Origin of the sequence: Nocardiopsis rhodophaea, assembly GCF_039530945.1 — a bacterium.
Classification (GTDB): domain Bacteria; phylum Actinomycetota; class Actinomycetes; order Streptosporangiales; family Streptosporangiaceae; genus Nocardiopsis_C; species Nocardiopsis_C rhodophaea.
Map to the genome: position 1 here is coordinate 115,344 of NZ_BAAAPC010000007.1, position 55,809 is coordinate 171,152.

At 69.0% G+C, this 55,809-nt stretch carries 56 protein-coding genes, 1 tRNA gene and 1 pseudogene (2 of these 58 running past the window's edge); 22 read left to right on the top strand and 36 right to left on the bottom strand.

From position 1 onward, the window contains the following. The 4 genes from ABD259_RS09775 to ABD259_RS09790 all read right to left on the bottom strand — a co-directional run. On the bottom strand, nucleotides 1–266 hold the 5' portion of the coding sequence (locus tag ABD259_RS09775) for a TIGR02680 family protein (protein WP_344161791.1). 4,564 nt of this gene lie to the left of the window's left edge; only the first 266 of its 4,830 coding nucleotides appear in the window; it begins with the start codon at nucleotides 264–266; its stop codon lies beyond the left edge, outside the window. Nucleotides 267–658: 392 nt separating this feature from the next. Then, nucleotides 659–1,930 (bottom strand): TIGR02678 family protein, encoded by a 1,272-nt coding sequence (locus tag ABD259_RS09780; RefSeq protein WP_344100463.1) that lies wholly within the window; start codon nucleotides 1,928–1,930, stop codon nucleotides 659–661. A 118-nt stretch (nucleotides 1,931–2,048) separates the two neighbouring features. After that, on the bottom strand, nucleotides 2,049–2,837 hold the full coding sequence (locus tag ABD259_RS09785) for a DUF2397 family protein (protein WP_344161583.1): 789 nt from the start codon (nucleotides 2,835–2,837) through the stop codon (nucleotides 2,049–2,051). A 255-nt stretch (nucleotides 2,838–3,092) separates the two neighbouring features. Beyond that, nucleotides 3,093–3,578, bottom strand: coding sequence for a hypothetical protein (locus tag ABD259_RS09790; RefSeq protein WP_344161586.1), 486 nt, complete (start codon nucleotides 3,576–3,578; stop codon nucleotides 3,093–3,095). Nucleotides 3,579–3,759: 181 nt separating this feature from the next. Between ABD259_RS09790 and ABD259_RS09795 the strand changes: the two genes are divergently transcribed. After that, nucleotides 3,760–4,263 carry a Zn-ribbon domain-containing OB-fold protein gene (locus tag ABD259_RS09795; RefSeq protein ID WP_344161589.1) on the top strand — a complete coding sequence of 168 codons (504 nt, stop codon included), beginning with the start codon at nucleotides 3,760–3,762 and terminating at the stop codon, nucleotides 4,261–4,263. After that, nucleotides 4,260–5,450, top strand: a complete 1,191-nt coding sequence (locus ABD259_RS09800; RefSeq protein ID WP_344100471.1) for a lipid-transfer protein — start codon at nucleotides 4,260–4,262, stop codon at nucleotides 5,448–5,450. The genes ABD259_RS09795 and ABD259_RS09800 overlap by 4 nt, the downstream gene beginning before the upstream one ends. 127 nt (nucleotides 5,451–5,577) lie before the next feature. Here the strand turns inward: ABD259_RS09800 and ABD259_RS09805 are convergent, their stop codons facing one another. From ABD259_RS09805 to ABD259_RS09825, 5 genes are all read right to left on the bottom strand, one after another. Further along, a complete protein-coding gene (locus ABD259_RS09805; protein WP_344100473.1) occupies nucleotides 5,578–5,865 on the bottom strand; it encodes a hypothetical protein in 288 nt (95 codons plus the stop codon). 20 nt (nucleotides 5,866–5,885) lie between these two features. After that, nucleotides 5,886–6,170, bottom strand: coding sequence for a hypothetical protein (locus ABD259_RS09810; RefSeq protein ID WP_344100475.1), 285 nt, complete (start codon nucleotides 6,168–6,170; stop codon nucleotides 5,886–5,888). 9 nt (nucleotides 6,171–6,179) lie between these two features. Beyond that, a complete protein-coding gene (locus tag ABD259_RS09815; RefSeq protein ID WP_344100477.1) occupies nucleotides 6,180–6,467 on the bottom strand; it encodes a hypothetical protein in 288 nt (95 codons plus the stop codon). A 16-nt stretch (nucleotides 6,468–6,483) separates the two neighbouring features. Further along, on the bottom strand, nucleotides 6,484–6,756 hold the full coding sequence (locus tag ABD259_RS09820; protein WP_412759348.1) for a hypothetical protein: 273 nt from the start codon (nucleotides 6,754–6,756) through the stop codon (nucleotides 6,484–6,486). Nucleotides 6,757–8,350: 1,594 nt separating this feature from the next. Continuing rightward, nucleotides 8,351–8,435, bottom strand: a tRNA-Tyr gene (locus tag ABD259_RS09825). Between the two features lie 266 nt (nucleotides 8,436–8,701). Here ABD259_RS09825 and ABD259_RS09830 point away from each other — a divergent pair. Beyond that, on the top strand, nucleotides 8,702–9,199 hold the full coding sequence (locus ABD259_RS09830; protein WP_344100505.1) for a YajQ family cyclic di-GMP-binding protein: 498 nt from the start codon (nucleotides 8,702–8,704) through the stop codon (nucleotides 9,197–9,199). A 106-nt stretch (nucleotides 9,200–9,305) separates the two neighbouring features. On the opposite strand, the gene ABD259_RS09835 is transcribed toward ABD259_RS09830, so the two are convergent. Next, nucleotides 9,306–10,175, bottom strand: a complete 870-nt coding sequence (locus ABD259_RS09835; RefSeq protein WP_344100820.1) for a M48 family metalloprotease — start codon at nucleotides 10,173–10,175, stop codon at nucleotides 9,306–9,308. A 734-nt stretch (nucleotides 10,176–10,909) separates the two neighbouring features. Here ABD259_RS09835 and ABD259_RS09840 point away from each other — a divergent pair. From ABD259_RS09840 to ABD259_RS09865, 6 genes are all read left to right on the top strand, one after another. Next, on the top strand, nucleotides 10,910–12,763 hold the full coding sequence (locus tag ABD259_RS09840) for a 2-oxoacid:acceptor oxidoreductase subunit alpha (RefSeq protein WP_344161592.1): 1,854 nt from the start codon (nucleotides 10,910–10,912) through the stop codon (nucleotides 12,761–12,763). An 85-nt stretch (nucleotides 12,764–12,848) separates the two neighbouring features. Further along, nucleotides 12,849–13,835, top strand: coding sequence for a 2-oxoacid:ferredoxin oxidoreductase subunit beta (locus ABD259_RS09845; RefSeq protein WP_344161794.1), 987 nt, complete (start codon nucleotides 12,849–12,851; stop codon nucleotides 13,833–13,835). A 402-nt stretch (nucleotides 13,836–14,237) separates the two neighbouring features. Continuing rightward, the gene (locus ABD259_RS09850; RefSeq protein WP_344100509.1) at nucleotides 14,238–14,885 is read left to right on the top strand and encodes a phosphatase PAP2 family protein; all 648 of its coding nucleotides are present in this window, start codon (nucleotides 14,238–14,240) and stop codon (nucleotides 14,883–14,885) included. Nucleotides 14,886–14,894: 9 nt separating this feature from the next. Continuing rightward, nucleotides 14,895–15,557: an SDR family oxidoreductase gene (locus tag ABD259_RS09855; protein WP_344161596.1), complete on the top strand. Its 663-nt coding sequence runs from the start codon at nucleotides 14,895–14,897 to the stop codon at nucleotides 15,555–15,557. Nucleotides 15,558–15,738: 181 nt separating this feature from the next. Further along, complete coding sequence (locus tag ABD259_RS09860) at nucleotides 15,739–16,284, top strand: hypothetical protein (protein WP_344100513.1); 546 nt, start codon at nucleotides 15,739–15,741, stop codon at nucleotides 16,282–16,284. A gap of 424 nt (nucleotides 16,285–16,708) precedes the next feature. Continuing rightward, complete coding sequence (locus ABD259_RS09865; protein WP_344100514.1) at nucleotides 16,709–17,311, top strand: Uma2 family endonuclease; 603 nt, start codon at nucleotides 16,709–16,711, stop codon at nucleotides 17,309–17,311. Between the two features lie 76 nt (nucleotides 17,312–17,387). Here the strand turns inward: ABD259_RS09865 and msrA are convergent, their stop codons facing one another. Further along, the gene (gene msrA / locus ABD259_RS09870; RefSeq protein WP_344100516.1) at nucleotides 17,388–18,053 is read right to left on the bottom strand and encodes a peptide-methionine (S)-S-oxide reductase MsrA; all 666 of its coding nucleotides are present in this window, start codon (nucleotides 18,051–18,053) and stop codon (nucleotides 17,388–17,390) included. Nucleotides 18,054–18,285: 232 nt separating this feature from the next. On the opposite strand from msrA, the gene rarD reads away from it, so the two are divergent. Continuing rightward, nucleotides 18,286–19,284 (top strand): EamA family transporter RarD, encoded by a 999-nt coding sequence (gene rarD / locus ABD259_RS09875; protein ID WP_412759350.1) that lies wholly within the window; start codon nucleotides 18,286–18,288, stop codon nucleotides 19,282–19,284. A 6-nt stretch (nucleotides 19,285–19,290) separates the two neighbouring features. On the opposite strand, the gene ABD259_RS09880 is transcribed toward rarD, so the two are convergent. The 18 genes from ABD259_RS09880 to ABD259_RS09965 form a co-directional block, all read right to left on the bottom strand. Then, complete coding sequence (locus tag ABD259_RS09880) at nucleotides 19,291–19,965, bottom strand: PRC-barrel domain-containing protein (protein WP_344161599.1); 675 nt, start codon at nucleotides 19,963–19,965, stop codon at nucleotides 19,291–19,293. A 285-nt stretch (nucleotides 19,966–20,250) separates the two neighbouring features. Next, on the bottom strand, nucleotides 20,251–21,255 hold the full coding sequence (locus tag ABD259_RS09885) for a polyprenyl synthetase family protein (protein WP_344161602.1): 1,005 nt from the start codon (nucleotides 21,253–21,255) through the stop codon (nucleotides 20,251–20,253). 135 nt (nucleotides 21,256–21,390) lie between these two features. After that, entirely contained in the window at nucleotides 21,391–23,049 is a 1,659-nt protein-coding gene (gene nuoN, locus ABD259_RS09890; RefSeq protein ID WP_344161797.1) for an NADH-quinone oxidoreductase subunit NuoN, read from the bottom strand. Between the two features lie 8 nt (nucleotides 23,050–23,057). Further along, on the bottom strand, nucleotides 23,058–24,620 hold the full coding sequence (locus ABD259_RS09895; RefSeq protein ID WP_344161605.1) for an NADH-quinone oxidoreductase subunit M: 1,563 nt from the start codon (nucleotides 24,618–24,620) through the stop codon (nucleotides 23,058–23,060). Then, nucleotides 24,621–26,501, bottom strand: a complete 1,881-nt coding sequence (gene nuoL, locus ABD259_RS09900; protein ID WP_344161800.1) for an NADH-quinone oxidoreductase subunit L — start codon at nucleotides 26,499–26,501, stop codon at nucleotides 24,621–24,623. It lies immediately after the preceding gene. Between the two features lie 74 nt (nucleotides 26,502–26,575). Beyond that, nucleotides 26,576–26,875: an NADH-quinone oxidoreductase subunit NuoK gene (gene nuoK / locus ABD259_RS09905; protein WP_344100527.1), complete on the bottom strand. Its 300-nt coding sequence runs from the start codon at nucleotides 26,873–26,875 to the stop codon at nucleotides 26,576–26,578. Next, entirely contained in the window at nucleotides 26,875–27,804 is a 930-nt protein-coding gene (locus tag ABD259_RS09910; protein ID WP_344100529.1) for an NADH-quinone oxidoreductase subunit J, read from the bottom strand. Before ABD259_RS09910 ends, nuoK begins: the two co-directional genes overlap by 1 nt. Nucleotides 27,805–27,809: 5 nt before the next feature. Then, complete coding sequence (nuoI, locus tag ABD259_RS09915; RefSeq protein WP_344100531.1) at nucleotides 27,810–28,352, bottom strand: NADH-quinone oxidoreductase subunit NuoI; 543 nt, start codon at nucleotides 28,350–28,352, stop codon at nucleotides 27,810–27,812. After that, the gene (gene nuoH / locus ABD259_RS09920) at nucleotides 28,345–29,718 is read right to left on the bottom strand and encodes an NADH-quinone oxidoreductase subunit NuoH (protein ID WP_344100533.1); all 1,374 of its coding nucleotides are present in this window, start codon (nucleotides 29,716–29,718) and stop codon (nucleotides 28,345–28,347) included. Before nuoH ends, nuoI begins: the two co-directional genes overlap by 8 nt. Beyond that, nucleotides 29,718–32,207 (bottom strand): NADH-quinone oxidoreductase subunit G, encoded by a 2,490-nt coding sequence (locus ABD259_RS09925; RefSeq protein ID WP_344161607.1) that lies wholly within the window; start codon nucleotides 32,205–32,207, stop codon nucleotides 29,718–29,720. The genes nuoH and ABD259_RS09925 overlap by 1 nt, the downstream gene beginning before the upstream one ends. A gap of 270 nt (nucleotides 32,208–32,477) precedes the next feature. Continuing rightward, nucleotides 32,478–33,776 carry an NADH-quinone oxidoreductase subunit NuoF gene (nuoF, locus tag ABD259_RS09930; RefSeq protein WP_344161609.1) on the bottom strand — a complete coding sequence of 433 codons (1,299 nt, stop codon included), beginning with the start codon at nucleotides 33,774–33,776 and terminating at the stop codon, nucleotides 32,478–32,480. Next, complete coding sequence (nuoE, locus tag ABD259_RS09935) at nucleotides 33,773–34,495, bottom strand: NADH-quinone oxidoreductase subunit NuoE (protein ID WP_344100539.1); 723 nt, start codon at nucleotides 34,493–34,495, stop codon at nucleotides 33,773–33,775. The genes nuoF and nuoE overlap by 4 nt, the downstream gene beginning before the upstream one ends. Next, entirely contained in the window at nucleotides 34,492–35,793 is a 1,302-nt protein-coding gene (locus tag ABD259_RS09940; protein WP_344100541.1) for an NADH-quinone oxidoreductase subunit D, read from the bottom strand. The genes nuoE and ABD259_RS09940 overlap by 4 nt, the downstream gene beginning before the upstream one ends. After that, complete coding sequence (locus ABD259_RS09945) at nucleotides 35,790–36,560, bottom strand: NADH-quinone oxidoreductase subunit C (protein WP_344100543.1); 771 nt, start codon at nucleotides 36,558–36,560, stop codon at nucleotides 35,790–35,792. The genes ABD259_RS09940 and ABD259_RS09945 overlap by 4 nt, the downstream gene beginning before the upstream one ends. Continuing rightward, the gene (locus ABD259_RS09950; RefSeq protein WP_344100544.1) at nucleotides 36,557–37,117 is read right to left on the bottom strand and encodes a NuoB/complex I 20 kDa subunit family protein; all 561 of its coding nucleotides are present in this window, start codon (nucleotides 37,115–37,117) and stop codon (nucleotides 36,557–36,559) included. Before ABD259_RS09950 ends, ABD259_RS09945 begins: the two co-directional genes overlap by 4 nt. Before the next feature lie 114 nt (nucleotides 37,118–37,231). Continuing rightward, complete coding sequence (locus tag ABD259_RS09955; protein WP_344100546.1) at nucleotides 37,232–37,591, bottom strand: NADH-quinone oxidoreductase subunit A; 360 nt, start codon at nucleotides 37,589–37,591, stop codon at nucleotides 37,232–37,234. 160 nt (nucleotides 37,592–37,751) lie between these two features. Continuing rightward, on the bottom strand, nucleotides 37,752–39,056 hold the full coding sequence (locus ABD259_RS09960) for a geranylgeranyl reductase family protein (RefSeq protein WP_344161611.1): 1,305 nt from the start codon (nucleotides 39,054–39,056) through the stop codon (nucleotides 37,752–37,754). 385 nt (nucleotides 39,057–39,441) lie between these two features. Continuing rightward, nucleotides 39,442–40,152 (bottom strand): demethylmenaquinone methyltransferase, encoded by a 711-nt coding sequence (locus ABD259_RS09965; RefSeq protein ID WP_344161614.1) that lies wholly within the window; start codon nucleotides 40,150–40,152, stop codon nucleotides 39,442–39,444. Between the two features lie 305 nt (nucleotides 40,153–40,457). On the opposite strand from ABD259_RS09965, the gene ABD259_RS09970 reads away from it, so the two are divergent. After that, entirely contained in the window at nucleotides 40,458–41,687 is a 1,230-nt protein-coding gene (locus ABD259_RS09970; RefSeq protein WP_344161617.1) for a hypothetical protein, read from the top strand. Nucleotides 41,688–41,901: 214 nt separating this feature from the next. Here the strand turns inward: ABD259_RS09970 and ABD259_RS09975 are convergent, their stop codons facing one another. After that, a complete protein-coding gene (locus ABD259_RS09975) occupies nucleotides 41,902–42,261 on the bottom strand; it encodes a DUF4229 domain-containing protein (protein WP_344161619.1) in 360 nt (119 codons plus the stop codon). 399 nt (nucleotides 42,262–42,660) lie between these two features. On the opposite strand from ABD259_RS09975, the gene ABD259_RS09980 reads away from it, so the two are divergent. Next, nucleotides 42,661–42,861 carry a BldC family transcriptional regulator gene (locus tag ABD259_RS09980; protein WP_026125787.1) on the top strand — a complete coding sequence of 67 codons (201 nt, stop codon included), beginning with the start codon at nucleotides 42,661–42,663 and terminating at the stop codon, nucleotides 42,859–42,861. A gap of 120 nt (nucleotides 42,862–42,981) precedes the next feature. Further along, a complete protein-coding gene (locus tag ABD259_RS09985) occupies nucleotides 42,982–43,329 on the top strand; it encodes a PLD nuclease N-terminal domain-containing protein (RefSeq protein ID WP_344100558.1) in 348 nt (115 codons plus the stop codon). A gap of 171 nt (nucleotides 43,330–43,500) precedes the next feature. On the opposite strand, the gene ccsB is transcribed toward ABD259_RS09985, so the two are convergent. From ccsB to ABD259_RS25820, 6 genes and pseudogenes are all read right to left on the bottom strand, one after another. Next, nucleotides 43,501–44,610, bottom strand: coding sequence for a c-type cytochrome biogenesis protein CcsB (gene ccsB / locus ABD259_RS09990; protein ID WP_344161622.1), 1,110 nt, complete (start codon nucleotides 44,608–44,610; stop codon nucleotides 43,501–43,503). 6 nt (nucleotides 44,611–44,616) lie between these two features. Beyond that, nucleotides 44,617–46,344, bottom strand: a complete 1,728-nt coding sequence (gene resB, locus ABD259_RS09995) for a cytochrome c biogenesis protein ResB (RefSeq protein ID WP_425573505.1) — start codon at nucleotides 46,342–46,344, stop codon at nucleotides 44,617–44,619. A gap of 11 nt (nucleotides 46,345–46,355) precedes the next feature. Then, nucleotides 46,356–47,177, bottom strand: a complete 822-nt coding sequence (locus tag ABD259_RS10000) for a cytochrome c biogenesis CcdA family protein (RefSeq protein WP_344100562.1) — start codon at nucleotides 47,175–47,177, stop codon at nucleotides 46,356–46,358. After that, on the bottom strand, nucleotides 47,174–47,800 hold the full coding sequence (locus tag ABD259_RS10005; RefSeq protein WP_344161625.1) for a TlpA family protein disulfide reductase: 627 nt from the start codon (nucleotides 47,798–47,800) through the stop codon (nucleotides 47,174–47,176). The genes ABD259_RS10000 and ABD259_RS10005 overlap by 4 nt, the downstream gene beginning before the upstream one ends. Nucleotides 47,801–48,124: 324 nt before the next feature. Then, entirely contained in the window at nucleotides 48,125–48,265 is a 141-nt protein-coding gene (locus ABD259_RS10010; protein WP_344161628.1) for a hypothetical protein, read from the bottom strand. 715 nt (nucleotides 48,266–48,980) lie between these two features. Further along, nucleotides 48,981–49,196: pseudogene (locus tag ABD259_RS25820) on the bottom strand (helix-turn-helix domain-containing protein); the annotation flags it as partial. Between the two features lie 154 nt (nucleotides 49,197–49,350). Between ABD259_RS25820 and ABD259_RS10015 the strand changes: the two are divergent. The 9 genes from ABD259_RS10015 to ABD259_RS10055 form a co-directional block, all read left to right on the top strand. Beyond that, nucleotides 49,351–49,620 carry a helix-turn-helix domain-containing protein gene (locus ABD259_RS10015; RefSeq protein ID WP_344161631.1) on the top strand — a complete coding sequence of 90 codons (270 nt, stop codon included), beginning with the start codon at nucleotides 49,351–49,353 and terminating at the stop codon, nucleotides 49,618–49,620. Continuing rightward, the gene (locus ABD259_RS10020; protein WP_344161634.1) at nucleotides 49,620–49,880 is read left to right on the top strand and encodes a hypothetical protein; all 261 of its coding nucleotides are present in this window, start codon (nucleotides 49,620–49,622) and stop codon (nucleotides 49,878–49,880) included. The genes ABD259_RS10015 and ABD259_RS10020 overlap by 1 nt, the downstream gene beginning before the upstream one ends. Then, on the top strand, nucleotides 49,877–50,056 hold the full coding sequence (locus ABD259_RS10025; protein ID WP_344161637.1) for a hypothetical protein: 180 nt from the start codon (nucleotides 49,877–49,879) through the stop codon (nucleotides 50,054–50,056). The genes ABD259_RS10020 and ABD259_RS10025 overlap by 4 nt, the downstream gene beginning before the upstream one ends. Further along, complete coding sequence (locus ABD259_RS10030; RefSeq protein ID WP_344161640.1) at nucleotides 50,053–50,529, top strand: hypothetical protein; 477 nt, start codon at nucleotides 50,053–50,055, stop codon at nucleotides 50,527–50,529. The genes ABD259_RS10025 and ABD259_RS10030 overlap by 4 nt, the downstream gene beginning before the upstream one ends. Then, the gene (locus ABD259_RS10035; protein ID WP_344161643.1) at nucleotides 50,526–51,512 is read left to right on the top strand and encodes a hypothetical protein; all 987 of its coding nucleotides are present in this window, start codon (nucleotides 50,526–50,528) and stop codon (nucleotides 51,510–51,512) included. Before ABD259_RS10030 ends, ABD259_RS10035 begins: the two co-directional genes overlap by 4 nt. Next, on the top strand, nucleotides 51,509–52,114 hold the full coding sequence (locus tag ABD259_RS10040; RefSeq protein ID WP_344161646.1) for a hypothetical protein: 606 nt from the start codon (nucleotides 51,509–51,511) through the stop codon (nucleotides 52,112–52,114). Before ABD259_RS10035 ends, ABD259_RS10040 begins: the two co-directional genes overlap by 4 nt. A 161-nt stretch (nucleotides 52,115–52,275) precedes the next feature. Beyond that, on the top strand, nucleotides 52,276–54,855 hold the full coding sequence (locus tag ABD259_RS10045; protein WP_344161649.1) for a bifunctional DNA primase/polymerase: 2,580 nt from the start codon (nucleotides 52,276–52,278) through the stop codon (nucleotides 54,853–54,855). Continuing rightward, nucleotides 54,856–55,233, top strand: a complete 378-nt coding sequence (locus tag ABD259_RS10050; protein ID WP_344161652.1) for a hypothetical protein — start codon at nucleotides 54,856–54,858, stop codon at nucleotides 55,231–55,233. 15 nt (nucleotides 55,234–55,248) lie between these two features. Further along, a protein-coding gene (locus tag ABD259_RS10055) for a BRO-N domain-containing protein (protein ID WP_344161655.1) crosses the window boundary here: on the top strand, nucleotides 55,249–55,809 show its 5' portion. It continues 117 nt past the right edge of the window; 561 of the gene's 678 nt are visible here — the first part of the coding sequence; the start codon lies at nucleotides 55,249–55,251; the stop codon falls past the right edge of the window.

Sequence of the window (55,809 nt, forward strand, 5' to 3'; positions counted from 1 at the left end):
GTGGCCGAGCCTTCGGACTCGTCCGGATCGGCGTCGGGCGATCCCAGCGGGTCGACTCCGGTGTCCTCGGCCGCATCGGCTTCGTCAGACGAGTGCGGAGCCGAGGGAACGGTGAGGTCGTCGTCGGCCTGGGCCGGCCCCATGCTGCGCACCCGCCGCATCACCGAGGCGATCGGGTCATCCAGGTCGGACATCGACGTCTCCGCTCCCTCGATCATGCTCCCGGCGTTCTCCCCCGAAGCGTCCCGGCCTCCGGCAGGCGGCATCGACGCCTCCGCGCGCTCGATCGCGTTCACAGCGCCCCCCACCCGCTCACGCTCCTCACGCACTCCACCGCCGAAGCGTCCCGGCCTCCGGCAGGCGGCATCGACGCCTCCGCGCGCTCGATCGCGTTCACAGCGCCCCCCACCCGCTCACGCCCCTCACGCACTCCACCGCCGAAGCGTCCCGGCCTCCGGCAGGCGGCATCGACGCCTCCGCGCGCTCGATCGCGTTCACGGGAGGGGCTACCGTCAGCGCTCACGCCCACCGACCGTCCTCCGCTCCGTGCCCTGCATTGGCTGCGCGCCGGGGAACCGGCCCGTCGACGGTCCTGACATTGTCCCGGATCCGCACCGGCGGCCGGACGCCATCGGCGCAGACGGCATCACTCGCCGCTTCACGCTCCCGCCCCCCGTACCGATTCGGTTGCTTCGCCTTCTTCCTTCGCCTCATCCCGCGCTGGTGTCTGGTCCGCGCGCTGCGGCCCCCGCCCCCGTCTTCCTCCATACCGAGCGGCGGCCGCGAGGAGGCTCCAGCCGTCGTAGCCGACCGCGCTCGGGGCGGGGTTGCTCATCAGACCGGCGCCGCGAAGCAGCCGGAGCACCCGCGCGGTGAGATCGTCCTGGTCGGGTATGTGGGGGAGGGCGGTGCGGGCCCAGCATCGGCGGGGTTCGGCGTCGGGAGCGACGACGGCGGCGAGCTCGGCGCGCAGGATGTCGGGGGGGACCGGGACAGCGTGCACGGGTGTGTGTTCCGGGCGCAGTCGCGCGATCAGGCGCTCCAGCAGAATCAGCGCCGCCTGGCCGACCGGGTCACCGCTGGGAAACACGGCGCCACGATCTTCCTCGGTCTCGTCGGGCATGACCAGTGCGATGCCCTCCGCGCGAATCTCGGCGTCGCAGCCGAGCAGCTCACCGAGCTGGGCGACGGCCCGCCACTGGTGGTGTGCGAGGCGCTCGCGCTGCCGCTCGGACAGATCTGCGCGGTAGACGACGGCCGTCTCGGCGAGCATGCGACGCAGCGCGACCTCACCGGCCTCGTCACTCGACGGGTCGGTCGCCTCCATCCCCTCCACATAGGCGGAGGGGTCGGGGGCGGAGTGCGGCGGGTGCGCGACCACGCGGCGGGCCAACTCCAGGTCGACTTCCAGCCACACCTCCCGTGCCCCGTCCCGGGCGTACTCCGCGAGTGCCCCCTCGCGTTCGGCGACCACGCCCCACTCGGCCAGGTGGCGCAGTGCGGCGGCGAAGGTGCGGCGCTCGGCCATCCGGTCGCGAGGGTCCAGGCCGAGCCCGGCCTCCGTGGCCGCGGCGCGCACATCGGCGGCCAGCCGCGACACCGGAAGCTTGGGCGGCGCCTCCACTAGGGCGGCCAGGGCGAGGGCGAGGTAGGTGTAGGCACGGGGGGAGAAGTGGGCGCCGCTGGCCCGTGTCAGCGGACGGACGACGGGTCGGACGAGGCCGGTCTTGGCGAGGCGCGCGTGGTCCGCCGCGACCGTCAGCTGGTAGTCCAGGATTCGGTGGAACCGCTGGATCAGCCAGTCGGAGTGGGCGCGGATTACCGCGAAGTCCTCGGGATGGGTGCGGGCGGTGACGATCGGGGCCGTGAGGAGCCGCCGTGCGGCCGCCTGGCGCTCTCCGATGAGCGCGATGTCCTCGCTGGACTCCACTGGTGTCCGTCACCTCCTGCGCCTGGTTGTGTGCTTACCGGGCCCTGGGAGCACCGGTCGTCTCGTCCTTGTCGGGGGAGGCCAGGGCAGTGCGCCGACTGTGTCGCCCGGCCCCGATTCACGCCTGGCGGACCAGCCGGATTCCGGGATCCAGCCCCGCCAGCCCGCAGTGATCCGTCGTTGTTCCGGACACGGCGGTGTCGTCGGTGCCATCGCTCTCGTCAGTGTCAGCGTCGGCCCCCGCGTCGACCGAGTACGCGGTGATCTGCATCCTCAGGCCGTCGAGTGCGAGGTCGCCGTCGGCCCCGCGCAGGGTGATGCGCGCCGCTGGTGCGCTTTGGACGTGCAGCCGGATTCCGAGTTCGAGATCTCCGGCGGAGACGGGGGAGAAAGTCGCATCACCGGCGCTCAGGGCGGCGGTGAGGAGTTCCATGAGCACCTCCAGCGCGAGGCTGGACAGGTGCGGCCGGGCGTCGTCGCCCGTGGGCTCGGCCAGCACGCGTCGAAGCTCTTGCGCGGCGGTCCGCCGCCAGTGCGCGGAGGACTCGGCGGCGTCGCGCAGGCGCGCCTGCTGGTCGGTGTGGTCAGGAATGGGGGCGGCGGGCAGGGCGCTGGTGAGGCGGAGCGCGGCGGTGCGGGCGATGGGCGCGTCCCACCAGCTCGTGGTGGCGGCGACGGCCTCCTCCCCGGCACCGCCGAGGTGGCGGGCCGAGTGGAGGGCGAACGCGGCGGTGAAGAGCTCGTGCGCGGTGTCGGTCTCGGCGGCTTCGAACCAGGAGGCAAGGCGGAGCAGCGCGGCGCGGCCGTGCCTGGGAACAGGCACACCCGTCTCGCCCGCGCGCTCGCTGCCCCGCGCGGCGCCGCCGTCGGCGGCCGCCGTCGTCGCCTGGTTCGCTGAGTCACCCACAACTCAGCAGACTAAAGACCCTGGGCCACCGTCGCGCCCAAAACTGGGGCTCCGGCATCCGCCACGAGACCCGAAAATAAGCCTTGACCTGCGAAGAAACCATCGTCTGTATTTCTTGAGGAGACCCATCGCCGTGAGGGCGATCGAGGGGTGCTCCGGGCGGGGACGGCCCGTGGGTCCGGCAGCGGACCGGGCGGCCTGTGGGCCGGTAGGCGGTAAGGCGGTTCGGCCGGTACGCGGGAGGATCCGTGGGCCCTAGTCGGTCGGCGGAACCATCAGTCGGCCCTCGTCGGCCCCCTCCATCCGCTCCCGCATGTCCGGGGGAAGGTCGGAGCCGTCCGTCACCGCGTAGGTGGTGTAGTAGTCGTCGCCGCCGAACTCCTTAGGGGTGTCGAGCTCGACGGTCACCGGGAAGGGGTCGTCCAGGCAGCCCGGGAGGCACCAGGTCCCCGAGACCGTGCCTGCACCGACGGCGGGCGTCCCGCCCCAGCTGGACCAGGTGAGGTCGGAAAAGGTGGTGAACTCCGAGGCGACCAGGACCTCCGGGCGCTGGTCGCGGAAGCCTTGCTCGTTGCCGTAAGTGTTGAAGACGTAGATCTCGCCGTGCGGGCTGCTCTCCTCACCGGTCGGAGAGGGGGAACCGCCCGGGCCCCCGCCGGAGCCGCCGTTTCGGTCCCCGCATCCGGCGAGCGCTGTCAGGGTGCACAGCGCTCCTACAGCGGCCAGACGTGTCACGTCCATGTCGTCCCCTCTCACCACGGCGTTAGCTACGCACCGCTGTCATCCCCTTTCTACGAGCGATCTCACTTCCAGGTGGCCCGGCTGGGTCGCGGCTGTCGTCGCCCGTCTCATGCGGGCGCAGCCCCAGCTCCGATCCGCGACCCCCATTACCAAACAAGCGCTTGGCTGCTATAAGGGGGGCATGAGCATGCCACGGGTCTCAGCCGCCGAGGGATGGTTCGCGCTCGACATCGACGGGCCCCGACTCCTGGGGACGCGCTGCGCGGGGTGCGGCACCGTGCACTTTCCGCCGGAACAGGGGTTCTGCCGAAATTCGTCCTGCTCCGGCGAGGATTTCGCGGACATCCCACTCTCCCGGCGCGGCCGGATCTGGTCCTACACCGACAGCCGCTACCCGCCGCCTGCGCCCTACATCGCACAGACCGACCCCTACGAACCCTTCACGCTGGCCGCGGTGGAACTAGCGGCCGAGCGCATCGTCGTCCTGGGGCAGACGGTGGCCGGCGTGACCGTCGACGACCTGGAGATCGGCCAGGAGGCCGAGCTGGACGCGGGCGTCCTGTACGCGGATGCCAACCGCGAGTACCTCATCTGGAAGTGGCGTCCGGTTCGCGGCCCAGGAGAGGGCGGGGACGAGGGAGTCCACCACCGCACGCCCCACTCTGTTTCGGAGCAGGGCCGGTGACCGGCGCCGATGTCGCCGTTGCGGGCACCGGCATCCACCCCTGGGGCAAATGGGGGCGCGGTTTCGTCGAGTACGGTGTCGCCGCCGCGCGAGCAGCGCTCGCCGACGCCGAGGTCAAGCACACCGAGGTCGGATTCATCGCTGGTGCCTGCACGATCCGCAACGGTTACCCCGGGTTCGTCGCCGGGGCCACGTTCGCCCAGGCACTCGGTTGGAGCGGCGCGCAGATCGCCAGCTGCTACGCGGCGTGCGCGAGCGGGGCTCAGGCCATCGCCGTCGCCCGCGCACAGATCTTGGCCGGGCTGTGCGACGCCGCCCTGGTGGTCGGCTCGGACGCGGCACCCAAGGGCTTCTTCGCGCCCGTGTCCGGGGACCGCCCGGACGACCCCGACTGGCTCCGCTTCCGGCTGCTGGGCGCGACCAACCCCGCCTACTTCGCGCTGGCGGCCCGGCGCCGTATGGCGCTGTACGGCTCCACGCCGACCGATTTCGCCCGGGTGAAGGTGAAGAACGCGCACCATGGGTCGGCCAACCCGAACGCGCGCTACCGGGCGAAGGTCACCGAGGAGGAGGTGCTCGCGTCCCCGGTCGTGGCCGACCCGCTGCGGCTCCTGGACATCTGCGCGACCAGCGACGGCGCGGCCGCTCTCGTCCTGACCGGACTGGACGACGCGCGGCGGCGCGAGCGGCGGCCGGTGCGCCTCAGCGCCGTCGCCACGGTCACGCCGCGCTTTCCCAATCCCCTTCTGGAAATACCGAACTTCGCCACCGATTCCTGCCTCGCTCTCGACCCGCCCGAGACGCCATTTCGCGCCTCCATCGCACGGGCCGCCTACGAGCAGGCCGGGGTGGGGCCGGAGGACCTCGATCTGGCCGAGGTCTATGACCTGTCGACCGCCCTGGAACTGGACTGGTACGAGGACATCGGACTGTGCCCGGCCGGAAGGGCCGAGGGTCTGCTCCACGACGGCGCAACGGAGATCGGCGGGCGCGTCCCGGTGAATCCCAGTGGCGGACTCGCGAGCTTCGGTGAGGCGGTCCCCGCACAGGCGATCGCCCAGGTATGCGAAATCACGCGGCAATTGCAGGGGCGGTCCGGGGCGCGCCAGGTGGAATCCGCACGCATCGGACTCGCGGTGAATCAGGGTCTTTTCGGGCACGGCTCAGCGGTCGTCGTACGAAGGTGATCGCAAAAGCGGGGGGATCCCCCGGCCCCCTGGTGTGGGAAGGCGCGGGGAATCCCCCCTATTGTGCCGAACCTCGGCCTTTTCCTACGGCGACTGGGTCACGGCCGCCGTAGCACCCGCCACCCCTTTAGTAGTGGTGGCCGTGGTGGTGATGGTGGTGGCCGTGGTGCTTCTTGTGGTGGTGCATTTCGGCGTTGGTGTTGATCGGGCCGTTGGTGCAGTTCTTCGTCTTCTGCGGCGAGAACAGCGGGATCGCGGCACCGAGCACACCGACGTTCGGGTTGCAGAGCTGGATCGGAACCAGCTGCAGGTTGTTGTTCGCGGTGTAGTCGTCAGCCTGAGCGGGCGTCGCCATCATGAGGGTGCTCATCGTGACACCGGCCATGAGAGCGCCCGCAACGAACTTGCGCAGCATATATGGCGTTCCTTACCTGATCAGTAGTGGTAGCCGTGGTGGTGGTGGCCGTGGTGCTTCTTGTGGTGGTGCACGTCGGCGTTGGTGTTGATCGGGCCGTTGGTGCAGTGCTTGGTCGTCTGCGGCGACGCGATCGGGATGGCGAAGCCGATGACCGCACCGACGTTGGCGTTGCAGAGCTGCACAGGGATCAGCTGCAGGTTGTTGTTGGCCTGCGCGCCGTCCGCGTGCGCGGGAGCGGCGGACAGGACCGCGCTCATGGCGGCGCTGGCGGCCAGTCCGGCGATACCGAGTTTGCGAAGCATCCTGTTCTCCTAGTGGTGGTAGCCGTGGTGGTGACCGTGGTGGTGGCCGTGGTGGCCGTGGACGTGGTGGTCGACGCTCGTGTTGATCGGGCCGTTGGTGCAGTGCTTGGTCGTCTGCGGCGAGAAGATCGGCACCGCGGCACCCAGGACGCCCACGTTGGCGTTGCAGAACTGGAGCGGAATCAATTGGAGGTTGTTGTTGGCCTGCGCGCCGTCCGCGTGCGCGGGAGCGGCGGACAGGACTGCGCCCATCGCAGCGCCGGCGACCATGCCGACGATTCCCAGCTTGCGAAGCATGGGGTTTCCTTTCCGGTTAGTGGTGGTAGCCGTAGTGGTGGTGGCCGTGGTGCTTCTTGTAGTGGTGCACTTCGGCGTTCTTGCTGATCGGACCGTTGGTGCAGTGACCAGTGGTCTGCGGCGAAGCGATCGGCAGGGCCAGGCCGAGGACACCGACGTTGGCGTTGCACACCTGAACCGGCAGTACCTGCAGGTTGTTGTTGGCCGCATCCCCATAGGCGGGCGTCGCCATGAACAGCGCGCCGATTAGCGCGCTAGCGGCGAAGCCCGCAGAGACGAGCTTTTTCATGTTGGATCCCCCGATTTAAATTAAGCGAGGCTACTGAGAATTTGAGCACCCATACAGGCGCTCCTTGATGCGGTGGACGTCGGCAATCATCATCCGAAGCCAAGAGTTTTGTCAACGCCAAAACGGGGAAATCCAAATGTCCATTTCATCCGGTTCGGATGCGATTGGGGAAGAAAGCAATGAATCACACCGTGATCCATTGACTAATCTTTTAGATATTCATTTACCGCACTCGATAAAACAGCTTTAATCAAGGCGGATTCGGACTTGGCGGACGCGCTCTGACGCGGGATTCTCACCTTTCCGGCCTAGCTTCACCAATCAGATCCCCGCAGGGAAACGGCGTGTCGCACAGAGCTGTCTCGACACACGCCCGCGCCCCTCCGGTACGAAACACCGCCTGCGCCACAGCCGAGCCCCGCACCAGATGGCCCGCACCCGCGACGAACACCGGCGTGTCACCGCGCGGGTGCGTCCCCGTCCCCGCAGGGGCCGCACGCGACGGACAGCACCCCGCGACCGCGTGTCGCCATCGGCGGAAACAACAAAGAGGAGGGAGCAGCCAGCTGAGCCCGACTGCCAGCACACCTGCGGACATCCCCGCGGACGGCGCGTCGCGTCCGCCCCGGCGAGATGAAGCTCCTCACTACACGAAAACGCTCCTTGATCAGCTCGCACGCTGATCAAGGAGCGTTCTCCTCGGATGGCAGGTGGAGGGTTCGAACCTACCTAGGCTGAGCCGGCGGTATTACAGACCTCTGCGCAACCTGCGATGGAGTGCGGCGACGCGGCCTGTGTCGCAACTTCGACGCGTGTTCGACGCGAGCGGTGATCTCAGGTCCCCTCTTCGCGGTGGCCATCCGATCTTTGCTCGGGATGGCTCCTCCGCTGGCCGCTGGCCCGTCGAACTCGTCGTCACGGAGACCGTCTGAGCCGTGCGTGGGGGAGCACCATTCTGCGGTTGAGGGCCGAGGCATCGTCAGCGCGACGAGGCTGACCGCTCCGAGCCCCCGAACAGAATGAGTGCGAGCGCAGTGGCGATGGGGCCTCCCCACCACAGCTGGTACCAGAAGACCGTGGACGCATCACTCCAGGGGAAGGTGCCCAGTCCAGTCCCGACCAGTATGCCGAGGTAGAGCACGCGCAAACCCCACGGGAGTGGCGCGCTCAGGCGAGAGGTTCCTCGCGTGAACGCTTCAGCGGCAAGGAGGAGGCCTCCCAGCGCCCAGACGATGAGGAAGACTCGATGGGTTATGGGCTCGGGCAGCGGAGCGTTCCACGCCCAGACGGTCAGTGCCGCCGTGGCCACGGCGGCAAGGAGGGCTCCCCCCCAGCGCTGCCCCCGTGGAAACCCTGGCGGAGGCGGCGGTCGGTGCGTGGTTCAGGCGGCTATCCAGACGTGGCCCCCTTCCCTGATTGCGGACGTCACATTGCAGGCGGGCCGATACGAGCACACCTTGCTCTGACGCCGTCGCGGCGGGCCTGCTCCAGGAAGGCGAGCCCGGCCTCTCGTCGCCGGACACGGCTGAGCACAGCCGGACAACACGAAAACGCCCCCTGACCGCGCACATGCTGGTCAGAGGGCGTTCTCCGTTGGTGGCAGGTGTAGGGTTCGAACCTACGTAGGCTGAGCCGGCGGTTTTACAGACCGCTCCCTTTGGCCACTCGGGCAACCTGCCTGGGATGCGGCGACGTGCTGTCGCGACGCATGAATGAGGATAGCGGACATGTGGCGCGGACACGAAATCGGAAGCCTCGCGGGTGTTTGGGGCAGCGTTCGGCACGCTGTCAGGGCGCTCGGGCCGCCGCGCGGCTAAGCTCTGTCTCTGCCGCAGCCGGACGACATGGCCGTCGCGGACCGGCTGCGTCGACAACACCCGTCGGGTGCCCCGCGGGGTGAGCCCGAAGGCCGTCTGCCAACCGTCTGTCAAAGGTGTGAACACACGTGGCCGCTGAGTCCAGTTTCGACGTCGTATCCAAGCTCGACCGCCAGGAGGTCGACAACGCGCTGAACCAGACCGGCAAGGAACTCTCCCAGCGCTTTGATTTCAAGGGGACCGGTGCCACCATCACCTGGTCGGGAGAGCAGGGTGTGGAGATCCGCGCCAACTCCGAGGAGCGCGTCAAGGCCGCCTTCGAGGTGTTCAAGGAGAAGCTGATCAAGCGGAACGTCTCGCTCAAGGTCCTCGACCCCGCCGACGAGCCGAAGATCTCCGGCAAGGAGTACCGCCTCCCGGTCGCTCTCAAGGAGGGCATCTCCACCGAGGACGGCAAGAGGATCTCCAAGATCATCCGTGATGAGGGCCCCAAGGGCATCAAGGCCCAGATCCAGGGGGACGAGCTGCGGGTCAGTTCCAAGAAGAAGGACGACCTGCAGACGGTCATCAACCTGCTCAAGGAGAAGGACCTCGACCTCGCCCTCCAGTTTGTGAACTACCGGTAGTTGGGTGGCCCGCGGCCTGCTCGCCCCTGTCGGTCGAGCGGGCCGCTCGTGTTTCCCTCCCTCGTCTCCTCTCCGACTCGCCCCCGTGTTCGCGCGGGTTCCGGGATCAGTCGAGCCCCCAGCCGCCGTCCGCGGCCATGGACCGTAGGCGGCGGATGCGCTCGCGCGTGGGGGGGTGCACGGCGAAGATCCGGCTCATCCCCCGCGGCGGGAACGGGTGGGTGATCATCAGGTGGGCGGAGGCGAGCAGCCGCCCTTCCGTGGGGAGCGGGTGGGTCCGGGCGCCCACCTCGATTTTGCGGAGCGCGCTGGCGAGGCCGAGCGGGTCTCCGGTGAGGCGCGCCGCGGCGTCGTCGGCACGGTACTCCCGACCGCGGGTGACGGCGGCCCGGATCACCAGAGCGGCGACCGGGCCGAGGACCAGGAAGAGCAGCCCGCTGAGCAGGCTCGGCACATCCTCGTCCTCGGAGTCGCCCAGGGGCAGCAGCAAGGCCAGGGCGGTCATCGACGTGATGATCGCGGCAAGCGTCGCGGCGACCGAGCAGAGCAGCGTGTCGCGATTGCGCACATGGGCAAGCTCGTGCGCGATGACCCCGCGCAGCTCCCGCTCAGTGAGCAGGCGGAGCAGCCCGGTGGTGCAGCAGATGACCGCCCGCCGGGGGCCGCGCCCCGTAGCGAAGGCGTTCGGCGCCGGTGTCGGTGAGAGATAGAGCCGCGGCATCGGCTGGCGCGCCTCGGTGGCCAGCTCCCGCACGACCCGGTAAAGCTCCGGCCGCTCGATCTCGCTGATGGGGCGCGCCCGCATGGCGCGCAGGGCCATGGAGTCGCCGAAGAACAGCACCAGGCCGTTCATCACGATCACCACGACGATTCCGAGCTGCAGCCCCTGCGCTCCCGCGAACGCCCAGCCGCCGATGACGACCAGGATCGAAAGCCCGACGAGAAGGCACGCCGCGCGAATCGTGTTGCGGTACACGACGACTGCGCCCTCCTTCACTCTCTGACCCCTCTCCAGGCCCGTCCACCCATTCGAACGCGCAAGTCGTGGCCACACGTTCCCGTCGTAGCGGGATGAACGTCACGGCCGGATGGGTGAAAGGAGACCGAAAGACACCGCACGAGGGCGATAGAGGGAAGAACCGGGCCAGTAGGAGAAAGCGGAGCCCGTCGAACACCACCAGAGTCCGCGCGCCCCGCATGACCCCGGCCCTTTCCCCACCCGACCGCCCCGGGCCGCGGACCAGTGGGGGAGGTGCCGCGAACCATCCGAGGCCCGCGCTCCACCCCTACCGCGCACCTGGCGGCCCAGAACATCTCGGGGTGTGATCTACCCCACCACCCCCCACCCGCCCGAGAAGGACGACCTATAGTGCAGGAGTGGCTCTCATCACGTTGATCGCCCAGCCGGGGGCGCCGCTCGTCGGCCGTCCGCTCCTGGACACCGTCCGCATCCCCGGGGTGATGTGTCGCCCCTAACCCTGTGCGGCCAGCCCCGCGCCGAGTCCCGAGAATGGCGCGGAGCCACGGACCGCCGCCGCGCGCGCATCCCGCTCCCACTTCCCAACGGCGCTGGTAACGCGATCGCGGCCGTGAAATCCAACGCGTTCCGCCCACCCAGGCGACCGGTCCCCCGCCCCGGGGCGAGAACTGAGGCAAGCAGTGAGCCGCCACCCCCTGAGCGGCGGCTCCCCAAGGAGGTCGGCGATCTCAGTGACCAAACAGGTCCAACAACTCGACCGTGTCATCATCCGCTTCGCAGGCGACTCCGGCGATGGGATGCAGCTGACCGGTGACCGCTTTACCCAGGAAACCGCGTCGTTCGGCAACGACCTCTCCACCCTGCCGAATTTCCCGGCGGAGATTCGCGCTCCCGCGGGGACCCTTCCCGGCGTGTCCAGCTTCCAGCTGCACTTCGCCGACCACGACATCATGACCCCGGGCGACGCCCCCAACGTCCTGGTGGCGATGAACCCGGCGGCACTCAAGGCCAACATCGGCGACCTGCCCGACAGCGCCATCGTCATCGTCAACACCGACGAATTCACCAAGCGGAACCTGGCCAAGGTCGGCTACGACAGCAATCCGCTGGAGGACGGCACACTCGCGGGATTCAAGGTCAGCCCGGTCCCCTTGACCTCGATGACGGTCAAGGCGCTGGAGAGCTTCGACATCTCCAAGAAGGACGCCCAGCGCGCGAAGAACATGTTCGCGCTGGGTCTCCTGTCGTGGATGTACAACCGGCCGACGGAGGGCACCCTCGGCTTTTTGAAGTCGAAGTTCGCCAAGAAGCCGGAGATCCTGGCGGCCAACCTGGCCGCGTTCCAGGCGGGCTGGAACTTCGGGGAGACCACCGAGGACTTCGCTGTCTCCTACGAGATCAAGCCGGCCCGGCTCGCCCCGGGGACCTACCGGAACATCACCGGCAACGTGGCCGTCTCCTACGGCCTGATCGCCGGCTCGCAGCTGTCCGGACTGCCGCTGTTCCTGGGCTCCTACCCGATCACGCCCGCCTCCGACATCCTCCACGAGCTGTCGAAGCACAAGCGGTTCGGCATCCGCACCTTCCAGGCGGAGGACGAGATCGCGGGTGTGGGCGCGGCGCTGGGGGCGTCGTTCGGCGGCTCCCTCGGCGTGACGACGACGTCCGGGCCGGGCATGGTGCTGAAGGCCGAGACCCTGGGCCTCGCCGTGATGACCGAGCTTCCGCTGATCGTTATCGACGTGCAGCGCGCCGGCCCCAGCACCGGCATGCCCACCAAGACCGAGCAGGCCGACCTGCTGATGGCGATGTTCGGGCGTAACGGCGAGTCGCCGGTGCCTGTGCTGGCGCCGCGCTCCCCCTCGGACTGCTTCGACATCGCGATCGAGGCCACGCGGATCGCCACCGCGTACCGGACCCCGGTCATCGTGCTCTCCGACGGCTACCTCGCCAACGGTTCGGAGCCCTGGCGCATCCCCGATGTCGGCAGCCTGCCCGACCTGTCGGTGGACTTCACCACAGAGCCCAACGGCCCCGACGGGGAGTTCCTGGCCTACCAGCGCGACCCGGAAACGCTGGCGCGGCCGTGGGCGGTGCCCGGCACCGCGGGGCTGGAGCACCGTATCGGCGGCATCGAGAAGAGCTCCGGCAGCGGCGACATCTCCTACAGCCCGAGCAACCACGACCTGATGGTGCGCTCGCGCCAGGCCAAGGTCGACGGGATCGCGCGGGACATCGACCCCTTGGAGGTCGACGACCCCACGGGCGACGCGCGCGTGCTCGTGCTCGGGTGGGGCGGTACCTACGGCTCGATCGGGGCCGCCGTTCGGCGGGTGCGGCGTGCGGGGGGCAAGGTCGCCCAGGCGCACCTGCGGTATCTCAACCCCTTCCCGGCGAACCTCGGTGAGGTGCTGCACGGCTACGACCGTGTTCTCGTCCCCGAGATCAACCTCGGCCAGCTCGCGCTTCTGCTGCGCGGGAAGTTCCTGGTCGACGTCATTGGCTACACGAAGGTCCGCGGTCTTCCCTTCAAGGCCGAAGAGTTGGCGGGCGTGGTTCAGGAGGTCATTGACCGTGCCGAGTGACAAGGCTTCCAACGCGGCGTCGGAGCAGGGCGGATGGACCCCCAAGGGCCTGAAGCTCGTCCCGCGCGGCGACGCGTCGTACAAGATGAAGGACTTCAAGTCCGACCAGGAGGTCCGCTGGTGCCCGGGCTGCGGTGACTACGCGATCCTGGCGGCGTTCCAGGGGTTCCTGCCCGAGCTCGGCGTGCCCCGGGAGAACATCGTCATCATCTCCGGGATCGGCTGTTCGTCGCGGTTCCCCTACTACCTGAGCACCTACGGCATGCACTCGATCCACGGACGGGCGCCCGCCATCGCCACAGGCCTGGCGTCGAGCCGACCGGACCTGTCGGTGTGGGTGATCACGGGTGACGGCGACGGGCTGTCCATCGGCGGCAACCACCTCATGCACGCGCTGCGCCGCAACGTCAACATCAACGTGCTGCTGTTCAACAACCGCATCTACGGGCTGACGAAGGGGCAGTACTCGCCGACCTCCGAGGCGGGGAAGGTCACCAAGTCCTCGCCGATGGGGTCGCTGGATTCCCCGTTCAACCCGGTGTCGCTGGCGCTGGGCGCGGAAGCGGGCTTCGTTGCGCGCACCGTCGACTCCGACCGCAAGCACCTCACCAGCGTGCTGCGCGCCGCGGCCGACCACGAGGGCGCGTCGTTCGTGGAGATCTACCAGAACTGCCCGATCTTCAATGACGACGCGTTCGAGCCGCTGAAGGACCCGGCCGAACGCGACACCCGGTTGCTGCGCCTGGAACACGGCGAACCGCTGCGCGTCGGGTCGGACCGGGGCGTGGTGCTCGGCGAGTACGGCGACCTGGGCGTGGCCGACATCGCTGAGGTGGGTGAGGAGCGGATCCTCCGCCACGACGCGCACCGTGCCGACCCGGGCTACGCGTTCGCGCTGTCTCGGCTGGACTACCCGGCCTTCGACCACGTCCCGGTGGGGATTTTCCGCGACGTCGCGCGTCCCACCTACGACGAACTCATGGCCGAGCAGCTGAGTGAGGCCGAGTCAGCGCAGGGTCGGGGCGAACTCGCCAGCCTGCTCGCCAGCGGGGACACCTGGACGGTCGAGTAGCGCGAGGATGCGCCGGGGAGCGCCCCGGTGCACAGCGATCACATCCCGACAGCGAGGACAGCAGCGGCAGGGGCCGTGCACCGGACGTCCGGTGCACGGCCCCTCGCATGTCACCGTGTTCACGCGTGTCATCCCCGGCGGCGGGCTGCCCCTCCCCCACCCTCGGCCCAGCCGGGCCGACGGCCCTGGGACGAACACGAGAAATTCACCCGAATTTTAGCTAATACGTCGCTTTTAGGCCATGTTGATGCAACTCGTTGTTAGTCTTTCGCCCCTATGAGCGCACATTCGGTTCGTCCTACCCCTCGCCAACACCGACACACCCCGCCCCCGCGGAGAGGTGATACGACTCCCGTCGCCCCTGGGCCGCTTCCCGCCCGACGCAGCGTCCTCGCGACGACCATGATCGTCGGGGCGGTCCCCCTCCTGTTGCTTCTGCCCCTGGTCGCTGGCCAGTGGGGACCGCTGATCGCCTTCGACCGGTCGCTGGCGCAGTCGCTGCACGACGCCATCACCCCGTCGCCCGGACTCGCGCACGGCCTGGAAGTGTGGACGGACGCGTTCGGGACCTGGGCGATGCGGATCGTGTCCCTGCTGGCCGCCGCGTGGCTGTTGATCCGCCGCCAGGTCAGCACGGCCGTCTGGGCCGGGGCGACCGTCTTCCTCGCCAACCTGTTCGGGCTCATCCTCAAGGTGACCGTGGACCGCCCGCGGCCGGAGTTCGCCGATCCCGTGGCGGTCGGCGTCGGACCGTCCTTCCCCTCCGGGCACGCGCTCATGGCCGTCACCGGTATGGGCATCCTGCTCTTCGCCGTGCTTCCGCTGCTGCGCGGCGGATGGCGGATGTTCGCCTGGGTGGTGGCCGTCGGCATCGCCCTGAGCACCGCGCTGACCCGGCCCCTGCTGGGCGTGCACTGGGGCACCGACATCCTCGCCGGGATGAGTCTCGGCCTGTTCACGATCGCCCTGACGCTGCTGCTGTGGACGTTCCTGCCGCCGATCGCGCGACGCTGGGACCGTCCTTCGCCCACATCGGCGCCGAAGGCATAGCCTGCGACCATGCGTATTGTTATCGCCGGAGGACACGGAAAGATCGCACTGCGACTCGAACGGCTGCTGGCCGCGCGCGGCGACACCCCCGTCGGCCTCATCCGCAACCCCGACCACGCCGACGACGTGGCGGCCGCGGGCGCCGAGCCCGTGGTGATCGACCTGGAGTCGGCGACCGTCACCGAACTGACCGAGAAGGTCATGGGCGCCGACGCGGTGGTCTTCGCCGCCGGGGCCGGGCCGGGCAGTGGGGCGGCCCGCAAGGACACGGTCGACCGCTCGGCGGCCCGACTGCTGGCCGACGCCGCGTCACTGGCCGGTGTGCGCCGCTACATCATGATCTCGGCGATGGGCGTCGACGACGGCCCCGCCCCCGGCGCCGAGCCGGTGTGGGCGGCCTACGTCGAAGCCAAGCGGGCGGCCGACGACGACCTGCGGTCGCGCAGCCTGGAGACCGACTGGACCATCCTGCGCCCGGGACGCCTGACCGACGAGCCGGGGAGCGGGAAGGTCCGCCTGGCGGAGAAGACGGGCCGCGCCGAGGTCAGCCGGGAGAACGTCGCCGCTGTCATCGTCGAGCTGCTCGACGAACCGGGCACCATCGGCCAGGTGCTCGAACTGGTGGACGGGGAGACTCCGATCAGTGAGGCTGTGACCGCTGTGGCGGAGTAAGTCGGGTCGACGCATCCTTGTGGCCAGATATGCCCATAGGGGGCATCATGGGTGCGGTACGGCCCGGCGATGGTCCCCCGTAGCGGCGGTTCTCCGCGGCGGACCCGGACGTTCGGCGGCGCTCCCCGCGCTCGCGGGGAGGGCCCGCGCCCCAGCGAGCAGATAGGTACGGTTTTCACACATGAGCGTCACGCAGGTCGTGAGGGACAGCACCGTCGTCGAGCATGCCAAGGTCGCGGCACAGCAGAAGCGCCGGATGTTCATCATCCAGCTGGACGTGAACGGCTACGACGACGGCTCCAGCAAGGTGCGGCCGGGACTCACCCGCATCCTTGAGGGAATCGAGGAGGCCGGGTGGCGGCTGGACATGGTCACGCCCACCGAGGACACCGAGGGCAAGTCCATGCGGCTGTTCATCTTCCGTCTCGACCCGCAGCAGGGCGCTGAACAGACCGCGAACGGCACCGCGTCCCAGCAGGGCACGGGCGCTCAGCAGGCCTACCGCCAGCACCCGACCGGCGCCCAGCAGCAGGATGCCTACACCGGTTACCAGCAGCACACGGGCGCCCACCCGCACCAGGGCTACGCGCATCCGGGCTACCAGCACTACCCGGGCTACGAGCACCAGCAGGGCTACGGCTACGACCAACAGCAGTACCCGGGGTACGGCCAGCAGCCCGGCTATGGCCAGCAGTACCCGGGCTACGGGCAGCAGCAGGGCTGGTAGTCAGCACCTGCTCAGCGGAACTGCCCAGGCCCCGCCCGGTGTCCCTATCCGCGGCCCTTCCCCGTGTCCCTCGTGTCCCGGTCCGCGTGCCACGAAGCATGAGGACCGCGGCCGCGGAAGAGGGAAGGCGGGAAATCAGTTGTTCGACGGGCCAAGGCTAGCCGTGGGCCACGCGAGAGCGTGGCGCACGGCTTTTCACATTCCTATATTCGATGTCGCGCACGAATGCGCCGACGTCATCCGGTTGGTACTCCGGCCAGGCCAAGGACCGTATTTCGGAGGTACGGCAATTCGGCGGCCGGTTACCGTTCTCCGCGCTGCTATGCCGTGGCGGCTCGGTGACGGGACGACGTGAATCTCGACGTACTCGCCCGTAACCGAACACGGATCCGAATACTGGTCCTCATGCATCCAAGGAGGCATCATGGCTGTCATGAGCATCGGGAAGACGGAACCGCCCACGCGACCGCTCACCATCGACGACCTCGCGCGCATGCCCGACGACGGACGCCGCCACGAGCTGGTCGACGGGAGGCTTGACGTGTCCCCCGTGCCGATCTTCGATCACACTCTCGTTGACACACGGTTGTCCGCGCACTTAACTTTCGCTGCACCAAAGGGATTCATCGTGATGAGCGGCCCGGGAATCAACTTCAACGCCGACCGGACCCACCATCGCATCCCTGATATCGCGGTCATCCGGTCCGAGGAGTTCGAGAACCCCTATCTCACCCGTCCGCCGCTGCTAGCAGTCGAGATCGTCTCACCGGAGAGCGTGCTGCGCGACAATCACACCAAGCGGCGGGAGTATGCCGAGTTCGGCATCGAGTCGTACTGGATTATCAATCCTGCCCCGGAGAAGACCGGCCTGGTGGAACTCCGTCTGGAGAACGGCGCGTACACGGAGATCGCTCAGATTTACGGGGAAGAGGTCTTCGAGACCGATACCCCGTTCCCGATCAAGCTGGTCCCCCATTGGCTCACCGCCGAGGGAGATGAATGGCGGGAGCGCCTCGGCGGCGAATGATCCCGGGCGCATAACAACGAGCGGGGGCGGCTCGCGCCGCGAGCCGCCCCGATGAGGCCTTCTCCGCTGGAGAGACTCACTCCCCGCTTCTGGCCACACCCACAGGGCACGACGCTCCTGTGCCGCCCACGCCGCAATATCCGTGGGGGTTCTTGGTGTCGCTCAGGTACTGCTGGTGGTATGCCTCAGCGAAATAGAACTCACCCGCCGGAAGGATGTCGGTGGTGATCTCGCCGTAACCCGCCTGGGTGAGGATCGGCTGGAAGGCGTCGCGGGTGGATTCGGCGGCTGCTTTCTGCGAGTCGTCGTGGTAGAGGATCGCCGAGCGGTACTGGGTGCCCACGTCGTTGCCCTGGCGCATGCCCTGGGTGGGGTCGTGGTTCTCCCAGAACACCTTGAGGAGGTCCGTGTAGGAGATCTTCTCCGGGTCGAAGACCACACGGACGGCTTCGGTGTGGCCGGTGCGGCCGCTGCAGACCTCGTCGTAGGTGGGGTGGGGTGTATAGCCCCCCGCGTAGCCGACGGCCGTGGTGATGATGCCGTTCTCGGCGCCGAGTTGCCAGAAGGTGCGCTCGGCACCCCAGAAGCAGCCCATACCGAAGTCGGCGATCGCGCTGCCCTCCGGGTAGGGCGGGGTCAGCGGCGTGCCGAGGACCTCGTGGGGTGGCAGCGTGGGGGTCGGTGCGTCGCGGCCGGGCAGTGCCCGGGCCCGGTCGACCATGGTGGTTTTCTGCCCGAACATGGGTCCAGCCTAGCTGTTGTGTCCGGTTCGCCGGTGAGGCGCTGGGCGGGCCGGGGCGCATGTGCTCCCAGGGTGGATCTCGGGCACGGGGCCGATGGCGCGGATTTCTGGTCGCTTCAAGGATCGTGTAAGAAGAATTAACTATTCATCCGATGACCATTCCAATAATCTGAAACGCGTGTCAGACTCAAATTCCCATCACGGCGTGCTCCTCGGAGCCAGCGCCTATCTCATGTGGGGCGTTTCCACTCTCTACTGGCCGCTGCTTGACGCCGCCGGTCCTGTGGAGATCCTCGCCCACCGGATGGTCTGGGCGCTGCTCACCGTAGCCGTCATCCTCGCCTTCCGCGGCCGCTGGGACGGGCTGCTCGGCGCGCTCCGTGACCCCCGCAAGCTCCTCGTTCTTACCGGGGCCGCGGTCGTCATCTCGGTCAACTGGGGCGTCTTCATCTACACCGTGAATTCGGGCCAGACCTCGCAGGCCGCCCTCGGCTACTTCATCAACCCGCTGGTCAGCATCGTGTTCGGGGTGATCATTTTCTCCGAGCGGTTGCGCCGCGCCCAGTGGGCCGCCGTGGCGCTGGGCGTGCTCGCGGTGGCCGTCCTGACCTACGCCTACGGTGGGGTCCCGTGGATGTCGCTCTCCGTCGCGTTCTCCTTCGCCACCTACGGCGTGCTGAAGAAGCTCGTGCGTCTCGACGGCCTCGACAGCCTGGCCGTCGAGACACTGCTGATGTTCCTGCCCGCCCTCGCCTACCTGCTCTTCCTGGGGCAGGCGGGGACGGGGACGTTCACGGGGGTGTCCGCCGCGCACACCCTTCTGCTTATCGGCGCCGGCACCGTCACCGCCCTGCCCCTGCTCTGTTTCGGCGCGGCCGCGCGGCGGATCCCGCTCAGCACCATCGGCCTTCTCCAGTTCATGGTGCCGGTCATGCAGTTCCTCTTCGCCTGGCTCGTCTTCGACGAGGAGCTCCCGCTCAGCCGCTGGATCGGGTTCGGCGTCGTGTGGGCCGCGCTGGTGGTGTTCACCGTCGACATGCTGCGCGCCAACGCTTCCCGGCCGACGGGCGCGGCTGTCGCGGGATCGACCCCCAGCGGCTCACCGGCTGCCGACCCGTACCCGCTGGACGACCGCGCCGGCAGCGGCGCCGGTCACGGTGGAAGCGGCGTCGAACACGCGCGGATCAGCTCCGCCGCCCCGGAGACTGCGGGCGGCCCCGCGTCGTCGTAAGCCGCGTTACGCGACATCCCCGCCGTGCGGCCCGGGGTTGTAGCCGGGGTAGGACACCTTCCTGACGTTGGGTGTCTGTTGGTAGCCGCGGCGCTGGGGCTGCACAGTCCGGGACGGCTCGGCGTAGCCGCGGCATGCCGCCTCCCCGCCGCTCCACGGGGGCTCCGCGCCGCGCGGCCTCTCCTGGTAGCCGCCGTGCGCCGCTTCCCGCCCGTCCCCGGCGGACTCCGCGCCACGCGCCCTCTCCTGGTAGCCGCCGTGTGCCGCCTCCCCGCCGCCGTAACCGGGGTTCGGCTCCGCGTCGGTGCGGCGGGCGTGTTTGCCCTTCGGTCTCCAGACCGGTTCGGGCTCCCGCGGGTCGGGCACTTCGGGGTCGAGGCCGTAGTGGCGGTAGACGATGTCTTCCTGCTGCATGGAGATGTGCTGGTCGACCCGGAAGCTGGGGGCCTCCTTGATCATGGCCTTCATGTAGGGCACCTGAAGGTCATCGTCGACCACCTGCGCCCCCCGCAGCGGGACGAAGTTCTCCCGTGTACCGAACAGCCCGGAACGGACCGTCACCCACTTCGGCAGATCGGTCTGGTCGTCGAAGAACACCTGGCCGATCTTGCCAACGCTGTTACCGTCTCGGTCCAGCAACCGGTGCCCGATGAGGTTCCGAATTCCCAGCTGTGCTGCCACGGCGGTTCGCCCCCTCCGTATCGCGTGCTCCGAACACCCCCACGCGGCGTCCGCGTCCGCGCAGCTCACAGCGCCATCGCGGGATCACCAGTGTGCAGTCTTCGCATGCCCCACCCCGTGCCCCGCCATGCGGCCCTTACCTCGCCGATACCAATTTCAGGACATCGCGTTAACCGCCCTGATCTGCGGGAAGACGGCGAACGGGCAGCGATCACACAGCAGAAACGGCCCGTCCCCCTCACGGGAGCACGGGCCGTTCTCGCTCAGGGGCACCGGGGCCGCTGGTCAGCCGGTGCGCTCCACCACGTAGTCGCACAGCGCCTCGAACGCCTCGCGCGGCGGCCCCGTGGGCAGCGTGGCGAGCTCGGCACGCGCCTTGTCCGCCCACGACACGAGGTCAGAGCGGGCGGCGTCCATGGCCGGGTGGGCACGCAGCAGGCTCAGCGCCTCCTCCGTCTCGGCGTCGTCCAGCGGGCGCCCGAGCAGATCGCGCAGGCGCGCGTCGGCCGGGTCGGCGCTGCGCCGGACGTGGAACATCGGCAGGGTCAGCACGCCTTCGCGCAGGTCGGTTCCGGGAACCTTGCCGGACTCCGAGGTCTCGCTGGCGACGTCGAGGATGTCGTCGGAGAGCTGGAACGCCACCCCCAGCGCCTCGCACGCGCGGGCGATCGTCTCCTGGACCTTGGGGTCGGCCTTGCCGAACATCGCGCCCATCTCCGCTGAGGAAGCGATCAGCGAGGCTGTTTTGTCGGCGATGACCTGCAGGTAGTGATCCATGGGGTCGGTGCCTTCGCGTGGCCCCGACGTCTCCAGGACCTGTCCCTGCACGAGTCGAGCAAAGGTCTGCGCCTGCATCCGCACGGCGTCCGTGCCCAGATCGGCGAGCATCAGCGAAGCTTGCGCGAACACGTAGTCGCCCGTCAGGATGGCGATCGTGTTGCCCCAGCGCTGATTGGCGCTGGGTTCGCCGCGGCGCAGCTCGGCTTCGTCCATCACGTCGTCGTGGTACAACGTGGCGACATGGGTGAGCTCGATCACGGCGGCGGCCTTGACCAGGTCGGACGAGGTCGGATCGCCGAAGCGGGCCGCGAGCAGGACCAGGGTCGCGCGGAACCGCTTGCCGCCCGCCGCCAGGAGGTGCGCCGCGGCCTCGTACAGCATCGGGTCGCTGGCCACGACCGCCTCCCGCAGGACCTCCTCGACCTGTTCCAGACCTTCCTGGACCTCCCGGGCGAGGGTCGCGTCGATTGACGGCAGAGCGAGGAAACCGCTCGGGACAGCACCGCTCACCAGAAAGCTCCACATGTCAACGGGCGCGCGATACCCAAACGGACGTATCGCGCGCTCTCGGGATGAACATAAACCGGATAGCCAAGTTATCCGACGGGGGTTGCACAGCCAAAGCCACCCACCGAGTGCCCATGGCTACCGAGTGAACCCACTGGCCTGCGCCATGGTCTGCACCGCTGTGCCGGTGTCAGCGCCCTCCTTCGGGTAGAGGTGGTTGAGCAGCGGCGTCGGAAAGACGCCGAGCAGGAAGGTGGCCGCGACGCCGATGGTGATGGCCGCACCGGTGAACGCCCCGGCCCGGATCACCGTCGGACCCTCGGTGGCCGGTTCGGCGAAGAACATCAGCACGATGATGCGGACGTAGAAGAACGCGGTCACGGCGCTGCTGAGCACACCGATGACCACCAGGGGGGTGGCTCCGCCCGCCATCGCCGCCTGGAAGACCGCGAACTTCCCGATGAACCCGCTGGTCAGCGGGATACCAGCGAAGGCGAGCAGGAACAGCGCGAGCGACCCCGCCAGCAGCGGCGCGGTGCGGCCGAGTCCGGCCCACTGCGTCAGCTCTCCGGCTTCGGGGCCGTTCTCGTGCGTGCGCACCAGGGTCACGACGGCGAAGGCGCCGATGGTGGTGAACCCGTAGGCGGCGAGGTAGAACATCGCTCCGGCCGTCCCCTCGTCGCTGGCCGCCACGACGGCCGTCAGCACGAACCCCGCGTGCACCACCGAGGAGTAGGCCAGCAGCCGCTTGATGTCCCGCTGCGTGACCGCGATGACGGCGGCGAGCACCATCGTGAGGATCGCCACGACCCACAGCATCGGACGCCACTGCTCCACCGAGGCGCCGAAGGCCACGAGGAACACGCGCAGCAGCGCGCCGAACGCCGCGACCAGGGTGCACGAGGCCATCAGCGCGGTGATGGGGGTCGGGGCGCCCTGGTAGACGTCGGGCTTCCAGTTGTGGAACGGGACCGCGCCGACCTTGAAGAACAGCCCCACCCCGATCAGCGCGATGCCCAGCAGCAGCAACGGCTGCGCGGCCTTCGGGTCGGCGAACACGTCGGCGCCGCCGGCTTCGATCGCCGCGTGCACCTCGGCGAAGTTCACCGCCCCGGCGTACCCGTACACCAGCGCGATGCCGAACAGGAAGAACGCCGAGGAATACGCGCCGAGCAGGAAGTACTTGACCGCCGCCTCTTGGGAGAACAACCGGCGCGTACGCGCCAGCCCGCACATCAGGTACAGCGGGAGGCTCATCACCTCCAGTGCCACGAACAGGGTGAGGAAGTCGTTGGCGGCGGTGAACAGCAACATGCCCAGCAGGGCGAACAGCACCAGGGGGTAGACCTCGGTGTGCCGCGACCCGGCGAGGATGTGCCCGCGCTCCTCCTCGCTGCCGGGGACCGCCGCCGCCTGCGCGGCGAACGCCGCCTCCGAGTGCCGGTTCTCGGCGATGAGCAGCAGGCTGATGAAGGCGAGCACCAGAATGGTGCCCTGCAGGAACAGCGAGACGCGGTCGACGGCCACGCTGCCCAGCGCCACCGTCGTCCCGGCCTCACCCGCGGGGATCTGACCGATCAGCAGCACGGCCAGGACGAACGCGCCCAGGACCGAGGCCATGGTCAGGCTGAGCTGGATCGGTCGGCGCCGCTCCTTGGGGGCGAGCGCCTCCACCAGCACGCCGATCACCCCCGCCGCGAAGATCACCAGCATCGGGGAGAGCTGCCAGTAGTCGATTTTCGGCGCCTCATCGGTGATGACCGGTGCGGCGAGGACCGCAGCGGGCACCGAGACCATCGGGGCGATCACTCGTCGGCTCCTTCCTGGACACCGGCCGCCTCGCCGACGGCGTCGATCGCCGGCGCGGGGTCAGTGGCGTCGATCTGTTGCATGGTCTGCTCCACGGCGGGGTTGATGGCGTCCAGCAGCGGCCGCGGGTAGAGGCCGAAGAGCACGATGAGCGCGATGAGCGGCCCGACCGCCCACATCTCGCGGTGGGACAGGTCGGGAAGGCGCCCGAGCGACGCGGGTAGCGGGCCGGTCATGGTCCGCTGGTACATCCACAGGATGTAGAGGGCGGCCAGTACCGTCCCGGCGGTGGCGATAATTGCCGGAACGGGGTGGAACATGAACGCGCCGATGAACACGAGGAACTCGCTGACGAATGGGGCCAGCCCCGGAAGCGAAAGCCCGGCCAGGCCCGCGACCAAAAACGTTCCGGCCAGCAGCGGGGCGGTGGTGCGGACCCCCTGGTAGTCGGCGATGGCCGAGGAGCCCCGCCGCGCGATGAGGAACCCGACGACGAGGAACAGCGCGCCGGTCGCGAAGCCGTGGTTGATCATGTACAGCGCCGCGCCGGACTGCCCCTGCGTGGTCATCGCGAAGATGCCCAGCGTGATGAACCCGAAGTGGGAGATCGAGGTGTAGGCGATCAGCCGCATCATGTCGCTCTGCGCCACCGCGAGGATCGCGCCGTAGACGATGCTGACCAGGCTGAGCGCCACGACCGGCCAGACGAACCACGCCGCCGCGCCGGGGAACAGCTCCAGGCAGTAGCGCAGCATGCCGTAGGTGCCGACCTTGTCGAGCACGCCGACCAGCAGCACCGCGGTGCCCGGCCGGGAGGCCCCCGCCGCGGACGGCAGCCAGGTGTGCAATGGCCACATCGGTGCCTTGATCGCGAAGGCGACGAAGAAGCCGAGGAACAGCCAGCGGGCCACGGTGGTGTCGACAGCGGCCAGCCCGCCGTCCGGCCCGACGAGGTCGCTCCACAGGAAGGTGCCGCCGTAGACGGCGACGCCGATCACCGCCACGAGCATCAGCAGCCCGCCCAGGAGGCTGTAGAGCAGGAACTTGATCGCCGCGCGGCGTCGGTCCTCGCCGCGGCCGTAGCGCCCGATCATGAAGTAGACCGGGATGAGCATGGCCTCGAAGAAGACGTAGAAGAGGAAGACGTCGGTGGCGGCGAAGACCCCGATCATCATCGCTTCCAGGAGCAGGATCAGCGCGAAGTAGCCCTTGCCCCCGTCGGCGGCGGTGTCGGCGGTTTCCGTCCAGGCCGCCAGCACCACCAGGGGCACCAGCAGGACCGACATCAGGATGAGCACCAGCGCGATACCGTCGACGCCCACCGCGTAGTTGACCCCGAACTGCGGGATCCACGCGTGGACCTCGGTGAACTGCAGGCGCTGCGTGCTCGCCACGTCGAACCGGAAGGCCATCGCGACGACAAGCAGCAGCGTGGCGAGCGTGACGCCCAGCGCCACCCGCTTGGCGGTCTCGACGCACTCGCGCGGTAGCAGCGCGATGGCCAGGCCGCCCAGGGCGGGCAGCGCGATGGCCAGGGTCAGCCAGGGGATATCGGTCATTTAGATCCTCACAGCCAGCGTTGCGACGACGATCGCGGCTCCGAAGAGCATCGTCAGCGCGTAGGTGCGGGCGAACCCGGTCTGTGTGGTGCGCAACTCCCGCGAGGTGTCGCGCACGCTCGTTCCGACGCCGTTGACCAGGCCGTCGACCACCGCCCTGTCGAAGATGTCCATACCTGCGGCCAGCATCCGCCCGGGCCGCATGAACAGCCCCTCGTTGATGGCGTTGCCGTAGAGCTCGTTGCGCGCGGCGACGACCACGACGTTGCCGCGCGGGGCGGCGACCGGGACCGGAGCCTTGACGTAGCGCCACCAGGCCACCGCGACACCGGCGACCAGTACGGCCAGTGCGATCAGCGAGTAGGGGTTGACGAGCATGTGGGCGAAGTCGAAGTGGTGGACCTCGGCGCCCACGGTCGGGGCGAGGAATTCGGCGAAGGTGTTGCCGAAGACCAGCAGCGCGCCCAGGCCCACCGACCCGGCGGCCAGCACGATCATCGGCCCGGTCATGGTGGTGGGCGACTCGTGCGGATGCGCGTCGTCGGCCCAGCGCTTCTCCCCGAGGAAGGTCATGAACATGATCCGCGACATGTAGAAGGCGGTCAGCCCCGCGCCGAGCAGGGTCGCCGTGCCCAGCAGCTGCCCGGCGACGCCGGGGAAGGAGAAGGCGGCCTGGATGATGCCCTCCTTGGTCCACCACCCCGACAGCAGCGGGACCCCGATGATGGCGAGGTAGCCGAGGCCGAACGTGGCGAAGGTGACCGGCATGGCGGTGCGCAGCCCGCCGTAGCGCCGCATGTCGACCTCGTCGTTCATGCCGTGCATGACCGACCCGGCCCCGAGGAACAGCCCGGCCTTGAAGAAGCCGTGCGTCATAAGGTGGGCGATCGCCGCGGCGTAGCCGATCGGGCCCAGCCCCGCGGCCAGCGTCATGTAGCCGATCTGGCTCATCGTGGACCCGGCCAGCGCCTTCTTGATGTCGTCCTTGGCGGACCCGATGACGGCACCGGCGAGCAGCGTGGCGGCGCCGACGATGGTGACGGCCAGCTGCGCGGTCGGCGCGGCCTCGAAGATCGGGCCGGACCGCACGATGAGGTAGACCCCGGCGGTCACCATGGTCGCGGCGTGGATGAGCGCGGAGACGGGGGTCGGGCCCTCCATGGCGTCCAGGAGCCACGACTGCAGCGGCAGCTGGGCCGACTTGCCGCACGCGGCCAGAAGCAGGAGCAGTCCGGTGGCGGTCAGCACGCCCTGCCCGGCGCCGTCCACGGTGCCGAGCACGTCGCCGAACGCGACCGTCCCGAAGGTGCTGAACATCAGCATGACCGCGATGAGCAGCCCCAGGTCGCCGACACGGTTGACCAGGAAAGCCTTCTTGGCGGCCACGGCCGCCGCCGGCTTGTGCTGCCAGAATCCGATGAGCAGGTAGGAGGCGAGGCCCACGCCCTCCCAGCCGAGGAACAGCAGCGCGTAGTTGTCGGCGAGGACCAGCACCAGCATGGCCGCGACGAACAGGTTGAGGTAGGCGAAGAAGAGCCGCCGGTTGTCGTCGTGGGCCATGTAGCCCACGGAGTAGATGTGGATGAGGGAGCCGACGCCGGTGACGAGGAGGGCGAAGCTGATCGACAGCGGGTCGACCAGCAGGGTCGCGTCCGCGCTGAACCGCCCCGCTTCGAACCATGTGTACACCGGGACGGAGACGCTGCGTTCATAGGGCGCCATCCCCAGGATCTCGACGAGTGCGAGCACGGCCCACACGAAGGCCGCGAGGGGCAGCGCGACGGCGAGCCAGTGGCCCCAGCCGTTAGTGCGCCGGCCGCCCAGGAGCAGGATGGCCGCTCCCAGCAGGGGCAGGGCGATGAGCAGCCAGGCGTTGGACATGATCGTCCCGCTGGCGTCCGTTGTGACCACCGGTTCGGCGGCGAGGAAGAGGTCGGACACAGCCACGTCGCCTTCTAGTTCTTGAGCAGGTTGGCGTCATCGACCGATGCCGACCTGCGGGTCCTGAAGATCTGCATGATGATGGCCAGCCCAACGACGACCTCGGCCGCGGCCACGACCATCACGAAGAACGCGATGACCTGGCCCCCGATGTCGCCGTGCAGCCGCGCGAACGCGACCAGCGCCAGGTTGCAGGCGTTGAGCATGAGCTCGACGCACATGAAGACGATGATCGCGTTGCGCCGCACCAGCACCCCGACAGCGCCGATAGTGAAGACGACCGCCGCGAGCGCGATGTAGTTCATCGGGTCCATCAGTGGTTCACCCCCTGCCCGTCGTTGTCGCGCGCGTCGTCACGGCCGCTCTCGGTGGGGGCCCCGGTCTCGTTGGCCGACTCGTCGGCCTCGTGGGCCTCCTTGGACCACGTCGAGGCCGATGCCCCACCCGGTTCGGGCTCGATCCCCAGCCGCACCTCGCGGGGGACCCCCGACTGCAGATCGGGGTCGCGCGCGAGGAGTACGGGGTTGAGCGAGAGCTGGGAGACCGACCCGTCGGGGAGCAGCGCCGGCATGTCGATCGCGTTGTGCCGGGCGTACGTGCCGGGGCCGGGCAGCGGCGTGGGGTGGTCGCCCCGGATCCGTTCCCGGGACATCTCCCGCTGCGTGCGGCGCTTCTTCAGCCGGGTGACGTGCGCCAGCACCAGGGCGCCGAGCACCGAGGTGATGAGCAGCGCGCCGGTGGCCTCGAACGCGATGACGTAGCGGTAGACGACCTCTCCGGCGATCCACGGGACACTGCCGCCCGCCGCGGCCACCCCTTCGTCCATGCCCACGGGGTCGCCGACGACGATGCGGGTGAGCCCCAGGGACAGCGCGCCCAGGAAGCCGAGGGCGACCAGCGCGGCCAGGAGCCGCTGCCCGCGGATCGTCTCGACGAGGGAGTCGGCCGAACTGACGCCCACGAGCATCAGCACGAACAGGAACAGCATCAGCACGGCGCCGGTGTAGACGACGATCTGCACCACCATCAGGAACGGCGCCTGGTTGATGCCGTAGAAGACGGCCAGCCCCAGCATGACGACGGCCATCATCACCGCGGAGTGCACGGCCTTGCGGCTGAACACCACGCCGAGCGCGCCGAGCACCACGACGGCACCCAGCGTCCAGAAGACCATGCCCTCACCGGCCGAGATGGGGGCGGCCAGCGCGTACGCGTCGACGGGGGTCGCGGGGGTCGCGGACATCGGTGTCACCGGACCGCCTCGCCGTCGTTCTCGATGTCCTGGGAGGCGCCGTTGACGGACCGGTAGTAGTCCTCCTGGGTCTCACCGATCCGCATCGGGTGCGGCGGCGCCTCCATTCCCTCACGCAGCGGCGCGAGCAGCTGCTCCTTGGTCCAGATGAGGCTCTCGCGGTTGTCGTCGGCGAGCTCGTATTCGTTGGTCATGGTCAGCGCCCGGGTGGGGCACGCCTCGACGCACAGCCCGCACAGGATGCACCGCAGGTAGTTGATCTGGTAGACGCGGCCGTACCGCTCGCCGGGCGAGAACCGGGCGTCCTCGGTGTTGTCGCCGCCCTCCACGTAGATGGCGTCCGCTGGACAGGCCCAGGCGCACAGCTCGCACCCGATGCACTTCTCTAGCCCGTCGGGCCAGCGGTTCAACTGGTGCCGCCCGTGGAAGCGGGGCGCTGTCGGGCGCTTCACCTCCGGATACTCAATGGTCGGCACCTTCGTGAACATGGTGTGGAAGGTGACGCCGAACCCCTTCATTGGGTTGAGGAAATCAAGCACCGGTAACCTCCTCACGCTTCTCGGATCGGTTCGGTGCGGTCGGGGTGGGGCGCGGCTCCTCCGCGCGCACGCTGCTGCCGTAGTGCGGCAGGTTCGGCGGGGGGACGGGGAATCCGCCGTAGGCGGCGTCCGCGCGCATCCGCCGGAGCTCCTCGTAGTGTTCGGCCGCCTCCGCGGCGCGCCGCTGCTTCGCCGAGCGGAACATGGCGTAGACACCGGCGACGAACAACGCGGCGAAGACGACGCCAACGCCGCCGGTGGCCCAGACCGGGGCGCCCTCGTTGGCCATGACGCGGACGACTGCGAGCGCCGTGATCCAGACCAGCTGCACCGGGATGAGGACCTTCCAGCCGAGCTGCATGAGCTGGTCGTAGCGGATCCGGGGCAGGGTGCCGCGGATCCAGATGAAGAAGAACATGACGGCCATGAACTTGAGCAGCCACCACAGCGCGGGCCACCAGGCCTCGTTGGCCCCGGCCCAGAACGCGGTGATGGGCCAGGGGGCGAGGTAGCCGCCGAGGAAGAAGGTCACCGAGATGGCGCCGACGGTCACCATGTTCACGTACTCGGCCAGGAAGAACATGGTGAACTTCATCGAGGAGTACTCGGTCATGAATCCGCCGACCAGCTCACCCTCGCCCTCGGCGAGGTCGAAGGGCAGCCGGTTGGTCTCGCCGACCATGGTGACCAGGTAGACGAGGAACGACGGGAGCAGGATGACCGCGAACCACACCGGGCGCTGGGCGTCGACGATGCCGGAGGTGGTGAGGGTCCCCGCGTACATGAACACCGCCACGAACGACAGGGACATCGCGATCTCGTAGCTGATGACCTGGGCTGACGCACGCAACCCGCCGAGTAGGGCGTAGGGCGACTGGGAGGCCCAGCCGCCCAGCACGATGCCGTAGACCCCGACCGCCGCGGTCGCCAGCACCACCAGCGCCGCGATCGGCAGGTCGGTGAGCTGCAACTGCGTTTGGACGCCGAACATGGTGACCTCGGGGCCGACCGGGACCACCGAGAAGGCGATGAACGCGGGGACGGCGGCGATCATCGGCGCGGCGATGTAGACCGCCCGGTCCACGCCGCGCGGGATCAGGTCCTCCTTCAGCGACAGCTTGACGCCGTCGGCCAGGGACTGCAGCAGCCCCCAGGGGCCGAACCGGTTGGGGCCGTGGCGCTGCTGCATCCGACCCATGACCTTGCGGTCGGCCATGATCATCATCAGCACGCACAGCATGAGGAAGACGAAGATCGCGAGCGCCTTGATCAGGATGATCCACCAGGGGTCACCGCCGAACGCGTCGAGCCCGGGCTCGGCGGCCAGGACCAGTCCGGCGCCCGCGTCTCCCGGGGAGATGGGCATCACTTCTCGCTCCCAGCATTCGTCGGGTCGGCCTCATGGGCCCTCTTGTCGGCCTCCAGCTCCACCAGCGCGCCCGCGCCGACACCGAGGGCGCGCCGGAGGTCGGTGCCCTCGCCGTTGGCGGGCAGCCACACCACCCGGTCGGGCATCTCGGTGATGACCGCCGGGAGGCTGACCGAGCCGCCCTCGCCGGTGACCCGCAGCAGGCCGCCGTCGGGCAGCCCGATCTCGGCGGCCGTGGCGGCCGAGAGCCGGGCCAGGGCGGGCCGGGCGGTTCCGGCGAGGTAGGGCTCGCCGTCCTCCATGCGGCCGCCGCCGAGCAGCTGCCGCCAGGTGGACAGCAGCGCCTGCCCGGGTCCGGGGGCGGGGCGGGCCGCGGCGGGGGTGAGCGGGTCGGGGACCCGTTCTCCACTCCAGGCACCCAGCCGGGCCAGCTCGTTGTAGGCGGCCTCGGCGGAGGGCAGCCCGAGGTGGACGTCCATCTCGTCGGCGATCGCGGCGAGCACCCGCAGGTCGGACAGGCCGCCGGGGATCTTCAGCGCGTCACCGAAGGGGCGCTCGCGGCCCTCCCAGTCGACGAAAGTTCCGGCCTTCTCCGCCACGGCCGCCACCGGCAGCACCACGTCGGAGCGGTCGGTGACCGAGCTCGCCCGCAGCTCCAGGCTGACCAGGAAGGGCACCTTGGCCAGGGCCGCGCGGGCGAGGGCCGGGTCGGGCAGGTCGTCCAGGTCGACACCGGCGATGACCAGCGCGTCGATTTCACCGGCCGCGGCCGCGCGCAGGATGGCGGTGGTGTCGCGCCCCTCGCGCTCGGGCAGCGCTCCGGTCGCCCAGGCACGAGCGGTTTCGGAGCGGGCTCCGGCGTCGGCGACGGGGCGGCCGCCGGGCAGCAGATTGGGCAGCGCGCCCGCCTCGATGGCGCCGCGCTCCCCGGCCCGCCGCGGGACCCAGGCGAGCCGCGCGCCGGTGCGGTCGGCCAGCCGCGTCGCGGCCGACAGGGCGCCGGGCGTCTCGGCGAGGCGTTCGCCGACGAGGATGACCGCGCCCTCGGCGCACAGCGCCTCGATGACCTCGGGCTGGTCACTGGCGAGTCCGTCGAGGACCCCCGCCTCCTCTCCGGGCACCGCCGGGAGGAGGGTGCCGTTCATTTTCTCCAGGCCCCGGTGGGCGTGCGAGGCGATCGCGTAGACGCGCGTGCCCTTCTTCCGGGCGGCCTTGCGCAGCCGCAGGAAGACGATGGGCGACTCGTCCTCGGGCTCGAACCCGGCGAGGAGGACGGCGGGGGCGGCTTCCAGGTCCGTGTAGCTCACTTGGATGCCGGTGCCGGCGACGCGGGCGGCGAGGAAATCGGCCTCCTCCTCTGATTCGACGCGCGCCCGCATGTCGATGTCGTTGGTGTGCAGCGCGACCCGGGCGAACTTGGCGTACGCGTAGGCGTCCTCCAGGGTGAGACGTCCCCCGGTGAGGACGGCCGCCCGCCCGGTGGCGCGCGCCCGCTCCAGGCCGCGCGCCGCCATGGACACCGCCTCGGGCCAGGAGGCGACCTCCAGAGCGCGGGTCTCCTCGTCGCGGACGAGGGGACGCTTGAGCCGGTCGGGCTGGGTGGCGTACGTGAACGCCCACCGGCCCTTGTCGCAGTTCCACTCCTCGTTGACCTGCGGGTCGTCCCCGGCCAGGCGGCGGGTGACTTTGCCGCGGCGGTGGTCGGTGCGCTGGGCGCACCCCGAGGCGCAGTGCTCGCACACACTGGGGGTACTGACCAGGTCGAAGGGGCGGGAGCGGAAGCGATAGGAGGCGCCGGTGAGCGCGCCCACCGGACAGATCTGCACGGTGTTGCCGGAGAAGTAGGACTCGAAGGGCTCACCCTCGGCGATACCGACCTGTTCCTGGGCGCCGCGCTCCAGCAGCTCGATGAAGGGGTCTCCGGCGATCTCGGCAGAGAAGCGGGTGCACCGGGCGCACTGGATGCAGCGCTCGCGGTCAAGCAGGATCTGGCTGGACAGCGGGATGGGCTTGGGGAAGGTCCGCTTGGTGTCGAGGAACCGCGTCTCTCCCTGCCCGGAGCTCATCGCCTGGTTCTGCAGCGGGCACTCGCCGCCCTTGTCGCAGACGGGGCAGTCCAGCGGGTGGTTGATCAGGAGGAACTCCATGATCCCGCGCTGGGCCTTCTCCGCCACCGCGGAGGTGAGGTGGGTCTGGACGACCATCCCGTCCATGACGGTGATGGTGCAGGAGGCCTGCGGTTTGGGCATGCCGCGCCCGTTGCCCGCGTCGGGGATCTCGACGAGGCACTGGCGGCAGGCCCCGGCGGGTTCGAGCAGCGGGTGGTCGCAGAAGCGGGGGATCTGGATTCCCAGCAGTTCGGCGGCGCGGATGACCAGCGTGCCCTTGGGCACCTTGATCTGGAACCCGTCGATGGTGACGGTGACGAGGTCCTCGGGCGGCACCGCGGGTGTGCCACCCGATGTCGTGTTGGTCGTGACGGTCATCGGGCTCCTCCCCACACCGTCGAACGGGCGTGGTCGAACGGACACCCACCCTGCTCAACGTGGTCGATGCAGTGCTTCCCCGGGCAGGGGAGCGACCCCCCGGACCCCCCGGCGCGGCCGGCGTGGTCAGTCCTCATCACGCACCTCCCCACACCGTCGAACGCGCGTGGTCGAACGGACACCCACCCTGCTCAACATGGTCGATGCAGTGCTTTCCCGGACGGGGGACCGACCCCCCGGACCCCCCGCCGCGGCAGGCGTAGCCGGCCCTCATCGCACACCTCCCCACACCGTCGAACGCGCGTGGTCGAACGGACACCCACCCTGCTCGACATGGTCGATATATTCCTGGCGGAAGTACTTGATCGACGACATCACCGGGCTGGCGGCGCCGTCGCCCAGGGCGCAGAAGGAGCGGCCGAGCAGGTTGTCGCAGATGTCCAGGAGATTGTCCAGGTCCTCTTCGGTCCCGTCTCCGCGCTCCAGGCGGTCGAGCACCTGCTCCATCCAGAAGTTGCCTTCGCGGCAGGGGGTGCACTTGCCGCACGACTCGTGGGCGTAGAAAGCAATCCAGCGTCCGGCGGCGCGGACCACGCACGTCGTCTCGTCGAAGATCTGCAGGGCGCGGGTGCCCAGCATCGACCCGGCTGCGCCGACCGACTCGAAGTCGAGCGGGGTGTCGAGGTGCTCGGCGGTGAAGATGGGCGTCGAGGAGCCGCCGGGTGTCCAGAACTTCAGCTCGTGCCCGGCGCGCACCCCGCCCGCCATGTCCAGCAGTTCGCGCAGGGTGATACCGAGCGGGGCCTCGTACTGGCCGGGCCGGGTGACGTGGCCGGACAGGGAGAACAGGCCGAACCCGGCGGACTTCTCGGTGCCCATGGCGGTGAACCACTCGACGCCGTTGGCCACGATGCTGGGCACGCTGGCGATGGACTCGACGTTGTTCACCACGGTGGGCGAGGCGTAGAGTCCGGCGACCGCGGGGAACGGGGGCTTGAGGCGGGGTTGGCCGCGGTACCCCTCCAGCGAGTCGAGCAGCGCCGTCTCCTCGCCGCAGATGTAGGCGCCGGCACCGGCGTGCACGACCACGTCGAGGTCGAAGCCGCTGCCGAGGATGTTCTTCCCGAGCAGCCCGGCCGCGTAGGCGTCGGCCACGGCCTGGCGCAGCCGCCGGATGACGTGCAGGACCTCGCCGCGGACGTAGATGAAGGCCAGGTTGCTCCTGATCGCGTAGGAGGAGATCGCGACGCCTTCCAGCAGCACGTGCGGGTTGGCGAGCATGAGGGGGACGTCCTTGCAGGTGCCCGGCTCGGACTCGTCGGCGTTGACCACGAGGTAGCGCGGCTTGGGGTTGTCCTTGGGGAGGAACCCCCACTTCATCCCGGTGGGGAACCCCGCGCCGCCGCGCCCGCGCAGGCCCGACGCCTTCACCATCTCCACGAGGGTGTCGGGCTCCCTGCTCAGCGCGGTGCGCAGCGCCTCGTAGCCTCCGGTGGCACGGTAGCCGTCGAGGGTGTAGAGGTCGGTCCGGTCCCAGTCGCGGGAGAGGACGGGTGTCAGCGGCGTCACTTGGCTTCCCCCTTGCCTGCGTCGTCGGCCGGTCGTGGCGGAAGGGCGCCGGGGTCGGGCGCGGTCCAGCCGCGTTCACGGGCCAGGCGCAGGCCCCGCAGCGAGGGCTCACCGGCCTGGGTGCCTTCGTCCGCGTGCCCGTCGGGGAACCCGGCCAGCACGCGCGACGCCTGCTTCCAGGTGCACAGCCGGTCGGGGCCGCGCGTGGGGGCCACGTCGTTGCCCAGCCGCAGATCGTCGACGAGCCGCTGGGCCGATTCGGGGGTCTGGTTGTCGAAGAACTCCCAGTTGACCATCACGACCGGGGCGAAGTCGCAGGCGGCGTTGCACTCGACATGCTCCAGCGTGACCTTGCCGTCTTCGGTGGTCTCGCCGTGGCCGACCCCCAGGTGCTCCTTGAGCGCGTCGTAGATCTCGTCACCGCCCATGACCGCGCACAGCGTGTTGGTGCAGACCCCGACGTTGTAGTCGCCGCCGGGCCGTCGCCGGTACATCGTGTAGAAGGTGACCACCGCGGTGACCTCGGCCTTGGTCAGGCTGAGCTGGTCGGCGCAGAAGGCGATGCCCGCGGAACTCACGTAGCCCTCCTCCGCCTGCACGAGGTGCAGCAGCGGCAGCAGCGCGGAGCGCTCCCGGGGGTACTTCGCGATGATCTCCTTGGCCTCGACCTCCAGCCGGGCCCGTACCTCGTCGGTGAATCCCCTACTCGTCGTGGTCACCTGTCCACCCCTCCCATCACTGGGTCAATGCTGGCCACCGACGCGATGACGTCGGCCACCGTTCCGCCCTCGCACATGGCCGCGACCGCCTGCAGGTGGGTGAAGGAGGGGTCGCGGAGGTGCACGCGGTAGGGGCGGGTGCCGCCGTCGCTGACCGCGTGGCAGCCGAGTTCGCCCCTGGCGCTCTCCACGGCCGCGTAGACCTGCCCGGCCGGGACGCGGAAGCCCTCGGTGACGAGCTTGAAGTGGTGGATCAGAGCCTCCATGGAGTTGCCCATCATGTGGGCGATGTGGTCGGGCGAGTTGCCCAGGCCGTCGGCCCCGAGGGTGAGCTGCGCGGGCCAGCCGATCTTGGCGTCGTCGATCATCACCGGCCCGGGTTCGAGCCGGTCGAGGCACTGCTCGATGATCCGCAGACTCTGCTCCAGCTCGGCGACGCGGACCCGGTAGCGGGCGTAGACGTCGCACCCGTCGGAGACGGGGACGTCGAACTCGTAGTTCTCGTATCCGCAGTAGGGCTTGGCCTTGCGCAGGTCCCAGGCCAGACCGGAGGCGCGCAGCAGCGGGCCCGTGGCGCCCAACGCCAGGCAGCCGGCCATGTCCAGGTAGGCGACGTCCCGGGTCCGCGCCAGGTAGAGGGGGTTGGCGTCGAGCAGCTTGCGCAGGATCTTGACGCGCTTGGGCATCTCGGCGAGCAGTTCTCTGATCTTGTCGATCGCGCCGGGCGGCAGATCCTGGGCCACCCCGCCGGGGCGGATGTAGGCGTGGTTCATCCGAAGCCCCGTGATGAGCTCGAAGATGTCGAGCACCATCTCCCGCTCGCGGAAGCCGTTGGTCATGATCGTGGTGGCGCCGATCTCCATCCCGAACGTCGCCATCGCCACGAAGTGCGACGACATCCGGTTGAGCTCCATCATCAGCACCCGGATGACGTTGGCGCGCTCGGGGATGCGGTCGGTGATGCCCAGCAGCTTCTCCACGGCCAGGCAGTACGCCGCCTCGTTGAACAGCGGCATGAGGTAGTCCATCCGGGTCACGAACGTGGTGCCCTGCGTCCACGTCCGGTACTCGGTGTTCTTCTCGATGCCGGTGTGCAGGTAGCCGATGCCGACGCGGGCCTCGGTCACCGTCTCACCGTCCAGGGTGAGGATGAGGCGCAGCACGCCGTGGGTGGACGGGTGCTGCGGGCCCATGTTGACGACGAGCCGCTCGGCGCCGCTGGACTGGGCGCGCTCGACGACCTCGTCCCAGTCGCCGCCGGTGGCATCGATGTAGTCCTCGGTGATGTTGGTGCTCATGAGTAGGACCTCCGCTGCTCGGGCGGGGGGATCGTGGCGCCGCGGTACTCGACCGGAATCCCGCCGAGCGGGTAATCCTTGCGCTGCGGGTGGCCGTGCCAGTCGTCGGGCATCTGGATGCGGGTCAGGGCGGGATGGCCGTCGAAGACGATGCCGAAGAAGTCCCAGGCCTCGCGCTCGTGCCAGTCGTTGGTCGGGTAGATGGACACGATCGAGGGGATGTGCGGATCGGCGTCGGGACAGGTGGTCTCGACCCTGATCTCGGTGTTGTGCGTGATCGAGCGCAGATGGTAGACGGCGTGCAGCTCGCGACCGGTGTCCTCGGGGAAGTGCACGCCGGTGACACCCAGGCACAGCTCGAAGCGGAGCTGGGGATCGTCGCGCAGCCGCCGCATGACCTCGGGGAGCGCGTCGCGGCGCACCTGGAAGGTGATCTCGCCGCGGTCGACGGCGACCCGCTCTACGGCCTCGGCATAGGAGACCGGGGCGTCGTCTAGCGTGCGCTCCAGCGCGTCGGCGACCGTGTCGAAGGCGGCGGTCCGCGGGTCCTCCGGGTCGGTGTAAGGGCGTTCGGCGTCGGGGATGGCCGGGCGCCGGACCAGCAGGCCGCCGTACCCGGACGTGTCGCCGGTGGTGTGGGTGCCGAACATGCCCCTGCGGGCGATGGGCGATGCAAGGCGCTCCTCCCCCGCCTTGGCGGGCAGGTTCTCCTGCTCGCTCCCCGGCTCGGGCGCGCCGTTGTGTCCGTCGGCTCCGTTGGCTGTCATCGCGCCACCTGCTCGGGTCGGTCGATCAGCGGGAGGGAGCGGCGCATGCGGCGCTCCTCCTCTTCGTCGATCTCCTTGCGCCGCTGTGCGCCGAGCTTGGTGTTCTGCACCTTGTCGTGCAGCTTGAGCACGGCGTCGAGCAGCATCTCCGGGCGCGGCGGGCAGCCGGGCAGGTAGATGTCGACCGGGACGACGTGGTCGACACCCTGCACCACCGCGTAGTTGTTGAACATGCCGCCGCTGGATGCGCAGACGCCCATGGCGATGACCCACTTGGGTTCGGGCATCTGGTCGTAGATCTGCCGCAGGACCGGGGCCATCTTCTGGCTCACCCGCCCCGCCACGATCATCAGGTCGGCCTGGCGCGGGGTCGCCCCGAACTTCTCCATGCCGAACCTGGCGAGGTCGTAGTGCGGTCCGCCCACGGACATCATCTCGATAGCGCAGCAGGCCAGACCGAACGTCGCGGGCCACATCGAGGTCTTGCGGACCAGCCCGGCGATCTGCTCGACCGTTGTCAGCATGACGCCGCTCGGCAGCTTCTCTTCAATCCCCATCCGGCGAACCCCCTTTCCCGTTGCTGGAGTTGGTGGAGTCGGTTGAGCGGCGAGAGCGCCGGTCGCTCACCGCCGGTGCGGATGTGCGCGATTCGGGGGTCGTCGCGGCGCGGGTCATTCCCATTCGAGACCTCCGCGCCTCCACTCGTAGGCGTACGCGATCGACACGTTGACCAGGAACAACAGGATCGCGACGACGCCGAAGACCCCGAGCGCGTCGAAGTGGACCGCCCAGGGGACGAGGAAGATGATCTCGATGTCGAAGACGATGAAGAGCATCGCCGTCATGTAGTACTTGATGGTGAAGCGGCCGCCGCCGGCCGGCTGCGGGGTGGGCTCGATGCCGCACTCGTAGGCCTGCAGCTTGGCGCGGTTGTAGCGCTTCGGCCCGGCGATGGACCCGACGATCATCGAGACCACGACGAACGCGGCGCCGATCGCGCCGAGAACGATGACGGGTGTGTACAGCTCCATTACCAGCCGTTCCCCTTCATGCCCGTGGAGTGCGCGGGTGTCAGAGCAGGGTGCGCGGAGGGCAGGGCGGCGCACCCGCTTGTGATTGCTTTCACGTAGCAGGTCATGCGGTGGTCCGAGGTCGCCATCGGGTTCGCGTCCTGTGAGCCGGTGTCCGGCACTACGCCGCGGGGGCCATCTTGGACATCCCGTTGATCACGCGATCCATCGCGTCTCCGCGACTGGGCTCGGTCAGGTTGGCCAGCATCTTCAGCATGAATTTCATGAGCGTGCGCTGAGAGAGGCCGTATTTGGTCGCCAGCTTCATGAAGTCCGGATTGCCGATCATCTTCACGAAGCAGCGGCCGAGCGTGTAGTAGCCGCCATAGGCGTCGGAGAGGATCTGCGGGTAGCGGTGCAGCGTGCGCTCGCGCGTTTGGACGGTCGGGCGGCTGAGCGCCTGGACGGCGACGTCGGCGGCGATGTGCCCGGCCTCCATCGCGTAGGCGATGCCCTCGCCGTTGAAGGGGTTGACCATCCCCCCGGCGTCGCCGACGAGCATGAGCCCGCGCGTGTAGTGGGGGGTGCGGTTGAAGCCCATGGGCAGGGCCGCGCCGCGGACGGGACCGCGTCGGCGCTCCTCGGTGAAGCCCCACTCCTCGGGCATGCTCGCGGTCCACAGGCGCAGCAGCTTGCGGTAGTCGATATCGCGGAACCCCGCCGAGGAGTCGAGGATGCCCAAGCCGACGTTGCAGGTGCCGTCGCCGACGCCGAAGACCCAGCCGTAGCCGGGAAGGAGGACGTTCTTGCCGCCGCTTGAGTCCCACAGTTCCAGCCAGGACTCCAGGAAGTCGTCGTCGTGGCGGGGGCTGGTGAAGTAGGTGCGCACGGCCACACCCATGGGGCGGTCGTCGCGCCTGCGGATGCCCAGGGCGACGGCGAGCCGGGAGGAGTTGCCGTCCGCGGCGATGACCAGCGGCGCGCGGTAGGTGACCGGTTCTCCGTCGGGGTCCTTGGCGTGCACGCCGGCGACGCGGTCGGTGCGGGCGTCGAGGAGCGGGGCGGTGACGTTGGTGTTCTCGCACAGCCGCGCTCCGGCACCGACCGCCTGGTCGGCGAGGATGCGGTCGAAGTCGTAGCGCGTGCGGACCAGGCCGAACCCGGGGTACTCGGCAAGCTCCGGCCAGGGAAGTTCGAGCCGCACGCCGCCGCCGATGATGCGGAGGCCGCGGTTGCGGATCCACCCCTTGTCCTCGAAGGAGAGGCCCATCGCCGCCAGCTGCTTGACGGCGCGCGGAGTCAGGCCGTCGCCGCAGACCTTCTCGCGCGGAAAGGAGGTCTTCTCCAACAGGAGGACGTCGAGCCCGGCCTTGGCCAGGTGGTAGGCCGTCGTGGAACCTGCGGGCCCAGCGCCGACGATGATCGCGTCGGCCTCAAGTTCGGGGGTGTCCCGGACGGACAGTGAGGTGGCTGCTGTCTCGCTCACGAGTTCGGTCCTTGACGTGCGTGGTGAGCGGTGTACCGCTCTGCGGGGGTGCGTCTGCGGGGTGACGCCTCGTGGTGTTCCTGTGTTCTACGTCTACGTGCAGTGTTACCAACGACTCGTTAGCTTGTGAAGGACTTCACAAGGCTTCGTTCCGAAGTCTAGACCCTTGGACACCTCCGAGGCGAGCCCCAAAAGACCTTGTTCTTGATGGCCGACGATTCAGGGCAAAGCAGACATTTCATGCACAACCAGCGTGCTTGAAGTGAAAACACGCCTGCTTTATGGCAATTCATCCCAAATACAACAAAGGCCCCGAAACATCCGTTTCGGGGCCTTTGTCGGAAGGTTTCGTCCCGCCGCGCGCAGGGGCGCCGCGGGCATCGGCTCAGGAGCCGCGTACTCCGCGGTGAAGTGCGACGACACCCATGGTGAGGTTGCGCCACGCCACCCGGGACCATCCGGCGCGCTGCAGTCGCACGGCAAGCTCGGCTTGGTCGGGCCAGTCCATGATCGATTCGGAGAGGTACTCGTAGGCCGCGGCGTTCGACGTGAAGCACTTCGCGATCTTGGGAAGGGCGCCCATGAGGTAGGTGGAGTAGAACTTGTCCACCAGATCGACGGGGATATGGCTGAATTCGCAAATGACCAGGCGGCCGCCGACCTTGGTCACCCGCCGCAGCTCGCTGAGCGCCTGCTCCACGTCGTTGACGTTGCGCAGGCCGAAGGAGATCGTCACGGCGTCGAAGGTCTCGTCGGCGAACGGCAGCCGGAGGGCGTCTCCGGCCACGAAGGTCACCCCGCCGCTTGAGGCACCGCCCCGGCGCTCGGCGCCGACCCGCAGCATGCCCTGGGAGAAGTCGCAGGCGATGACGCGCGCGCCCTTGGACACGAAGGACTCGGAAGAGGTCCCCGTGCCGGCGGCCAGGTCAAGGACGAGCTCCCCGCTATAGGCCTCGACCGCCTTCACCACGGCACGACGCCAGACGCGGTCCTGCCCGAGGGAGAGGACATCGTTCACCAGGTCGTAGCGGCTGGCGATGCCGTCGAACATCGTGGCGACGTCGTACGGCTGCTTGTCGAGATCAGCGCGGGTCATGCCCCAAGCCTACGGCGGTGCCCACCCCCTTGGGCCCGGTTTCGCCAGCGCGCCGCGCCCGTCCCCCTGATCACAGAGGAGAACAGTTACGGTGAGCAATGGAAAGTAACTAATAGCTACAAGGCGCACGAGCACCTTCGCATCCGCACCGTGGTCCCGTCAGCCGACCAGGGGCCTGCTGGACTTATGCCCGAGGAAGCTGGAGAACGACACTCGTGGGATGTCAGGCACACCAGGGACGCCCAGGCCGCACCCGATCGCTGCTTACCGTCGCACTGAGCACGCTGACCCTTGTCGCGTCGGCCTTGTTCGCGGGTTCGGCCGACGCCGCCCCGAGCGGGTTTCCCCACTCCAAGGTCGTCAGCGAGCGTCCCGTCCCCTGGACACCGCACATTCTGGACGGAACCGTCAAATCCATCGTCCAGGTCGGACACGTCGTGATCGCGGGCGGTAAGTTCTCCCGGGTGGCCGACCCGCGTCGGCAGACCGTCCTCGCGCGCAAGAACATCGTCGCCTTCGAGTACGGCACCGGCCGGATCCTCACCGAGTTCAACCCCAGGATCAGGGGCATGGTGCGCACCCTGGCGGCCGGGCCCGACAACACCGTCTACGTCGGCGGCACGTTCACCGGCGTCAACGGCAACGGCAACCGCGGCATCGCCCGCCTGTCCGTCACCACGGGACAGCCGGCCCCCGGATTCGACGCGAGTCTGGACAGCGGCTCGGTCTACCGCCTGACCCGGCACCGCGACCGCCTCTACGTCGGCGGCTCCTTCGGGTCCGTCAACCGCGTCTCCCGCGCCGGGCTGGCCCAGCTCAACGCGTACACGGGCGAGGTGGAGCGCAGCTTCGACATGCACCTGAGCCGCTCCCGCCGCGGCACGCTGCGCGTCCAGGAACTGGCGATCAGCCCCGGCGGCACCCGCCTCGTCATCGGCGGTACCTTCACCCGCGCCCGCGGACAGCGCCGCTACCAGATCGCCATGGTCGACACCGGCGTGACCCCCGCCCGCCTCAGCCCGTGGTCAACCGAGGGATACGCCGCCCCCTGCGACTACTCCCGGATGCACACCTACATCCGCCAGATCGACTTCTCCCCGGACGGCTCCTACTTCGTGGTCGTCACCGCCGGCGGCCCCCTCCGCAAACCGGGCCTATGCAAGACCGCCGCCCGCTGGGAGACAGGGGACACCCCCAACGCACGGCTGACGTGGGCCAACCACACGGGCGGCGACTCCCTCTACTCCGTCGAGATCACCGGATCGGCCGTCTACGTCGGCGGCCACCAGCGATGGATGAACAACGCGATGGGCAACCTCAAGCCCGGCCCAGGATCGGTGAAGCGCGAAGGGATCGCCGCCCTGGACCCCCGCAGCGGCAAGGCCCTCCCCTGGAACCCCGGCCGCGCACGCGGCCACGGCGCCGAAGCCCTGACCGCCACCCCGCACGGCCTGTTCGTCGGCAGCGACACCACCCGCCTCGCGGGCCTCAAACGGAGCCGGATCGGCATGTTCCCACTGAACGACGAGAACTGACCACCGATGGCCCCTCCCCTGGCGTGATCAGGGGATGACGTCACGATCCTGGACGACGCCCTCGACCAGATCTCGTGGCATCGGAAAACCGTCGGGTCATGCGCGCGGCGCACCGGTGGTTCGCACCGCAAGCCGCCGTGGACCGCCCCTGGCATGGTTTTGGCCAGCCGTCGAGGCGGCGGTCCGACCCGGGGCCGTGGCGGAGCCGCACGTCCTAGGATCGCTCGCCGGTCGCGGCGGACTGAGCGTCCTGCCCCGCGTCCTCGGCAGTCGCGTCCGCGGCGGGCGTGGACCCATCGGCCGCGTCGCTCGGCTCGGCCCGCTGGGGGGTGTCCTCCTTGGAGGCACCGGCTTCGATGCGCTCGCCCATGCCGCGCATCTTGGCCAGTCCGTCGGCGACGACGGCGGACATGGCGTCGCGCTGCTTGGACAGCAGGACGTAACTCACCAGTCCGCTGATCAGGAAAGCCAGGGCCAAGGCAAGGAAATCGCGGGCGCCCAAAAGGTAGAGCACACCGAGCGCGACAGCGAAGAGCAGGAGCCGGGACGCGGTGTAGGCGAGGACGCTACGCATGAAAACTGCCTCACAAGGGGTGAAGATCGGAATAGATTGGTCTTGTGGGAGAAATCACCGGCGAGGTGACGTCGGCGGCTTCGGCGTCGGTCCCATGCCTCGTCGGCGTGCCCACCGGACCGCCCCCTACCTCACCAGGGTAAGGGCAGGTCCGCGGGGTGTGGCATCGGCCCCGGCGCGAGTGTCGACACTGGGCCGACTCACACAGAATTCCGATCATCGGATGTATCGAAACCGACAGGCTGGAACAAAAGTTACGTTCCGATCACATATCGCGCACTCGCCACCTGTTCCACTCAATTTTTACGAAAACTAGGGAGGAAACGGACTAACTCGTGCAGACTAGGGGACCAAACGCCCGCCTCCCCCAGACATCAACGGCGGGCCCGAAGGGGGATTGTGAAGGTGGAAAGAGGAAGCGAACGCTTGTTGACCCCCGGTGAGGTGGCGTCGCTCTTCCGGGTCGACCCCAAGACGGTGACCCGCTGGGCCGCCTCCGGCCGGATCAGCAGTATCCGAACACCCGGCGGACATCGCCGGTTCCGTGAGTCCGAAGTCCGCGCACTGCTGCACGGGGAGCCCACTGAGACGACCACCTGACGAGCACCACGACCTCATCCCCAGCCCGTCACGCGGAGAACGGCAAGTTGGATCTCCCCCTCGGCCGCCGAGTCACTGTCTCCCCATGCAGGTGGAGTGGAACAAAGATAGGCTTTCTCCATGGTGTGGCTCGCTGGTCTGATCACGCTGGTCTCGATCGTGCTCTGGGTGTACGCGTTCTTCGACGCGCTCACCTGCCCCGCGGACGAGGCGCGCAACCTGCCCAAACTCCTGTGGCTGGTCGTCATCGTGCTCTTCGTGCCAGTCGGTGCCCTGCTCTGGCTCTTTCTCGGACGCCCGCAGGCGGCGACCACGAGCACCACGTCGGCCCGGCCCGAGTCCGCGTCGACCGAGTTCTTGGACCCGTCCGACCCGCAGCCACCGTCCGGGCGATCTCACCCGCTCGGCCCGGACGATGACCCAGAGTTCCTACGCCGCCTGAACAAGCGCATCAACCCCGAAGACTAGAACGTCGCACGTGAGTGTGGGGGGCTCGACCCAGTTCCGGGTCGAGCCCCCCACACTTTCCGCTGCCGGGGCCGGGGTCAGGCGAAGCTGTACAGGTTACTGAGCCCGTGGTTCACACCGAAGAAGTTCAGCACCACCCAGGGGGACACCCCCTTCGACCCCCGCACCCCCTCACGCATAGCTGTGCAGACCACTGAACATGTAGTTCACGCCGAAGAAGTTGAACAGCAGGCACGCGAAGCCGATCAGGCCGATCCACGTCGCCTTGGAGCCGCGCCACCCGGCCGTGGCGCGGGCGTGCAGGTAGGCGGCGTAGACGGTCCAGGTGATGAAGGACCACACCTCCTTGGGGTCCCAGCCCCAGAAGCGGCCCCAGGCCTCGTCGGCCCAGATCGCGCCCGCGATGACGCCGAACGTCCACAAGGGGAACGCGAACAGGATGAACCGGTGCGACACGCGGTCGAGAAGTTCGGGGCTGGGAAGCCGGGCGGCGATGCCGGTGACCCTCTCGCCCGCCGCACGCTTCAGCTCCGTACGGTTCGACACCAGGTAGGTGATTGCCGCCGCCCCCGAAACCATGAAGCCGCCGCTGGCCAGGATCAGCGCCGAGACATGGATGGGAATCCAGTAGGAGTCCAGCGCCGGGATGAGCGGACCGGCCTCGGTGTAGAGCCACTTGACGGCGATGCCGAGCAGCAGGATCACCGGGATCAGCACGAACATGCCCAGGTAGCGCGCCTGGTAGCGGACCGCGGCGAAGAGGAACGCCGTGACCGCGCACAGGCACAGCGCGACGACGAACTCGAACATGTTGCCCCACGGCCAGCGGTCGACCGCCAGGCCGCGGGTCACGATCTGGACGAGGTTGACGGCGAACGCGGCGAAGGTCAGGGCCAGCGCGATCTTGCCCACGACGTGCCGGGAGGCCTTGGCCTCGGGCTCCTGGTCGCGCACGTTGACCGTCATGTCGTCATCGAGATCGAACGGGGCGGAGTAGCCGCCCACCGAGGTCGTTCCCTCACCCGGGACGTGCCCCCCCGACACCGCCCCACTCGCCGCGGGCACGGCCGACGCGGCTGCCTCCGTGGACGCTTCGGCAGCCACGCCCGCGCGCACGGGGACCAGGCGGTTGCCGCGCAGGGTCTCCCTGCGCCCGTAGGCCGCTTCGATCACGAACAGGAACAAAGCGATCGCGTACATCACGATCATGGCAAGGACCAGGTTGTCGCTGATCGATGCCAGATTCTTGTTCACCGCCGGTTCGGCGGCGAGCATCTGCATCACCGGTTACTCCTTCATCCCTGCGTCATCGGTGGTGGCGGGTGCGTTGCGAAGTCGGTCCCTGAGGGTGCGGGCGATCCGGTGGAACTCCGTCGTCGCCCACGCGGCATCGGTCTTGCTCAGCCCGGCGACCTCGACCACGGTACGCCCGTCGTCCCCGCGCCTCGCACGCACCCACGCGCGGCGCGGGCGGACGAACAGTGTGGCCAGCAGCCCGAGCACGGCCGCCGCCGCGGCCAGGAGCGCAGGAAGGCGCGCCGGGTCGCTGTTCACCTGCATGCTCAGGTAGTCGCGGTAGCCCTTGAAGGTGATCGAGCCGGCTCCGTCCGGCAGGTTCCAGGTGTCACCCGGCCGCATCTCCGGGGAGGCGCCGATCTCGTCCATCTTCTCGGTGTAGAGCTGGTAGACCGACTGCGGGCTGCGCATACCCAGGTCGCCCTTGTACCCCTGGAGGGTGACCACGGGGTCGCGCGTGTCCGGGAAGTCGGAGACCAGGTCGCCGTCGGCGCTCTTGGCCGCCGAGGGGTAGAAGACCGCGCTGAAGCCCAGCTGGTCGTCGTCGCCGGTGTCCGGCACCTTGATGACGCCGTCGGAGGTGAAGGTGAAGGTGTCCCGGTAGAGGAACGGCACCGCCTGGTCGAACACGACGTCGCCGTCGGCGTTGGTCACCTCGAACTCCGGCGCGTAGCCGTGGCCGAGCAGGTAGACCTGTGCTCCGTCCACGGACAGCGGCTCGTTGACCTCCAGCTTGTGGTGCTTCTCCGGCGCGTCAGGGGCCTCCTTGTAGGTGAGGTCGGCGGAGTAGGAGTCGGCCTGGCCGGCGAGTTTGCCGCCCTCGATGAAGGTCGCCGTGAAGTCGTCCACGGTGAACGAGAACGGCTGCAGGTCACCCGCGTCAACGGCGGTGCCGGGGTAGTAGGCGTCGTAGGAGGGTACGCCGTTGGCGAACCCGGTGCCCTCGACAACGAGCATGTTGCCCCGGTAGCCGTAGAAAGAGCCCGCGGCCACCGCGAGGAGGATGGCCAGCAGCGCGAGGTGGAAGACCACGTTGCCGGTTTCGCGCAGATAGCCCTTTTCGGCGGCGACCGAGGCCGTGGCGGTTCCGCCTCCTGTGCTGGTGTCCGTCTCCGTCCGGTAGCCCTTGAGAACGCTCCGCGCGTGCTCGACCACCGTGCCGGGGGCCGCGTCCGTGGTGAAGCGCGCGCAGTAGGGCATCCGGTCGAGGTTGCGCGGCGCCTTGGGCGGGCGGGCACGCGTCGCGCGGTAGTGGGCCATGGCCCGCGGGAGCACGCAGCCGGTGAGGGACACGAACAGCAGCAGGTAGATGGCCGCGTACCAGGGCGAGGTGTACACGTCGAACAGATAGAACCGGTCCAGCCACGGCGCGATGTCGGGGTGGTCCAGGAAATAGTTGGTGACCTGGTCGACGCTGACGCCACGCTGCGGCAGTACGGAGCCGGGGATGGCGCCGATCGCGAGCAGGAAGAGCAGGATGAGCGCGGTGCGCATCGACGTGAGGATGCGCCACGCCCAGCGCGCCCATCCCAGCGCGGACAGGCGCGGCAGGGTGACGTCGTCGCGGGCGCCGCCGCTGTCCCCGGCCGACGCCGAGCGCGCGGTCTCCTGACTCTCCGCGGCCGGTTCCGCGTACTGTGCCCCCTCCGGGCCGTCGGCCTGGCTGATGGTTTCGCCCCCGCCCGAGCCTTCGGTCTCCCCGGGATCGCCGGTCGTCACTGAGGTCACTGCTAGATCACCGTCGCAAAGCCTTGGGTCCAGCCCTGCATGATGGCTGTGATGTCGGTCCAGACGCCGGAGACCAGGAGCAGGCCGACGATCACCAGCATCAGCCCGCCCGCGGCCGTCACCGCGCGGTAGTGCCGCTTGACCCAGTCGAACGTGCCCAGGGCGCGGCGGTACAGCAGGGACGCGCCGATGAAGGGCAGCCCCAGGCCCACGCAGTAGGCGAGCGACAGCAGCGCTCCCCTGACCGCGCTGCCCTCGGTGAAGGCGAGCGTCTGCACGGCGGCCAGCGTAGGGCCGATACACGGGGTCCAGCCGAGGCCGAAGAGCACGCCGAGCATCGGGGCGCCGGCCAGGCCCGCCTTGGGCAGTCGGCTGAAGCGGATGTCCCGGTTGAGGCCGGGAATGACGCCCATGAACCCCAGGCCGAGCAGGATCGTCAGCACGCCCAGGACGCGGGTGATGGGATCGGCGTAGTCGAGCAGCAGGCCGCCGATGCTGCCGACGAACGCGCCCACGCTGACGAACACCAGGGTGAACCCGGCGATGAAGAGCAGGCTGCCGAGGAGCATGGTCCATCGGCGCGACTCCAGCTCCTCGTCGACCGTCATCACTGTCCCGGTCGCGGTGCCGCCTTCGGTCGAGGCGGCGGCCCGGCGCGCGCGGCGGGCCGCCGCCATGTCGGCACCGCTCATACCGGTCACATAGGAGAGATAGCCGGGAACCAGGGGCAGGACGCACGGCGACAGGAAGGAGACCAGCCCGGCGGCGATGGCGAGGGGGACCGCGAACAGGAGCGAGCCCTGGGTGATGGTTTCGGCGATCATTCGGTACCAGCGTCCCCGCTGTCCTCGGCGACAACGGTTTCGACGAGACCCTTCAGCTGCTTGTAATCGGTCTCACCGATGACGCGCGCGGCGATGCGTCCCTTGCGGTCGAGGACCAGGGTGCTGGGGATCGCCTGGGGCGGCACGGTCTCGCGGAACTCCTGGACGACCTCGCCGGGCTGGTCGTAGATGCTCGGGTAGCTGACCCCCTGGCTCTCCTCGAAGGCCTGGGCCGCGGTCTTGTCGTCCTTGATGTTGACGCCGAGGAACTCCACGCCGTCGTCGGCGAACTCTCCGTGGACCTCCTCCAGGACGGGGGTCTCGGATCGGCACGGCCCGCACCAGCTGGCCCAGAAGTTCACCACCAGGACGTCGCCGCGGTAGTCGGCGAGGGAGATCGCCTCGCCGCCGAGGCCGTCGCCGCTCGCCTCGGGCGCCGCCTTGCGGTCGCCGGGGTCATAGGAGGTACTGGAGCCGTCCCCGGCGATGTAGCGGTTGTCGGAACTCCCGACTTCGGCGGCCCCGCCCCCGGCGCATCCGCTCAGCGCCGCGAGCGCCGCGATCGCGGCGGCGGCACGCAGGAGCACCGGGCGCACACGGGCGCCAGATCTGTCACAGGGCATCGGTGGAACCTCGAAAGCGGGAGGTAGAGCGGGCACGGCGTCAACAACGACAGATTGTAGTACTACGCTCGACCGTCGTGCTATCCCCCGGATGCGAGGTCAGCCGGACGCTATCACCGACCGTCGTGCCACGAGTAGTGTTTGCGGATTCTTCTGTCTCCAGCAGGCACTATCAGCACCTGCCCCTCACAGGCGACAGAGGTCACGGATCCAGCTACGCGAACCGGCGCCAGCGCTTCCGTATCCGGTCGGGCGATAGTCGCTACCCCCGCACACGAAAGCGCCCCGGCCGGAAGGGCCGGCCGGAGCGCTTTTGATACCAGTTCATTCCAGCCAGTCGTGCTGGTATGGCGCGATCAAACGCAGCTTCTCCATGCGCATCACGAGTGACGGAGCCATGAGCCAGTCGTCGGCCCACCACTGACCGCGGCGGTAGCCGACCGGGTCGAGTCGTGGATCAGGCACCAGACACGCCGTGTACAGGAGCGGGCGGACGGGGCCGTAAAGCCCGTCCCAGTAGTCGTGACCGACTCGGCCATACTCTGACCCGTCACGGATAATGATTAGCCACTTGCCATCAGGCAGTTTTCGGACACGATACGACTCTCGGGCGGGCAGCGTGTCCATGGTGAGAGACAGGAGACGCGGCGCGGCAGCCGTCGGTGGAAGCGCGGATAGGGGATGTAACACGACCCCTCCCATGGAGGACCAGGCGAGGGTGGGGACCTCTCTTACAGTGGGCGAGCGGGGGGATCATGGTAGGCCGCCCCCTGCCCCGAAATCCACACCATGGGATGACCATTTCTCTACGCGCACGTAGGGCTCCACAGGGCTAGGTGTTGTGGCGCTGAGTACGTTGGGTCGCTTCGGCGACTTTGGACATCACGAAGATGGTCGCTTGACTCCTGAGGTATTCGCCCAGTTGGCGCTCGACGTCTTCCCTGTCCGCGTCCGACCCGGGCAAGCCGGTGAGGTGCCCGCGTGCCTCCTCAGCCACCTCGGCCAGGACGCTCTCTAGGGGAGAGACCGGGCCGCTCGGGGCTAGTCCGGAATCGCTAGGGGCCGGGTCGAGGGGGCCGCCAGGGTAGCCCGACGCCTCCCCTAGCTCACGAATTAGGTCGGTGAGAGTGTCGGCTACCTCGGACGAGCTGGCCAGCGCCTGACGCGCCAGCGCACGCTGGATCCGACGAATGGGCTCATATCCCGGACGTGAGGTACCCGCCACCCACCGAGATACCTGGGGTTGGCCGACTTCAGCCCATGCGGCGATTTGCGCTTGCCGGATACCGAGAGTGTCGCGAATGCTCCGAATTGTCCGTTTGAGCCATGGCGGGTCCCATGGTCCCTCTGAATTTTTTCCTTGCATGCATGCAATATTAGCATCCCCTAAGTGCATACTCGCAAGCAACAAAACCCTTACATGGGCGACGTTTTGCCTCACGAGCAAGTACTAGCATTCATGCAAATCCATGCACAATCCTGCGAGATACCAGCATGTGCGGGGTTTTTCGTACTTGCGAACCCATGGGGCAATCCGTAACTTGTCGTGTATGCAAGGCAAAACTTTGGGGAGTCCTCGACTCGTCGTCCGCCCCCACCAGTTCCACCGCCGCATGCACGCCCTCGGCCACCGCACCGCCACCGCACAGGCCGAATACCTCGACGTCTCCATCTCCACCATCACCCGGGTCCTAGCCGGCGAAGTGCAGCCCTCAGGAGCTTTCATCGCCCGCGCCTGTGCCGCGCTCGACTGCGAGATCACCGAACTTTTCGAGGTCGCCCCCGCTCGTGACCGTGACACGACAAAGGCGGTGGCGTGATGGCGCACTCGGATCCGACCCGCCGCCGCCAAATCGCCTCACTGGCCGCGAATACCTCGTGGGCGCGCACCCCCGTCCGCGCCGAGCGGATCGCCCCCGCCAACCGCGCGCGTGAACGGCGGTGGGAGGAGAAGGCGGACCCCGACGGCGTCATGAGCTCGGCCGACCGCGCCAAAGCGGCTGAGTCCCTGCGCCGCGCGCACTATCAGCGCATTTCGCGTCTCGGTGTCGAGGCGCGGCGCAGGAAGAAGGCGGCATGACCAGGTCGACAAACGACCAATGCACATGTCCCCCCTGCTGCTGCGACACCGGCGGCCCGGTGTGCCGCGCGTCGGGCTGCCCGCTGTGCGCGCTCCTCGACGACCCGGTCCCCTACCGGCTCACCGAACGAGGTGAACAAGCGGTCACCGACGACCCCGGAAGGGAGACGGCATGAGCAGATCACGCGACATCGGCACAGTCGGGGAGTCGGCGGTCGTTCGTTTCCTGCGCTCCCATGGGTGGCCGCATGCCGAGCGGCGTGCTCTGGCTGGTGCGGTCGACCTCGGCGACATCACCGGCACACCGGGTGTGGTGTGGGAGGTCAAATCCGGGCGCACCGCCGAGCAGGCGGGCGACGGGCTCGTCGCCGATTGGCTCGCCGAAACCGACACCGAGCGGCAGCATGCCGGGGCTGACGTCGGCATCCTCATCACCAAACGCGCCGGCTACGGGCCGGCGCGTGCCGCGTCCTGGTGGGCGCACGTCGACGGAGGAACCGCCGCCGCTCTACTCGGCGCCCACCGCCCGCTCCCCGCTGATGTGGCCGCCGTGCCGCTCCGGCTCCACCTGTCCACCGCCGTGTCCCTACTGCGGGGCGCCGGGTACGGCGACCCGCTGCCCGACGTCGACGAGGAGGCGGTCGCATGACACAGGTCGACCTGTCGGCACTGCCGCCGCTCCCCGAGGGCGAGGTGACGCGCCACCTCGACGAAAAGCAGGTTGCGGCGGAGTTGACGTATTTCGTCGAGGACGCGATTCACTCCGCGCCCCGGTCGTTGCAGCGCGCCCTGGGGCCGTCGGAACTGGGGATCGAGTGCGCCCGCCGGATCGGGTACCGGCTCGCCGACGTCGAGCCGATCAACCACAGCGATGGCTGGTTGGCGTTCATCGGCACCGCCGTGCACGCCAGCTTGGAACGCGTCTTCACACGGGCGAACCAAAGGTTGCAGCACCCACGGTTCGTGTGTGAGCAGCGGGTCACCGTCGGCACCCTGGCCGGTGAGCCGGTCGTCGGCGCGACCGACCTTTACGACCGGGCATGCGCGTGGACCGTGGATTTCAAGGTCATGGGCAAGACCAGCTTGCAGCGGCTCGCCCGACATGGCCCCGGATCCCAGTACCGCGCCCAGGCACACCTCTACGCGCGCGGGTGGATTGCCGCGGGGCACCCGGTCGACCGGGTCGCCGTGTGGGGGCTCCCCAGAAACGAACCCCTGTCGCGCGCGGTCTTTTGGTCTGAGCCGTACGACGAGCAGGTGGCCGTCGAGTCGCTCACCCGCGCCGAGGGCATCGCCTCACTGGTGTCGTCCATGGGCGTCGGTGCGCTCTCGATCCTCCCCACCGCCGATTCCTATTGCGGCTACTGCCCGTTCTTCCGGCGCGGCTCCACCGACCTCGCCACCGGGTGCCCCGGGCACCCGACGTCGAGGGCGGCCGGGCCGACCGACGTCGAGTCCCTCATCGCCCCACCTACGCCCGCCTCGCCGGCGCCGCCGGCAGGTGACCCGTGCCGCTACTGGACTGGCGACCGTACGTGCGGGGCACGCCCGGCGCGCCTCTACCCGGCCGGGCGCCGGTGCGACCACCACGCCCCAACACCACTACACGACGCAAAAGGAGACGAAGAATGACCAGCGCGAACGACTTCCTCATGAGCGGCGGAGTTCCGGCCGCGAAATTCGAAACCCTCGGCGCCACCATCACCGGCACCATCACCATGCCGCCCGAGAAGCAGCAGCAAACCGATTTCACCACCGGCGACCCGCTCACCTGGCCGGACGGCAAGCCAAAGGAACAGATCAAGGTCGTCCTGTCCACCGACCAGCGGGACCCGTCCGACCCGTACGACGACGGCAAGCGTGCGGTCTACATCAAGTCCGGCATGTTCAAGGCCGTCCGGGTCGCCGTGCGCGCATCCGGCGCCCCCGGCCTAGAGGTCGGCGGGACCCTCACCATCACCTACACCGGCAACGGAACGCCGTCTCGGCCGGGGCTCAACCCGCCGAAACAGTACGAGGCCACCTACGCCCCGCCGTCGCCGGGTACGGCGGCTAACGACGTCCTGATGGGCGGCGACCAGTCGCCCGCCCCGGCCCCGGCCACACAGCAGGCGCCCGCCCCGGCACCCTCGGCCACACCGGCGCCTGCCGCCCCGGCCGCCGGAGTGCCGTCCGACGCTGCCGCAGCACTCGCACAGCTGACGCCCGAGCAGCGGGCCGCCCTCGGCCTCTAGCCCGCCCTGTGACCGCCCGCCGCGGCTGCCGGGACCAACCCCGGCCGCGGCGGGCACCAACGTTCCGCCCGACCAGTACCCACGCTGGCGCCCCAGGTGCAACGCCCCGGGACGGGCACCACCCACCGCCCCACACGACGCAGGTAGAGCAGGGGGAGCACGTGAGCCTGACCGTCCCCGACATCAACCCCGACGCCGGGACCATCGCCGCCGCACTCGCCTACGCCGAGTGCGGTTGGTACGTGCTCCCCGTCGACCCCGGCACCAAGCATCCGGGCAGCGTGGTCGGCAAGGGGTGGCCAGCAAAAAGCAGCCGCGACCCTGAGGTGATCGCGGATTGGTTCCTCCTTGACGGTCACGCCCTGGCGCTGCACGTCGGCCGCTCCGGCGGAATCGTCTTCGACGTCGACCGGCCCGACGCCGCGCCGCAGGCGCTCACTGACGCTGCCAAACAGCACGTGGCGCCCTTTCAATCCACGCGGGAAGACGCCCCTGGCCGCGGGCACTACGTGTTCGCCGCACCCCCCGGGCGCACCCTCGGCAATGGCGCCGGGCGACTCGGCCGCGACTGGGGCGAGGTACGCGGGCGTAACGGCATCATCATCGTCGAACCGTCGGTGCACGCGAAGGCGTCTGAGGGCGGCCGGTACGCCTGGACACGGACCGGCCCGGTCCCCACACTGCCCGACCAGGTCGCCGAGCTACTGCCCGACGCCACCGAGTCGGCCGACGCCGCCACCGACACCGAAGTCGCCCGATTCCTCGACGCCCACACCAGCGCCGAACGCCCCGGCCTCTTGCGGGCCCTGGTCAGCCGGTTCACAGCCGATATCGCTGCCGGACGCTCGCGCCACGAGTCCATGCTGCTGCCATGCGTCAACGCCATGCGGGAAGCACGCGCGGGCATGTACCCCGCCATGGACGCGGCCGAGGCATTGCGCGCCGTGTTCGTCCACACCATGACCCGCCCCCACGACGGTTCCAGCCGCACCCTCACCCCCGCGGCCGCCGAGACCGAGTACGCCGGAATCCTCGCATGGGCTATCGGGCAAGCCACCGACGCCACCCCCGACGAGCTCGACGCCGTCGCGCAGGGCGCCGACGAGCGCGCCCCCGACCCCGCCACCGCGATCAGCGACCTCATCCCCCCGCCCACCAGCAACGGCACCGGGGCCGAGGGCACGCTCGCCACCGTCCACCCCCTCACCCCCGACCAGCACGCCGACGCCGAGGAGGCCCGGCGCCTCGCCCACGAGCGGCGTGTGGCCGAGGAGGTCGAGCGGCTAGAGGTGCGCGAGGAGGCGCGGCGCCGTGTGCGCGCCCGCCAACGCCCCACCGACGCGCCCCACCTCGTCGCCCTCGACGAGTTCCTATCCGTCGACGACCCGCCCCAGCGCTACCGCCTCCACGACCTATGGCCGCTCGGCGGACGGGTCATGCTCGCCGCCCAGTTCAAAGCGGGTAAGACCACGCTCGTCGGCAACCTCCTGCGCAGCCTCACCGACGGAGACGCGTTCCTCGGCCGGTTCGGCGTCGAGCCGCTCGCCGACGGCCGCCGCGTCGTGGTCATCGACGACGAGCTCGACGAGCGCATGATCCGCGCATGGCTACGCGACCAGAACATCACCCGTACCGGCCGGGCCGCCGTCCTGTCCCTGCGCGGCAAACTCGCAAGCTTCGACATCCTCGACCCGCACACGCGCTCTCGGTGGGCTGACGCTCTGCGCGACGCTGGGGCCGAGGTCGTCGTCCTCGACTGCCTCGCCCCCCTCCTCGACGCCCTCGGCCTGTCCGAAGACAAAGAAGCCGGACAGCTCCTCGTCGCATTCGACGAACTCCTCGACGAAGCAGGCGTATCCGAGGCTGTCGTCGTTCACCACATGGGCCATTCGGGAGAACGCACCCGCGGAGCAAGCCGACTCCGCGACTGGCCTGATGTCGAATGGCGCCTTGTGCGCGAGAAAGGCGACGACGGGGAAACCGACCCAGCCGCACCCCGGTATTTCTCCGCCTACGGGCGCGACGTCGAAATACCGGAATCCGCGCTCACCTTCGATCCGGAAAATAGGCGTCTCACCCTGTCCGGCGGATCACGCGCCGGGGTGCGCCTACGCGGCGCCCGGGAGGCCATTGTGGAGCTTCTGACCGCCCGGCCGGGGCTGTCCGGACGCGCCATCGAGGTCGAGCTAGCCGACGAGTTCAAGCAGAAGGACATCCGTTCCGCGCTCAAGGGCGCCGTGTCCGAGGGGCAGATCCACACCGCCCCAGGGCCGCGGCGCTCCACTCTCCACAGCGTCAACCAACATTGGCCTAACGAGACACATGGTGTTCTACCTGCGAAAACTCAGTGCGTCAGTGCGTCAGGCGAAATTGGTCTAGAACAGAGTTCGGCAAATCCAGTGCGTCACACACCTAACGCACTGAAACCCCAGGTCACACAACCAGTGCGTCAGTGCGTCACTAGTGCGTCAACACAGTCGGAGGCGAGTGCGTCAGTGCGTCCCCCTAAAGGGGGGACGCACACTGACGCACTGACCCGCCCCGACCCTCGACCAGCCGACGCACCGAACCCGGAACCGGCGCCCCTCGGCCACGCCAACCGTGCCGACCGGATCGTCGTCATCGACGGCCGGATCCTCACGCTGGACGGCGCGATCCTCACCCGCCACGGCGACGAACTCGTCGACACCACCACCGGCGAGGTACGCGGCCATGTGTCGGATCTACCGGAGGGCGCCTAAATGCAGCAGTGGCTAAAAGAGCGCCGTGAAGCAGCCGCCCGCGCCGCACAACTCCGCATCTGCCGCAAATGCAAGGAGCCCGTGCTGGTCGGAGTCGACGCCGATATGTGCGCGCTCACCGTGCAAATCGACCCCACCCCAATCACTGAAGTCGGTGAAGCTGTGGCGCTTATGGAGGGGCGCGGCACCTATGACCTACTCGCCGGAAAAGGACGCCGAGAAATCCACCACCGCGCCGAATGGAATATTCGAGCCGCTCGTCGCGGACCGGTGTTCGCCGCCCACCGGTGCCACCGCCCGATGACCGACCACCTCGACACCACCCACACCCACCGGCCCGCCAACCCCGGGACGGACACCGACACCCCGCCGTACTGAGACAAGGAGACTCCGATGACCGCAGAAATCACCGCCCTTGAACACCCCGAGTTCGGGACCGTCCGCCACGTGCTCATCGACGGCGAGCCATGGTTCGTCCTGGCCGACGTGTGCCGGGTGCTGGAAATCAGCAACCCGCGTCAAGCCGCTACCTATGTGGACGAAGACGAAAAGCAGCAGGTAGCGGGGGACGTCATTAGTAATGACGCCTACCTGACCAGCGGAAACGTCTGGACCGTCAACGAGTCCGGGCTCTACTCCCTGATCCTGCGCAGCCGCAAGCCCCACGCCAGGGCGTTCAAAAAGTGGGTGACCTCCGAAGTCTTGCCCTCGATCCGCAAGACCGGCGCCTACGCCCGCTCCAAGTCCGCCCTTGAACTCCTGCGCGACGAGGTCGACCTGGCGATCGCTCACGAGCGCCGCATGGCGGCGATCGAGACCCGCCAGGACCATGTCGAGGCGCGCGTGGATGCCTTGGAGGAGGGCCACGGGTGGACGAGCGCTCTCGGCTACGCAAAGCGCAACGGGCATGCCACCGAAGCGGCCTACTTGCGGCGTGTGGGCGCGTGTGCGTCC

What these genes read in the sequence shown, in the direction of transcription:
- ABD259_RS09790 (WP_344161586.1), bottom strand. Translation starts at nt 3,578, where the DNA reads ATGGACGTGACACGTCTGGCCGCTGTAGGAGCGCTGTGCACCCTGACA.
- ABD259_RS09795 (WP_344161589.1), top strand. Translation starts at nt 3,760, where the DNA reads ATGAGCATGCCACGGGTCTCAGCCGCCGAGGGATGGTTCGCGCTCGAC.
- ABD259_RS09805 (WP_344100473.1), bottom strand. Translation starts at nt 5,865, where the DNA reads ATGCTGCGCAAGTTCGTTGCGGGCGCTCTCATGGCCGGTGTCACGATG.
- ABD259_RS09810 (WP_344100475.1), bottom strand. Translation starts at nt 6,170, where the DNA reads ATGCTTCGCAAACTCGGTATCGCCGGACTGGCCGCCAGCGCCGCCATG.
- ABD259_RS09815 (WP_344100477.1), bottom strand. Translation starts at nt 6,467, where the DNA reads ATGCTTCGCAAGCTGGGAATCGTCGGCATGGTCGCCGGCGCTGCGATG.
- ABD259_RS09820 (WP_412759348.1), bottom strand. Translation starts at nt 6,756, where the DNA reads ATGAAAAAGCTCGTCTCTGCGGGCTTCGCCGCTAGCGCGCTAATCGGC.
- ABD259_RS09845 (WP_344161794.1), top strand. Translation starts at nt 12,849, where the DNA reads ATGAAGGACTTCAAGTCCGACCAGGAGGTCCGCTGGTGCCCGGGCTGC.
- ABD259_RS09850 (WP_344100509.1), top strand. Translation starts at nt 14,238, where the DNA reads ATGATCGTCGGGGCGGTCCCCCTCCTGTTGCTTCTGCCCCTGGTCGCT.
- ABD259_RS09855 (WP_344161596.1), top strand. Translation starts at nt 14,895, where the DNA reads ATGCGTATTGTTATCGCCGGAGGACACGGAAAGATCGCACTGCGACTC.
- ABD259_RS09860 (WP_344100513.1), top strand. Translation starts at nt 15,739, where the DNA reads ATGAGCGTCACGCAGGTCGTGAGGGACAGCACCGTCGTCGAGCATGCC.
- ABD259_RS09865 (WP_344100514.1), top strand. Translation starts at nt 16,709, where the DNA reads ATGGCTGTCATGAGCATCGGGAAGACGGAACCGCCCACGCGACCGCTC.
- msrA (WP_344100516.1), bottom strand. Translation starts at nt 18,053, where the DNA reads ATGTTCGGGCAGAAAACCACCATGGTCGACCGGGCCCGGGCACTGCCC.
- rarD (WP_412759350.1), top strand. Translation starts at nt 18,286, where the DNA reads ATGTGGGGCGTTTCCACTCTCTACTGGCCGCTGCTTGACGCCGCCGGT.
- nuoN (WP_344161797.1), bottom strand. Translation starts at nt 23,049, where the DNA reads ATGGTCTCGGTGCCCGCTGCGGTCCTCGCCGCACCGGTCATCACCGAT.
- ABD259_RS09895 (WP_344161605.1), bottom strand. Translation starts at nt 24,620, where the DNA reads ATGACCGATATCCCCTGGCTGACCCTGGCCATCGCGCTGCCCGCCCTG.
- nuoL (WP_344161800.1), bottom strand. Translation starts at nt 26,501, where the DNA reads ATGTCCAACGCCTGGCTGCTCATCGCCCTGCCCCTGCTGGGAGCGGCC.
- nuoK (WP_344100527.1), bottom strand. Translation starts at nt 26,875, where the DNA reads ATGGACCCGATGAACTACATCGCGCTCGCGGCGGTCGTCTTCACTATC.
- ABD259_RS09910 (WP_344100529.1), bottom strand. Translation starts at nt 27,804, where the DNA reads ATGTCCGCGACCCCCGCGACCCCCGTCGACGCGTACGCGCTGGCCGCC.
- nuoH (WP_344100533.1), bottom strand. Translation starts at nt 29,718, where the DNA reads ATGCCCATCTCCCCGGGAGACGCGGGCGCCGGACTGGTCCTGGCCGCC.
- ABD259_RS09925 (WP_344161607.1), bottom strand. Translation starts at nt 32,207, where the DNA reads ATGACCGTCACGACCAACACGACATCGGGTGGCACACCCGCGGTGCCG.
- ABD259_RS09940 (WP_344100541.1), bottom strand. Translation starts at nt 35,793, where the DNA reads ATGAGCACCAACATCACCGAGGACTACATCGATGCCACCGGCGGCGAC.
- ABD259_RS09945 (WP_344100543.1), bottom strand. Translation starts at nt 36,560, where the DNA reads ATGACAGCCAACGGAGCCGACGGACACAACGGCGCGCCCGAGCCGGGG.
- ABD259_RS09950 (WP_344100544.1), bottom strand. Translation starts at nt 37,117, where the DNA reads ATGGGGATTGAAGAGAAGCTGCCGAGCGGCGTCATGCTGACAACGGTC.
- ABD259_RS09955 (WP_344100546.1), bottom strand. Translation starts at nt 37,591, where the DNA reads ATGGAGCTGTACACACCCGTCATCGTTCTCGGCGCGATCGGCGCCGCG.
- ABD259_RS09965 (WP_344161614.1), bottom strand. Translation starts at nt 40,152, where the DNA reads ATGACCCGCGCTGATCTCGACAAGCAGCCGTACGACGTCGCCACGATG.
- ABD259_RS09975 (WP_344161619.1), bottom strand. Translation starts at nt 42,261, where the DNA reads ATGCGTAGCGTCCTCGCCTACACCGCGTCCCGGCTCCTGCTCTTCGCT.
- ABD259_RS09985 (WP_344100558.1), top strand. Translation starts at nt 42,982, where the DNA reads ATGGTGTGGCTCGCTGGTCTGATCACGCTGGTCTCGATCGTGCTCTGG.
- ccsB (WP_344161622.1), bottom strand. Translation starts at nt 44,610, where the DNA reads ATGCAGATGCTCGCCGCCGAACCGGCGGTGAACAAGAATCTGGCATCG.
- ABD259_RS10000 (WP_344100562.1), bottom strand. Translation starts at nt 47,177, where the DNA reads ATGATCGCCGAAACCATCACCCAGGGCTCGCTCCTGTTCGCGGTCCCC.
- ABD259_RS10005 (WP_344161625.1), bottom strand. Translation starts at nt 47,800, where the DNA reads ATGCCCTGTGACAGATCTGGCGCCCGTGTGCGCCCGGTGCTCCTGCGT.
- ABD259_RS10015 (WP_344161631.1), top strand. Translation starts at nt 49,351, where the DNA reads ATGCAAGGCAAAACTTTGGGGAGTCCTCGACTCGTCGTCCGCCCCCAC.
- ABD259_RS10020 (WP_344161634.1), top strand. Translation starts at nt 49,620, where the DNA reads ATGGCGCACTCGGATCCGACCCGCCGCCGCCAAATCGCCTCACTGGCC.
- ABD259_RS10025 (WP_344161637.1), top strand. Translation starts at nt 49,877, where the DNA reads ATGACCAGGTCGACAAACGACCAATGCACATGTCCCCCCTGCTGCTGC.
- ABD259_RS10030 (WP_344161640.1), top strand. Translation starts at nt 50,053, where the DNA reads ATGAGCAGATCACGCGACATCGGCACAGTCGGGGAGTCGGCGGTCGTT.
- ABD259_RS10035 (WP_344161643.1), top strand. Translation starts at nt 50,526, where the DNA reads ATGACACAGGTCGACCTGTCGGCACTGCCGCCGCTCCCCGAGGGCGAG.
- ABD259_RS10040 (WP_344161646.1), top strand. Translation starts at nt 51,509, where the DNA reads ATGACCAGCGCGAACGACTTCCTCATGAGCGGCGGAGTTCCGGCCGCG.
- ABD259_RS10050 (WP_344161652.1), top strand. Translation starts at nt 54,856, where the DNA reads ATGCAGCAGTGGCTAAAAGAGCGCCGTGAAGCAGCCGCCCGCGCCGCA.